48 protein-coding genes and 1 pseudogene (2 of these 49 running past the window's edge) are annotated in these 56,658 nt (G+C 66.2%); 17 read left to right on the plus strand and 32 right to left on the minus strand.

Going from position 1 to position 56,658, the window contains the following annotated elements; translation table 11 throughout:
- Together AC1D3B_RS03215 and AC1D3B_RS03220 are read right to left on the minus strand one after the other, a co-directional pair.
- Positions 1–605 carry the 5' portion of a response regulator transcription factor gene (locus AC1D3B_RS03215; RefSeq protein WP_028253580.1) on the minus strand. 25 nt of this gene lie to the left of the window's left edge, so only the first 605 of its 630 coding nucleotides appear in the window; it begins with the start codon at positions 603–605; its stop codon lies off the left edge, out of view.
- Positions 602–3,139 carry a PAS domain-containing sensor histidine kinase gene (locus AC1D3B_RS03220; protein WP_478189214.1) on the minus strand — a complete coding sequence of 846 codons (2,538 nt, stop codon included), beginning with the start codon at positions 3,137–3,139 and terminating at the stop codon, positions 602–604. The genes AC1D3B_RS03215 and AC1D3B_RS03220 overlap by 4 nt, the downstream gene beginning before the upstream one ends.
- A 208-nt stretch (positions 3,140–3,347) precedes the next feature.
- On the opposite strand from AC1D3B_RS03220, the gene aceE reads away from it, so the two are divergent.
- The 4 genes from aceE (at position 3,348) to lpdA (ending at position 10,234) form a co-directional block, all read left to right on the plus strand.
- A complete protein-coding gene (gene aceE, locus AC1D3B_RS03225; protein ID WP_478189215.1) occupies positions 3,348–6,062 on the plus strand; it encodes a pyruvate dehydrogenase (acetyl-transferring), homodimeric type in 2,715 nt (904 codons plus the stop codon).
- Positions 6,063–6,100: 38 nt separating this feature from the next.
- On the plus strand, positions 6,101–7,753 hold the full coding sequence (gene aceF, locus AC1D3B_RS03230; protein ID WP_478189216.1) for a dihydrolipoyllysine-residue acetyltransferase: 1,653 nt from the start codon (positions 6,101–6,103) through the stop codon (positions 7,751–7,753).
- Between the two features lie 70 nt (positions 7,754–7,823).
- Positions 7,824–8,414 (plus strand): MFS transporter, encoded by a 591-nt coding sequence (locus tag AC1D3B_RS03235; RefSeq protein WP_478189217.1) that lies wholly within the window; start codon positions 7,824–7,826, stop codon positions 8,412–8,414.
- Positions 8,411–10,234, plus strand: coding sequence for a dihydrolipoyl dehydrogenase (lpdA, locus tag AC1D3B_RS03240; RefSeq protein WP_478189218.1), 1,824 nt, complete (start codon positions 8,411–8,413; stop codon positions 10,232–10,234). The genes AC1D3B_RS03235 and lpdA overlap by 4 nt, the downstream gene beginning before the upstream one ends.
- Before the next feature lie 164 nt (positions 10,235–10,398).
- Here the strand turns inward: lpdA and AC1D3B_RS03245 are convergent, their stop codons facing one another.
- A complete protein-coding gene (locus AC1D3B_RS03245) occupies positions 10,399–10,956 on the minus strand; it encodes a C40 family peptidase (RefSeq protein WP_478189626.1) in 558 nt (185 codons plus the stop codon).
- A 302-nt stretch (positions 10,957–11,258) separates the two neighbouring features.
- Between AC1D3B_RS03245 and AC1D3B_RS03250 the strand changes: the two genes are divergently transcribed.
- Both AC1D3B_RS03250 and AC1D3B_RS03255 read left to right on the plus strand, forming a co-directional pair.
- Positions 11,259–12,308 (plus strand): PQQ-dependent sugar dehydrogenase, encoded by a 1,050-nt coding sequence (locus AC1D3B_RS03250; RefSeq protein ID WP_478189627.1) that lies wholly within the window; start codon positions 11,259–11,261, stop codon positions 12,306–12,308.
- 120 nt (positions 12,309–12,428) lie between these two features.
- Positions 12,429–13,028 carry an isochorismatase family protein gene (locus AC1D3B_RS03255; protein ID WP_478189219.1) on the plus strand — a complete coding sequence of 200 codons (600 nt, stop codon included), beginning with the start codon at positions 12,429–12,431 and terminating at the stop codon, positions 13,026–13,028.
- A gap of 1 nt (position 13,029) precedes the next feature.
- Here the strand turns inward: AC1D3B_RS03255 and AC1D3B_RS03260 are convergent, their stop codons facing one another.
- The 8 genes from AC1D3B_RS03260 to AC1D3B_RS03295 all read right to left on the minus strand — a co-directional run bounded on the left by AC1D3B_RS03260 (position 13,030) and on the right by AC1D3B_RS03295 (position 21,137).
- Complete coding sequence (locus AC1D3B_RS03260; RefSeq protein WP_478189220.1) at positions 13,030–13,869, minus strand: tetratricopeptide repeat protein; 840 nt, start codon at positions 13,867–13,869, stop codon at positions 13,030–13,032.
- Positions 13,866–14,792: a non-homologous end joining protein Ku gene (ku, locus tag AC1D3B_RS03265; RefSeq protein WP_478189221.1), complete on the minus strand. Its 927-nt coding sequence runs from the start codon at positions 14,790–14,792 to the stop codon at positions 13,866–13,868. The genes AC1D3B_RS03260 and ku overlap by 4 nt, the downstream gene beginning before the upstream one ends.
- 103 nt (positions 14,793–14,895) lie before the next feature.
- Positions 14,896–15,252 (minus strand): hypothetical protein, encoded by a 357-nt coding sequence (locus AC1D3B_RS03270; RefSeq protein ID WP_478189222.1) that lies wholly within the window; start codon positions 15,250–15,252, stop codon positions 14,896–14,898.
- A gap of 21 nt (positions 15,253–15,273) precedes the next feature.
- Positions 15,274–15,756 carry a helix-hairpin-helix domain-containing protein gene (locus AC1D3B_RS03275; protein WP_478189223.1) on the minus strand — a complete coding sequence of 161 codons (483 nt, stop codon included), beginning with the start codon at positions 15,754–15,756 and terminating at the stop codon, positions 15,274–15,276.
- A 307-nt stretch (positions 15,757–16,063) separates the two neighbouring features.
- Positions 16,064–17,020, minus strand: a complete 957-nt coding sequence (locus AC1D3B_RS03280; protein WP_478189224.1) for a LysR family transcriptional regulator — start codon at positions 17,018–17,020, stop codon at positions 16,064–16,066.
- A 46-nt stretch (positions 17,021–17,066) separates the two neighbouring features.
- Positions 17,067–18,818 (minus strand): cytochrome c biogenesis protein DipZ, encoded by a 1,752-nt coding sequence (locus AC1D3B_RS03285; protein WP_478189225.1) that lies wholly within the window; start codon positions 18,816–18,818, stop codon positions 17,067–17,069.
- A gap of 27 nt (positions 18,819–18,845) precedes the next feature.
- Positions 18,846–20,210: a sensor histidine kinase gene (locus AC1D3B_RS03290; RefSeq protein WP_478189226.1), complete on the minus strand. Its 1,365-nt coding sequence runs from the start codon at positions 20,208–20,210 to the stop codon at positions 18,846–18,848.
- Between the two features lie 123 nt (positions 20,211–20,333).
- Positions 20,334–21,137, minus strand: a complete 804-nt coding sequence (locus AC1D3B_RS03295; RefSeq protein ID WP_478189227.1) for a bestrophin-like domain — start codon at positions 21,135–21,137, stop codon at positions 20,334–20,336.
- Between the two features lie 109 nt (positions 21,138–21,246).
- On the opposite strand from AC1D3B_RS03295, the gene AC1D3B_RS03300 reads away from it, so the two are divergent.
- Positions 21,247–21,987, plus strand: a complete 741-nt coding sequence (locus AC1D3B_RS03300) for a response regulator (RefSeq protein WP_478189228.1) — start codon at positions 21,247–21,249, stop codon at positions 21,985–21,987.
- 111 nt (positions 21,988–22,098) lie between these two features.
- On the opposite strand, the gene AC1D3B_RS03305 is transcribed toward AC1D3B_RS03300, so the two are convergent.
- A complete protein-coding gene (locus tag AC1D3B_RS03305; RefSeq protein ID WP_478189229.1) occupies positions 22,099–22,659 on the minus strand; it encodes a thioredoxin family protein in 561 nt (186 codons plus the stop codon).
- A gap of 247 nt (positions 22,660–22,906) precedes the next feature.
- On the opposite strand from AC1D3B_RS03305, the gene AC1D3B_RS03310 reads away from it, so the two are divergent.
- Positions 22,907–23,743, plus strand: coding sequence for an isocitrate lyase/PEP mutase family protein (locus AC1D3B_RS03310; protein ID WP_478189230.1), 837 nt, complete (start codon positions 22,907–22,909; stop codon positions 23,741–23,743).
- A gap of 13 nt (positions 23,744–23,756) precedes the next feature.
- On the opposite strand, the gene AC1D3B_RS03315 is transcribed toward AC1D3B_RS03310, so the two are convergent.
- From AC1D3B_RS03315 to AC1D3B_RS03325, 3 genes are all read right to left on the minus strand, one after another.
- Positions 23,757–24,416, minus strand: a complete 660-nt coding sequence (locus AC1D3B_RS03315) for an FHA domain-containing protein (protein WP_478189231.1) — start codon at positions 24,414–24,416, stop codon at positions 23,757–23,759.
- A gap of 110 nt (positions 24,417–24,526) precedes the next feature.
- A complete protein-coding gene (locus AC1D3B_RS03320) occupies positions 24,527–25,603 on the minus strand; it encodes an HAD family hydrolase (RefSeq protein ID WP_478189232.1) in 1,077 nt (358 codons plus the stop codon).
- Between the two features lie 77 nt (positions 25,604–25,680).
- Complete coding sequence (locus AC1D3B_RS03325) at positions 25,681–25,845, minus strand: hypothetical protein (RefSeq protein WP_478189233.1); 165 nt, start codon at positions 25,843–25,845, stop codon at positions 25,681–25,683.
- Between the two features lie 349 nt (positions 25,846–26,194).
- On the opposite strand from AC1D3B_RS03325, the gene AC1D3B_RS03330 reads away from it, so the two are divergent.
- Both AC1D3B_RS03330 and AC1D3B_RS03335 read left to right on the plus strand, forming a co-directional pair.
- Positions 26,195–26,482 carry a hypothetical protein gene (locus tag AC1D3B_RS03330; RefSeq protein ID WP_478189234.1) on the plus strand — a complete coding sequence of 96 codons (288 nt, stop codon included), beginning with the start codon at positions 26,195–26,197 and terminating at the stop codon, positions 26,480–26,482.
- Positions 26,483–26,523: 41 nt separating this feature from the next.
- On the plus strand, positions 26,524–27,090 hold the full coding sequence (locus AC1D3B_RS03335) for a nucleoside 2-deoxyribosyltransferase (protein WP_478189235.1): 567 nt from the start codon (positions 26,524–26,526) through the stop codon (positions 27,088–27,090).
- Positions 27,091–27,313: 223 nt separating this feature from the next.
- On the opposite strand, the gene AC1D3B_RS03340 is transcribed toward AC1D3B_RS03335, so the two are convergent.
- The 13 genes and pseudogenes from AC1D3B_RS03340 to AC1D3B_RS03400 form a co-directional block, all read right to left on the minus strand.
- Positions 27,314–27,763: a hypothetical protein gene (locus AC1D3B_RS03340; RefSeq protein WP_478189236.1), complete on the minus strand. Its 450-nt coding sequence runs from the start codon at positions 27,761–27,763 to the stop codon at positions 27,314–27,316.
- 80 nt (positions 27,764–27,843) lie between these two features.
- Positions 27,844–28,113 (minus strand): hypothetical protein, encoded by a 270-nt coding sequence (locus tag AC1D3B_RS03345; RefSeq protein ID WP_478189237.1) that lies wholly within the window; start codon positions 28,111–28,113, stop codon positions 27,844–27,846.
- 114 nt (positions 28,114–28,227) lie between these two features.
- Positions 28,228–33,159 carry a malto-oligosyltrehalose synthase gene (treY, locus tag AC1D3B_RS03350; RefSeq protein WP_478189238.1) on the minus strand — a complete coding sequence of 1,644 codons (4,932 nt, stop codon included), beginning with the start codon at positions 33,157–33,159 and terminating at the stop codon, positions 28,228–28,230.
- Complete coding sequence (treZ, locus tag AC1D3B_RS03355; RefSeq protein WP_478189239.1) at positions 33,152–35,011, minus strand: malto-oligosyltrehalose trehalohydrolase; 1,860 nt, start codon at positions 35,009–35,011, stop codon at positions 33,152–33,154. Before treZ ends, treY begins: the two co-directional genes overlap by 8 nt.
- Positions 35,008–37,140, minus strand: coding sequence for a glycogen debranching protein GlgX (glgX, locus tag AC1D3B_RS03360; RefSeq protein WP_478189240.1), 2,133 nt, complete (start codon positions 37,138–37,140; stop codon positions 35,008–35,010). Before glgX ends, treZ begins: the two co-directional genes overlap by 4 nt.
- Positions 37,137–37,937, minus strand: a complete 801-nt coding sequence (locus AC1D3B_RS03365; RefSeq protein ID WP_478189241.1) for a mechanosensitive ion channel family protein — start codon at positions 37,935–37,937, stop codon at positions 37,137–37,139. The genes glgX and AC1D3B_RS03365 overlap by 4 nt, the downstream gene beginning before the upstream one ends.
- Positions 37,938–37,971: 34 nt before the next feature.
- The gene (locus AC1D3B_RS03370; protein WP_478189628.1) at positions 37,972–39,711 is read right to left on the minus strand and encodes a putative maltokinase; all 1,740 of its coding nucleotides are present in this window, start codon (positions 39,709–39,711) and stop codon (positions 37,972–37,974) included.
- Positions 39,685–41,298: pseudogene (treS, locus tag AC1D3B_RS03375) on the minus strand (maltose alpha-D-glucosyltransferase); the annotation flags it as partial. The pseudogene treS and the gene AC1D3B_RS03370, both read right to left, overlap by 27 nt.
- 12 nt (positions 41,299–41,310) lie before the next feature.
- Positions 41,311–43,362 (minus strand): alpha-1,4-glucan--maltose-1-phosphate maltosyltransferase, encoded by a 2,052-nt coding sequence (locus tag AC1D3B_RS03380; protein WP_478189242.1) that lies wholly within the window; start codon positions 43,360–43,362, stop codon positions 41,311–41,313.
- On the minus strand, positions 43,355–45,316 hold the full coding sequence (gene glgB / locus AC1D3B_RS03385) for a 1,4-alpha-glucan branching protein GlgB (RefSeq protein WP_478189243.1): 1,962 nt from the start codon (positions 45,314–45,316) through the stop codon (positions 43,355–43,357). The genes AC1D3B_RS03380 and glgB overlap by 8 nt, the downstream gene beginning before the upstream one ends.
- Before the next feature lie 47 nt (positions 45,317–45,363).
- A complete protein-coding gene (locus AC1D3B_RS03390; RefSeq protein ID WP_478189244.1) occupies positions 45,364–46,548 on the minus strand; it encodes an amylo-alpha-1,6-glucosidase in 1,185 nt (394 codons plus the stop codon).
- A 31-nt stretch (positions 46,549–46,579) separates the two neighbouring features.
- The gene (locus AC1D3B_RS03395) at positions 46,580–46,813 is read right to left on the minus strand and encodes a hypothetical protein (RefSeq protein WP_478189245.1); all 234 of its coding nucleotides are present in this window, start codon (positions 46,811–46,813) and stop codon (positions 46,580–46,582) included.
- An 83-nt stretch (positions 46,814–46,896) separates the two neighbouring features.
- Complete coding sequence (locus AC1D3B_RS03400; protein ID WP_478189246.1) at positions 46,897–47,112, minus strand: hypothetical protein; 216 nt, start codon at positions 47,110–47,112, stop codon at positions 46,897–46,899.
- A 157-nt stretch (positions 47,113–47,269) separates the two neighbouring features.
- Between AC1D3B_RS03400 and AC1D3B_RS03405 the strand changes: the two genes are divergently transcribed.
- Positions 47,270–47,767 carry an arsenate reductase/protein-tyrosine-phosphatase family protein gene (locus AC1D3B_RS03405; protein WP_478189247.1) on the plus strand — a complete coding sequence of 166 codons (498 nt, stop codon included), beginning with the start codon at positions 47,270–47,272 and terminating at the stop codon, positions 47,765–47,767.
- Between the two features lie 24 nt (positions 47,768–47,791).
- Positions 47,792–48,025, plus strand: coding sequence for a DUF2789 domain-containing protein (locus AC1D3B_RS03410; RefSeq protein WP_478189248.1), 234 nt, complete (start codon positions 47,792–47,794; stop codon positions 48,023–48,025).
- Positions 48,026–48,048: 23 nt separating this feature from the next.
- Here the strand turns inward: AC1D3B_RS03410 and AC1D3B_RS03415 are convergent, their stop codons facing one another.
- The 4 genes from AC1D3B_RS03415 to AC1D3B_RS03430 all read right to left on the minus strand — a co-directional run bounded on the left by AC1D3B_RS03415 (position 48,049) and on the right by AC1D3B_RS03430 (position 52,559).
- On the minus strand, positions 48,049–49,200 hold the full coding sequence (locus AC1D3B_RS03415; RefSeq protein ID WP_478189249.1) for a lytic murein transglycosylase: 1,152 nt from the start codon (positions 49,198–49,200) through the stop codon (positions 48,049–48,051).
- Between the two features lie 183 nt (positions 49,201–49,383).
- Positions 49,384–51,192 carry an outer membrane protein assembly factor BamB family protein gene (locus AC1D3B_RS03420; RefSeq protein ID WP_478189250.1) on the minus strand — a complete coding sequence of 603 codons (1,809 nt, stop codon included), beginning with the start codon at positions 51,190–51,192 and terminating at the stop codon, positions 49,384–49,386.
- Positions 51,193–51,342: 150 nt separating this feature from the next.
- Positions 51,343–51,735 (minus strand): YkvA family protein, encoded by a 393-nt coding sequence (locus AC1D3B_RS03425; protein ID WP_478189251.1) that lies wholly within the window; start codon positions 51,733–51,735, stop codon positions 51,343–51,345.
- 32 nt (positions 51,736–51,767) lie between these two features.
- The gene (locus AC1D3B_RS03430; protein ID WP_478189252.1) at positions 51,768–52,559 is read right to left on the minus strand and encodes a pentapeptide repeat-containing protein; all 792 of its coding nucleotides are present in this window, start codon (positions 52,557–52,559) and stop codon (positions 51,768–51,770) included.
- 100 nt (positions 52,560–52,659) lie between these two features.
- Between AC1D3B_RS03430 and AC1D3B_RS03435 the strand changes: the two genes are divergently transcribed.
- From AC1D3B_RS03435 to AC1D3B_RS03455, 5 genes are all read left to right on the plus strand, one after another.
- Positions 52,660–53,049, plus strand: a complete 390-nt coding sequence (locus AC1D3B_RS03435; RefSeq protein ID WP_435514586.1) for a 4a-hydroxytetrahydrobiopterin dehydratase — start codon at positions 52,660–52,662, stop codon at positions 53,047–53,049.
- Positions 53,050–53,202: 153 nt separating this feature from the next.
- Positions 53,203–54,243, plus strand: a complete 1,041-nt coding sequence (locus AC1D3B_RS03440) for a beta-ribofuranosylaminobenzene 5'-phosphate synthase family protein (RefSeq protein WP_478189253.1) — start codon at positions 53,203–53,205, stop codon at positions 54,241–54,243.
- Between the two features lie 21 nt (positions 54,244–54,264).
- Complete coding sequence (locus AC1D3B_RS03445; RefSeq protein ID WP_478189254.1) at positions 54,265–55,173, plus strand: NAD(P)-dependent methylenetetrahydromethanopterin dehydrogenase; 909 nt, start codon at positions 54,265–54,267, stop codon at positions 55,171–55,173.
- 15 nt (positions 55,174–55,188) lie between these two features.
- Positions 55,189–56,310, plus strand: a complete 1,122-nt coding sequence (locus AC1D3B_RS03450; RefSeq protein WP_478189255.1) for an ATP-grasp domain-containing protein — start codon at positions 55,189–55,191, stop codon at positions 56,308–56,310.
- Positions 56,307–56,658: the 5' end (the start) of a methenyltetrahydromethanopterin cyclohydrolase gene (locus AC1D3B_RS03455; protein WP_478189256.1), read on the plus strand. It continues 395 nt past the right edge of the window; only the first 352 of its 747 coding nucleotides appear in the window; its start codon is at positions 56,307–56,309; its stop codon lies off the right edge, out of view. The genes AC1D3B_RS03450 and AC1D3B_RS03455 overlap by 4 nt, the downstream gene beginning before the upstream one ends.

The raw sequence follows: 56,658 nt of genomic DNA on the forward strand, positions 1-56,658 counted from the left end.
CCGAGCGCGATCTTGAGCAGGTCGGCCACCGTGTTGGCGTTGAGCTTTTCCATGATGTTGGCGCGGTGCGCCTCCACCGTCTTGATGCTGATGCCAAGGTCGTCGGCGATCTGCTTGTTGAGGCGACCGGCGACGATGCGTTCGAGCACCTGCGCCTCGCGGCCGGTGAGCTTCGACAGCAGGGCGTCGCGGCTGGCGGACTGCTGGTGCTGCGCGAAGGCGCCGCGCGCATGTTCGAGCATGCGCTCGACGAGTGCCACGAGGGCCTCGTCGTTGAAGGGCTTCTGGATGAAATCCATGGCGCCCTTCTTCATGCTGTCGACCGCCATCGGCACGTCGCCGTGGCCGGTGATGACGACGATCGGCAGGGGGGAGCGGCGCTCGATGAGGCGGTCCTGCAACTCGATGCCCGACATGCCGCCCATGCGGATGTCGACGATCAGGCAGGCGACTTCGCGCGGGTCATAGCGGGATAGAAACGACTCTGCGGAGTCGAAGCAGCGGACCCGATAGTCCTTGCCCTCGAGCAGCCATTGGAGCGAATCGCGAACCGCTTCGTCGTCGTCGACGACATAGACCGTGCCCTTCTTCGGAATCAAACTCATGCAGGTACTTTCGCCTCGTTGCTTGCTACGGAATCGATAGCGTCCAACACCGGTAACCAGAAGGAAAAACGGCATCCGACGACATCCGGGCCATTGTAGATGTTCTCCGCCTGCATCCGGCCGCGGTGCGACTCGACGATCGTGCGGCAGAGATTCAGCCCGATGCCCATGCCTTCGGGCTTGGTGGAGAAGAAGGCTTCGTACAGCCGGTCCATCACTTCGGGGGCGAGGCCCATGCCGGTGTCCTGCACCGAGAACTCCACCGCGTTGTGCCCGTCGATGATCTTCGGCAGCACGCGCAGTTCGACGCTGCGGCGCGCCAGCGGACGGTTCGCCAGGTCGATGGATTCGGCTGCGTTCTTCAGCAGGTTGACCATCACCTGCTCGATCAGGATCGGGTCGACGCGCAGGATCGGCAGGCGCGCCGCGACGTAATGGTTGAGACGCACATTCCGCCGCCGCAGCTCGATGCCGGCCAGTTCGACCGCTTCGCTGACCATGATCGAGACTTCGGCCGGCGTCCGGTTCGGCTCGCTTCGCTTCACGAAAGAGCGGATGCGCTGGATGATCTGGCCGGCGCGCTGCGCCTGCTTCGAGGTCTTGTCGAGCGCCGCGAGCAGCGCTTCGGAATCGATCTGCTGGCCCTTGATGCGCGACATCATCCCGTTGCAGTAATTGGTGATGGCGGTCAGCGGCTGGTTGAGTTCGTGCGCGACGCTGGAGGCCATCTCGCCCATGGTGATCAGCCGGCTGGCGGCCTGCGCCCGATCGGCTTGCGCTGCCGACAGGTCTTCGGCATCGCGACGCGGCGTGATGTCGGTGGCGATGACCAGTTGCGCGAGCCTGCCGTCGACCCAGGTCAGGTAGCGCGAGCGCACTTCGAGCCACTTGCCGAGTTCGGGGACGAAGATCTCGTTGTTGGCTGGCTGCGCCGCGGTGAGCTGGTCGACGGGCAGCCCCGCAAAGGGGTCGACGTCGTCGAGGCCATCGTCGCGCGCATGCGAGGCCGGCACGCCCGCCTGCGCGACCATGCCCAGGTGGCCCACGGTGTTGGAGCCGAACCAGAGGCGGTAGAGCTTGTTGGCGAACAGCAGCTCCTCGCTGCCCAGCGGCGCGACCGACACCGAGGCATCCAGCGCTTCGAGCACCGTGGTGAAGCGCTCGTACGAGGCCGACAACTGCTCGCGGATGCGCGTCGGCTCCGTGATGTCGGTCATCGAGGTCATCCAGCCGGTCTGGTGGCCGCGGGCATCGATCAGCGGCGACACGTAGAGGCGGGCGTTGAACACACTGCCGTTCTTGCGCTTGACGCGCACCTGGAAGCCGCCAGGCAACGCGCGTCCGTGCAGCTCTTCCTCGAGCCGCTCGTTCATGACCTCGCGATCGGACTCCAGCCAGTAGGGGAAGGGGGGCGTCTGGCCGACGAGTTCGTTCTCGCTCCACCCGGTCATCGCACAGAAGGCCGCGTTCACATAGGTGATCCGGCCTTCCAGGTCGAGCACGCGCATCCCGGTGAGCATCGAGTTTTCCATCGCGCGGCGGAAGTTGGTTTCGGCCACCAGTGCCTGCTGGGCCTGCAGCCGGCGCCGCGTGTGACGCCAGGTACCGATCAGCATCCAACTCGTCAGCACGCTCAGCGCGCCGACCAGCCAGAACAGCCCGTTGCCGACGACCCCTTGCGAGGTGCGATAGGCCTGTGCCCGCAGCACCAGCGCATTGCCGACCGGGGACACCGGCACTTCGTACTCGTTGGTCCTGACGGTCCACGGCAGGAGCCGCGTACCGGCACCGCGTGCGCTCGCGACCGTGTTGCCGGCGATGAGGCCGCCCTTTGCATCCAGGAGCGAGACGGCGTAGCGCGCGGAGACTTCGGCGGGCATGCCGTAGCGCAACAGTCCGTCGATGGAGAATTCGCCGAGCAGCTCCCCCGCGAACAGGCCCTGGTCGAACAGCGGGACATGGAGCTGCAGCATCGGCGGCGGATCGCCACCGGCCAGTTGCAGCGAGAACACCGGCTGGCGCAGTTCGCGTGCGAGGGCGTAGTTGCTTTCGGTATCGCCCGGCCGCAGCACCTCCCCGATCTCGTGCTGCTGCGCCGGGTGGACGCTGGGCGCCGCGTAGCCGGCCTTGAAGCGGCGGCGATCGTCGATCCAGCTGACGGCCTGCAGCTCCGGGAACTGGCTCACCAGCGACTCTGCGCGGCTGGTGAATTCGGTGGCGTCAATCTCGCGGTTGGACGCATCGCGCGCAAGACGCATGAGCTGCTCCTGCCGCTCCAGGAGCCGAAGCCGTACGCGCTGCTGGGCGTACTCGACATCGCGCTTCACCGATTCCTGGACGCGCTCCATTTCTTCCGCGCGCAGGTACCAGAAGGCCGAGACGATGGCCGCGAGGAACAGGAGCACTGCCGCCAGCGGCGCGAGCATCGCGACCGCGTCCTGCAGCACAGGCGTCTGGCGTCGCCACCAGCGTCGCCACCAGGAAAGGGGCGACGCCGCGCTGCGCGCAACGGCGATCGGGGAGGAAAAGGGCATCGGACAAGTTTAGGTGAACGCTCTCCTGTCGGCTTGGACGCGTGCGCGACATCGACGTGGTCGGTGTGCATGAAGTTTCATAGGTGAATTTCACAATAAGAAAACGTTGAGCACCATTTGAAATTTCAATATTTCTGTGAGAAACTCCGCGCGCTGCCGGTTTACGGCACTAAATTACAGCCACAAACCCCCTCAAAAGGAGACAAGCATGTCGGCAAATCCCGAGAGCCAGTTCGGCTCGGCCGCAAATGACCCGGACGCGCAGGAGACGCGTGAATGGATGGACGCCCTGTCGGCGGTCATCGAAAGCGAGGGGCCGGAGCGAGCGCACTTCCTGCTCGAGCAATTGCTCGAACACGCCCGCCAGAGCAGCATCGACAAGCCGTTCTCGGCCAATACCGCCTACGTCAACACCATCGAGACCGACCAGGAAGAGCGGTCTCCCGGCAACCTCGAGATCGAGGAACGCCTGCGCTCCTACATGCGCTGGAACGCCATGGCGATGGTCGTGAAGGCCAATCGCCATCACCCGCCCGAAGGCGGCGACCTCGGCGGCCATATCGGTTCCTTTGCATCGCTGGCCAGCATGTTCGGCGCCGGCTTCAACCACTTCTGGCACGCCGAGAGCGAAAACCACGGCGGTGACTGCCTCTACATCCAGGGCCACGTATCCCCCGGCATCTACGCCCGCGCCTACCTCGAAGGCCGCCTGAGCGAAGAGCAACTCCTCAACTTCCGCCAGGAAGTCGACGGCAAGGGCCTGTCGAGCTACCCGCACCCGAAGCTGATGCCGGAGTTCTGGCAGTTCCCGACCGTTTCGATGGGCCTCGGCCCGCTGATGGCCATCTACCAGGCCCGCTTCCTCAAGTACCTGCATGCGCGCGGCATCGCCAATACCGAGAACCGCAAGGTCTGGGTCTTCTGCGGCGACGGCGAAATGGACGAGGTCGAGTCGCTGGGCGCCATCAGCCTCGCGGCGCGCGAGAAGCTCGACAACCTGGTCTTCGTCATCAACTGCAACCTGCAGCGCCTGGACGGCCCGGTGCGCGGCAACGGCAAGATCATCCAGGAGCTCGAAGGCGAGTTCCGCGGTTCGGGCTGGAATGTCATCAAGCTGATCTGGGGCAGCAACTGGGACCCGCTGCTGGCGCGCGACAAGGACGGCGCGCTGCGCAAGATCATGATGGAGACGAACGACGGCGACTACCAGTCGTTCAAGGCCAACGACGGCGCCTACGTGCGCAAGCATTTCTTCGGCCGCGATCCGCGCACGCTGGAGATGGTCGCCAAGATGAGCGACGACGAGATCTGGAACCTGCGCCGCGGCGGCCATGATTCGCAGAAGGTCTATGCGGCATTCCACGCGGCTGTCAGCCACAAGGGCCAGCCCACCGTGCTCCTGATCAAGACCGTCAAGGGCTTCGGCATGGGCAAGATCGGCGAAGGCAAGAACACCGTCCACCAGACCAAGAAGTTGGGCGAAGAGGACATCAAGGCCTTCCGCGACCGTTTCAACATCCCGATCCCGGACAGCCAGCTCGCCGACCTGCCGTTCTACAAGCCGGCCGACGACACGCCCGAGATGAAATACCTGCACGAGCGCCGCAAGGCCCTCGGCGGCTACCTGCCGCACCGCCGCGTCAAGGCCGACGAGAGCTTCACCGTGCCTTCGCTCGAAACCTTCAAGGCGGTGCTGGAGCCGACAGCCGAAGGCCGCGAGATCTCGACGACGCAAGCCTACGTGCGCTTCCTCACGCAGTTGCTGCGCGACCAGGCGCTCGGCCCGCGCGTGGTGCCGATCCTGGTCGACGAGGCCCGCACCTTCGGCATGGAAGGGCTGTTCCGCCAAGTCGGCATCTATAACCCCGCGGGTCAGCAGTACACGCCGGTCGACAAGGACCAGGTCATGTACTACAAGGAGGACAAGTCCGGCCAGATCCTGCAGGAAGGCATCAACGAAGCCGGCGGCATGTCGAGCTGGATCGCGGCGGCCACGTCGTACAGCACCAACAACCGCATCATGGTGCCGTTCTACGTGTACTACTCGATGTTCGGCTTCCAGCGCATCGGCGACCTGGCCTGGGCAGCCGGCGACATGCAGGCGCGCGGCTTCCTGCTGGGCGGTACGTCGGGACGCACCACGCTCAACGGCGAAGGCCTGCAGCACGAGGACGGCCACAGCCACATCCTCGCGAACACCATCCCGAACTGCGTGAGCTACGACCCGACCTTCGCGCACGAAGTCGGCGTCATCCTGCACCACGGCCTGAAGCGCATGGTCGAGAGGCAGGACAACGTCTACTACTACCTGACGCTGCTCAACGAGAACTATCCGATGCCCGGCCTCCAGCCCGGGACCGAGGAGCAGATCATCAAGGGCATGTACCTGTGCAAGCAAGGCCCGGCGCTGAAGGCGAAGGCACCCACGGTGCAACTGCTGGGCAGCGGCACCATCCTGCGCGAAAGCTTCGCCGCGCAGGAACTGCTCGAAAAGGACTGGGGCGTGAGTGCCTCCGTCTGGAGCTGCCCGAGCTTCAACGAGCTGACGCGTGACGGCCAGGAAGCCGATCGCTGGAACCTTCTGCACCCGACGGAGACGCCGCGCGAGAGCTTCGTGTCGAAGCAACTCTCGCCGAGCACCGGCCCGGTCGTCGCATCGACCGACTACATGAAGGCCTACGCCGAGCAGATCCGCCCCTTCATTCCGAAGGGCCGCACCTACAAGGTCCTCGGAACCGACGGCTTCGGCCGCAGTGACTTCCGCAGCAAGCTGCGTGAGCATTTCGAAATCAATCGGCACTACATCGTCGTTGCCGCGCTCAAGGCCCTGTCCGAAGACGGTGCCCTGCCGGCGCAAAAGGTGGCAGACGCGATCAAGAAGTACGGCATCAACGCTGACAAGATCAACCCGCTCTACGCATAAAGAACAATCAACTGCGCCTCAAGGGCGGGAGACACGATATGGCAACAGTGGAAATCAAGGTGCCGGACATCGGCGACTTCGACGAAGTCGCGGTGATCGAAGTCCTGGTCAAGGTGGGCGACTCGGTGAAGGCCGAGCAATCGCTCATCACGGTGGAATCGGACAAGGCCTCGATGGAGATTCCGTCGAGCCAGGCCGGCGTCGTGAAGGAACTCAAGGTCGAGGTGGGCAGCAAGGTCAAGGAAGGCTCGGTCGTGCTGGTGCTCGAAGGCGAGGGCGCTGCTGCGCCTGCCGCGGCACCCGCCGCGGCTGCGCCCCCGGCGGCCGCCGCGCCCGCTCCGGCACCCGCACCTGCGGCAGCAGCGGCACCGGCCGCCGCGGCAGGTCCGATCGATGTCAAGGTGCCCGACATCGGCGACTTCAAGGACGTCGCGGTGATCGAGGTGCTGGTGAAACCCGGCGACACGATCAAGCAGGAGCAGTCGCTGATCACGGTCGAGTCGGACAAGGCGTCGATGGAAATCCCGTCGTCCGCAGCCGGCGTGCTCAAGGAACTCAAGGTCAAGGTGGGCGACACGGTCAACATCGGTGACCTGATCGCGGTGATCGAAGGTTCTGGCGGAGGCGCCGCGGCACCTGCCGCCGCGCCGGCACCGGCCMAGGCCGCCGCTGCGGCACCCGCAACCGCCAGCGCATCGGCCCCGGCCGCAGCACCGGCGGCCGCCGTGCCTGCGCACGACCCGACCGTCGCGCCCTCCGGCAAGCTCCCGCATGCGTCGCCTTCGGTGCGCAAGTTCGCCCGCGACCTCGGCGTGCCGCTCGAAGAAGTGAAGGGCAGCGGCCCCAAGGGGCGCATCACCCAGCAGGACGTCCAGAACTTCACCAAGGCCGTGATGAGCGGCGCGGCCAGCACCAAGGCTTCGGGGGCCAAGGCACCCGCGGGCGGAGGCGGCGAAGCGCTGGGTCTTCTGCCGTGGCCGAAGGTCGACTTCACCAAGTTCGGCACCGTCGAGCGCAAGGACCTGTCGCGCATCAAGAAGATCAGCGGCGCGAACCTGCACCGCAACTGGGTGATGATCCCGCACGTCACGAACAACGACGAAGCCGACATCACCGAGCTCGAAGCCTTCCGCGTGGCGACCAACAAGGAAAACGAGAAGTCGGGCGTCAAGGTCACGATGCTGGCCTTCGTGATCAAGGCCATGGTCTCGGCGCTGAAGAAGTTCCCGGACTTCAATACCAGCATGGACGGCGACCAGCTCGTCTACAAGCAGTACTACAACATCGGCTTCGCGGCGGACACGCCCAACGGGCTGGTGGTGCCGGTGCTCAAGGATGCCGACAAGAAGGGCGTGCTGCAGATCAGCCAGGAGATGGGCGAGCTCGCCAAGAAGGCCCGCGACGGCAAGCTCGGTTCGGCCGACATGCAGGGCGGGTGCATCTCGATCAGCTCGCTCGGCGGCATCGGCGGCACGCACTTCACGCCGATCATCAACGCGCCCGAGGTGGCGATCCTGGGTCTCTCCAAGGGTGCGATGAAGCCCGTGTGGGACGGCAAGGCCTTCCAGCCGCGCCTGATGCTGCCGCTGTCGCTCTCATACGACCATCGTGTGATCGACGGCGCGGCGGCGGCCCGGTTCAACGCTTACCTGGGTCAGGTCCTAGCAGACTTCCGCCGGGTACTGCTATGACCCCCCAAGCGCCTCCGGCGCTCCCCCCAGCGGGGGGCGGCTCCCTTGGGGCGGCCCGGCGTGAGCCCCTATGACAACGGTGGTGGCCGTCCGAAAAGGCGGCCAGGTCGTGATGGCGGCCGATTCGCTGGTGACCTTCGGCGACACGCGCCTGTCGTACAACGCCGAGAAGAACCAGAAGCTGTTCATGGTCAACGACGCCGCGGGCCAGAGCATCTTCGCGATGGCCGGCGCCGCGGCGCATTTCCTGGTGCTGCAGCACGCGCTGGCGGCACAGCCCGCCGAGGCGCTGCGCTTCGGCAGCAAGGACGAGATCTTCCGCACCTTCACGCTGCTGCATCCGGTGCTCAAGGACTCGTTCTTCCTGCAGACCAAGGAGGACGAACATGAGCCCTACGAGTCGAGCCAGTTCACGATGCTGCTCGCAAACGCGAGCGGCATCTATGGCATCTACAGCTACCGCGAGGTCTTCGAGTTCAAGCAGTTCTGGAGCATCGGCTCCGGTCGCAGCTTCGCGCTCGGGGCCATGCACGCGGTGTACGACAAGGCGCGCTCGGCGCGCGATGTGGCCGAGGCCGGCGTTGCCGCGGCCTGCGAATTCGATCGAAACTCGGCCGGACCGGTCGACGTTCTCACACTCAAACTGAAGGTGTCCAAATGAGCGAAGTACAAGTCAAAGTGCCGGACATCGGCGATTTCGATGAAGTCGCGGTGATCGAGGTCCTGGTAAAGGCCGGCGACACGGTGAAAGCCGAGCAGTCGTTGATCACGGTCGAATCGGACAAGGCGTCGATGGAGATTCCGTCCTCGCATGCGGGCGTGGTCAAGTCGGTGGCCGTGAAGGTCGGCGACAAGGTGAGCGAGGGCTCGGTGGTGCTGACGCTGGACGCGGCCGAAGGCGCAGCCGCCGCGCCGGCTCCCGAGCCCGCGGCGCCGCCATCCGCCGCGCCGGCGCCGAAACAGGCGTCGGCACAGGCCGCACCTGCACCGGCGCCCGCTGTCGCTTCGACCTACGCCGGGTCGGTCGACGTCGAATGCGACCTGCTGGTGCTCGGGGCCGGCCCGGGCGGCTATTCCGCCGCATTCCGGGCGGCCGACCTCGGCCTCAAGGTCGTTCTGGTCGAGCGCTACGCGACCCTGGGCGGCGTCTGTCTCAACGTCGGTTGCATCCCGTCGAAGGCACTGTTGCACGTGGCGGCGGTGATCGACGAGGTCAAGCATTTCGCCGATCTCGGCGTGAGCTACGGCGCGCCCACCGTGGACCGGGCCAAGCTGCTCGGCCGCAAGAACAAGGTGGTCGGCAAGCTGACCGGCGGCCTGGCCGCCATGGCGAAGATGCGCAAGGTGACGACGGTGCGCGGCGTCGGCGAGTTCGTCGACCCGTACCACGTCAAGGTCCAGGAAACCACCGGCGACGGCAAGGACGTGACCGGCAAGGCGCAGACCGTCAAGTTCCGCCATTGCGTGATCGCAGCAGGTTCGCAGGCGGTGCATCTGCCGTTCATGCCCAAGGACCCGCGCGTGGTCGACTCCACTGGCGCGCTCGAACTGGGCGTCGACCCCAAGCGCATGCTGATCCTCGGCGGCGGGATCATCGGGCTCGAGATGGGGTCGGTGTATTCCACGCTGGGCTCGCGGCTCGACGTGGTCGAAATGCTCGACGGCCTGATGCAGGGCGCCGATCGCGACCTGGTCAAGGTGTGGCAGAAGCTGAACGCGCCACGCTTCGACAACATCATGCTGAAGACGAAGACCGTCGGTGCCGAAGCGACCAAGGAAGGCATCCGCGTGACCTTCGAAGGCGAGCAGGCGCCCAAGGAACCGCAGGTCTACGACCTCGTGCTCCAGGCGGTCGGCCGCAGCCCCAACGGCAAGAAGATCGGCGCCGAGAAGGCGGGCGTGAACGTGAGCGATCGCGGCTTCATTCCGGTCGACATCCAGATGCGCACCAACGTGCCGCACATCTTCGCGGTCGGCGACATCGTCGGCCAGCCGATGCTGGAGCACAAGGCGGTGCACGAGGCGCATGTGGCGGCCGAGGTGATCGCCGGCGAGCAGAAGGGCGACAAGGAGCTTGCGAGCGCGGCCTTCAATGCGCGCGTGATTCCGAGCGTGGCCTATACCGATCCGGAAGTGGCATGGGTCGGCCTCACCGAGGACCAGGCCAAGGCGGAGGGCGTGAAGATCCACAAGGGCCTGTTCCCGTGGACGGCGTCGGGCCGGGCCATCGCGAACGGACGCGACGAGGGCTTCACCAAGCTGCTGTTCGACGAGGAGTCGCATCGCATCGTCGGTGGCGGCATCGTCGGGACGCACGCGGGCGACATGATCGGCGAGATCGCGCTCGCCATCGAGATGGGCGCCGACGCCATCGATATCGGCAAGACGATCCATCCGCACCCGACGCTCGGCGAAAGCATCGGCCTCGCTGCGGAAGCGGCACACGGAAGCTGCACCGACCTGCCTCCAGTGAAAAGGTAACCCCCCAGGCTTGCTCACTTCGTGTAGCCGCCCACCCCCCTGCTGGGGGCAATACCAGCGGACCGGCGGAGCCGGATCCGCGGTATTTCTGGCATGAGGCCCTGGTCGCGTTTGCTCACAAAAAATCCCGCCGGCGGCGGGATTTTCTGTTTTGGGGTCGAGCGTCAGTCGCCGGATGTCTTGAGTTCGTCCTCACCCGCGATCACGCGGCGGGCGCCGGTGAAGCGACGCTGCCAGTAGCTGTTGCTCATGTCTTCCACGCGAACCTGGGCGCCGGGCTTGGGCGAATGGATGAACTTGCCTTCGCCGACGTAGATGCCGACATGGCTGAACGCACGGCGCATGGTGTTGAAGAACACGAGGTCGCCGGGCTTCAGGTCGGTGCGGTCGATCTTCTGGGTGGCGGCGGCTTGTTCTTCGGCACGGCGGGGGAGCAGGTGACCGACAGTCTGGTTGTACATGGCACGGACGAAGCCGCTGCAGTCGAAGCCGGTTTCGGCGGTGTTGCCACCACGGCGGTAGGGAACGCCCAGGAAGCCGATCGCCGTGACGACGAGGTCGGAGGTGCGGTCTACCATGGTCTGTCGGACTTGGTGCAACTGGCCCATCAGGCTCTTGTCGACGACCAGCAATTCGGAGTGGTCGTCGGCCCTTTCGAGTTGCGGCGCGGCATGGGCGGCGCACGCAAGCAGGAGGGCGGCGGTGAGCATTAAAAATCGCATGCGGCGTAGGATATGGATGACACTGCGCAGTGTCAATTTCAAGTGAGTTCGTGATTTTGCACGTAACTTCTTGTCGCGGATGAGGTTTTTTCATCTTCTCATATCAAAAAATGTAAAGACTTCGGTTATTCGCGATAAGTTATTTCGCACATGTAATGCAAAAGTCTTTGAATTTCGGTCGAATGATCAAACGATTGCAAATTCCGAGACGTCGAAGGAGCCGCATGTTCGACTCATTTGTAACAGCCCGGCGATGGTCGTCGCGCCTGCTTTGCCTGCTGCTTGCAGGGGCGGGAACGGCGATGGCGGCACCCCGCCCGGAAGTCATTGCCAACGGCCTGGAGAACCCATGGGGCGTGAGTTTTCTGCCGGGCGGGCGCTTCCTGGTGACCGAAAAGCCCGGCCGGCTGCGCGTTGTCGGCGCCGATGGCAAGGTGGGCGCGCCCGTTGCCGGCGTTCCCGCCGTCGCCGCGGGTGGGCAGGGCGGGCTGCTGGATGTGCTGGTGGACTCAGGCTTCGAGGCGAACCGCACCTTCTATATGTGTTACTCCGAACCGGATGCGCTCGGCATGGCCAACAGTACCGCACTCGCGCGTGCGCAGTTGTCAGCCGATGCCAGCCGCATCGAGGACCTGAAGGTGATATTCAGCCAACGGCCGAAGGTGGCGAGCCGCAACCATTTCGGCTGCCGCATCGTGGAGGCCAGGGACGGAACGCTGTTCCTCACGCTGGGTGAACGCTTCAGCCGCAAGGAGGACGCCCAGAAGCTCGACAACCATCTCGGCAAGATCGTGCGCATCGGCAAGGACGGTTCGGTGCCGAAGGACAACCCCTTCGTCGGACAGGCGGGCGCGCTGCCCGAGATCTGGAGCTACGGGCATCGCAACGGCCAGGGGGCCACGCTCGCACCCGACGGCAAGCTCTGGATGCACGAGCATGGCCCGCAGGGGGGCGACGAGATCAACATCCCGCAGGCGGGCCGCAACTACGGCTGGCCGGTGATCACTTACGGCGAGAACTACGGCGGCGGCAAGATCGGCGACGGCATCACGCAGAAGGAAGGCATGGAGCAGCCGCTGCACTACTGGGTGCCTTCGATCGCGCCGTCGGGTATGGCTTTCCTGACCAGCGATCGCTATGGCGCCGGCTGGAAGGGGAACCTCTTCGTGGGCTCGCTGAAGTTCGGCTACCTTGACCGGATCGAACTCAAGGACGGCAAGGTCGTGGCGGAGCACAAGCTGCTCGAAGATGGCCGTGCGCGCATCCGCGACGTGAAGCAGGGGCCTGATGGCTTGCTCTACATCCTGACGGACGAATCAAACGGCAAGCTGATTCGTCTCTTGCCGGAGTGATGCACAGCTCCGCGCGGCCACGGCCCGCTTCGGACCACGCGGCGCGATTATTGTTCCGGCAACCGGCCGACTGGTGTACGGTCTATCCCCCTTCCGATATTCCCGAAAGACTTTCTTCCCATGCTGCTCGACGCATCGCAATCCCAATTGGTTCTGGTCGACTATCAGGCGCGCCTGATGCCGGCCATCCTCGAGGCGGACGCCGTCGCGAAGAACGCGGTGCGCCTCGGCAAGCTCGCCCAATTGGTGGAGGTGCCGGTCTGGGGCACCGAGCAGAACCCGTCGAAGCTGGGCGAAAACCTCCCCGACATCCGCGCCCTGTGCCAGCGCACGCTCGCCAAGATGCATTTCAGCGGCGCGGAAGAGGGCCTCGGCGAATGGCTGCGCGTCCCGGCCAAGGCGCCGCAAGGCAATGCTCGCAGCCTTCCCAAGCATCTGCAGAAGCCGGCTGCGGCCGAAGAGCGCAACACGATCGTGATCGCCGGTTGCGAGGCGCACGTTTGCCTTTTGCAGACCGCGCTCGATCTGCTCGAGGATGAATTCGAGGTCTGGGTGGTGACGGACGCGTGCGGCTCGCGCACCGAACGCAACCGCGACGCCGCGTTCGATCGATTGGCCGGCGCCGGCGCGGAGCTGGTGACCACCGAGATGGTGGGCTTCGAGTGGCTGCGCACCGCGGAGCATCCGCGATTCAAGGATCTGCAGGCGCTGATCCGATAACCTATTTCTGAAGCCGGCGGTAGGCGCTGAAGTGGCGGATCGCCTCGCGCCGGTGACCCAGGTGGTCATGCAGGCGGGCCGCGTTGAAATGCGCGTCGGCCACCGTCGGATCGAGCTGCAGGCATCTTTCGTAACTTTGGAGTGCTTCCGGAAGGCGGCCCATGTCTTCCAGCGCCACCGCGCGATTGAAGTGCAGCAGCGCCACATCGGGGGCGTGCTCCAGGGCAAGGTCGTAGAGGGCCGCGGCCTCCGCATGCCGACCGGATTCGCACAGGATCGCACCGAGGTTCAGGTAGGCGTCGGCAAAGTCCGGCGCAATGGCCAGCGCCTCGCGATAGGCGGCCTCTGCCGCCTGCATGTCCCGCGCTTCGAGTTCTTCCCCCTGCGCGAACCACGCGCCTGCCGACGATGACTCTGCCTTCGCGCCGTCGTTCGGCAGATGTTCCACGAAAGAAACCGACCCGCGCGTCGGCGCGACCTCGAAGTCCATGAGCAATTGGCCGGACTCGGCCTCCCATTGACTGTCACGCTCGCGCACGGCGATCGTGCTGCCCACCGCGGTGATCCGCAGGCCGGTCAACGGCAGCTCCGAAGGCAACGTGGCCTTCAGCCGCTGCAGTGCACGCAGGATCTTGCGCGTCGGAATGTCGGCGGCCTGCAGGTCGTGGGCAGTCCGCAGGAGAACTACGTCGCGAAAGGAAAACCGGTACTCGTTGCGCGGCCCTCGCGCCGGATGGACGAAACCGTTCGCGATCAACCCTGAAATCGCACTCCGGGAGAGGCCGAGCATCTCCTGGAGGCTGCGCAGGGTATGGGGCGCCTGGACCTGGACGTCGGTCACTTCCTCAATCGCGCGGCCGCCGGGGCGGCGGTCGTCGTCTTCGTCGCCGCGCGCTTGACGCCCTTGCGCTCCTTCGAAGCGAGCGGCGTCACGACTTCGGTGGCCGGCGCACGTGGTGCAGGGCGCTTCGCGCCGCCGGCACCCGCGCGGTTCAGGCTCGCGCGCAGCATTTCGGTCAGGTCGATGATCTGGCCGCTGGTCTCGGACGCTTCGCGCTCTTCCACTGCAACCACCTGCTTGCCGGAGATCTTGGCGTCGATAGCCGCCAGAATCCGCTTCTTTTCCTCATCGACATACTGGGTTGGGTCGTAGCTGTCCTGCGAAATCTGGTCGATGAGTTGAAGTGCGAGCTGCACCTCCGCGGCCGTCGGCGTGATCTCCTCGATGTCCAGGTCCTTTAGTGACCGGACCTCGTCGGCGTAGAGCAGTTGCTGCAACACCAGCCCGTCCTCGGCAGCCCGGACTTGCACGACGTACTGCTTGCCCTTCCAGGCCCATTTGGCGAGCGCGCACCGGCCGCTCTTGCGCATGGCCTCGCGCAGCAGGGTGTAGGGTTTGGCGCCTCGCTTGTCGGGCGCGATGAAGTAGGCCTTGTCGTAGTAGATCGGATCGACGGCCTTCTCGGGAATGAAGGCGACGATGTCGATCGTGTGGGTCGAACTCTCTTCGACCGCCTTCAGTTCGTCGGGGCTGAAGAGGACATAGCGGTCCTTCTCGAATTCATAGCCCTTGACCATCTCGGACCGTGGCACGACGACCGTCGGATCCCTTTCGGAGACGTACTGCTGCTTGACGCGCGAGCCGTCCTTGGCCAGGAGATTGAACCTGACCGATCCGGAACTTTCAGTCGCGGAGTACAGCTTGACCGGAATGGAAACCAGACCGAAGCTGAGCGACAACGAGGCGATCGAACGTGCAGCCATGAAACCTCCGAGGAGGCATGGGGCACCTCCCGGCGCAAGGATGCCATTTTCCTGAGCACCCGACCAGAGGGGGGAATGCCGTCTCCAGCGGCGCGCCGGCCGATCAGGCTCGCCAGAGCGAGACCATCTGGTCCAGCCTCGGTGCGCCCGTTTCGGGCACCGACGAAGCCACAAGGGGCTTGAATGTGAATTCCGTGGGTGGCTCGCCCGCGCAGGTGCGGTCGGGCACGGGCGCTCGTACCACCTTCAGGCCGTCGGCATGCGACTCGGTCCAGAACACGTTCTTCCAGGGCGTGCCGACGGGAAACGCCGACGCCCAGTCGGTGTTCGCCTTGACCCAGATCCCGCAGACGGTGGCGAGCCGTCCTCTCCACGCCGGTGGACACACGAAGACGCCGGCGTCGCCGGGCCGCAGCTTCAGGAGGCGCGACGGGTAGGCATACAGCGATTTCCAGTCCATGCTGACTCTCTCGTCCTTCACTTAGTGCCTTTCTCTTCCGGTGTGCATCTGGCTGGTCGACGACTGCGACGACTGCGACGTCTCGGGATCGGGCTGGAAGTCGAGTCCCACGCGCGTGAGGACTTCCCGCAGGCGGCCCAGTGTTTTCGGGCCGATGGCCTCTTCCTTCAGCAACTCCTGCTCGCTGATGGCGGAAAGATCCTCGATGCAGAAGATGCTGAGTTCCTTCAGCGCTTCGCGGGCGCTCGCACGCACGGAGATCTCGTCGATCGGCGTTTCCGGGGTCAGGTGGATCGGCAGGTTGAACCGGTGTGCGCCTCGGGGCCGCCAGGTAAACGACTGGAAATTGAAGCGCGAATCCTGGGGGAGCTGGCGCTCCCGCAATGCCGCGGCGTACTGCCGCTTCGCTTCATGAATGGCACTCCGAAGGGCTCCCAGGCACGGGAGCAACTCGTCGTCGGGCAACTGGGCGAGATCATCGACGGAATGGATCATGCTAGTCATACCAGGGACTCCACCAAAAGTTCGCTCTCGGGCGTGGCTGGCCACGTCCGCATGACGGATAGAACGGGAAAGGCATCGAGGCGGCGAAGCGCCTCAGGGGCGGCGGCGCGGAGCTCTTGTCATCGCAGCCGGGCGTTGCCGATGGGGAAGGTGCTGTCCCAGTGAAACCGCGGCTCGAGTTGCCGCGAGGCCTTGACCTTGGACTCAAGAATCTGCATTGCTCATTACTCTTGCATGCCGAGTGTTCGGCGACGCGTCAAGTATTGACAGGCGGGCCCGGGAAGTCCATGCCGCGCCCGAATGGCGGCTATGCGCGCAATGAATGTCCGCTGGATGAGTTTTGCTCGAGGCTCTTCATCACCTGGTCGCGAAACCAGATGTGCGCGGCGTGCCGGTGGGTGCGGTCATGCCAGGAGATGTAGACATCGAAGGCCGGCACCACGACCGGCAGCGACAACTCGGCCAATCCGAAGCGCTCGCGAAAACGCGTTGCCAGCGACAAGGGCAGAAGCGCGACCATGTCGGACTTTTCCAGCACGTGCGGCGCCGTGAGGTAGTTCGGCGTGACGTAGCGGCGCTGGCGTTGCAGCCCCTGCGCGGCCAGCACCTGGTCGACGGCTTCGCCGAAGCAGTTCACCGTGTTCGGCATGACGACCACGTGCTCGAGGCCCGCGAATTCCGCCGGGGTCAGCTTCTTGCCGACGGCCCAGTGACCGGCGCGTGCCACGCAGACGATGCGGTCGCGAAACAGCAGCCGATGCCGGAGTTCGCGCAGGCTGGGCGGCAGGATGCCGACGCAGAAGTCGACATCGCCGGCCTCCAGCACCTTGTTGAACAGCGACGGGTGGACCGGGTGACGCACCGACAGCGAGATGCCCGGGAACCCGGTGCCTAGATGCTGGAGCAGGTGATCCACGAAGAGGCATTCCAGGTAGTCGGTAGCGACCATCCGGAAGAGGTAGCGCGTGACGTGGGGGTCGAAGGCCACCGCATTGCCCAGGAGCGCGTCCATCTCGCCCAGGATGCGCCCGGCAAATTCGCTCAACTGGAGCGCCTTGGCGGTGGGGATGAGTCCGGCACCGCCCTTCACGAGAATCGGGTCGCCCGTGACCGTGCGCAACTGGGCGATCGCCCGGCTCATCGCGGGCTGGCTGATCGAGATGGCGTCCGCAGCGCGCGAGATGTGCGATTGATCCACCAGCGCCACCAGGCACTTGAGCAGATAGAAGTTCAGTTCCCCGTTGTCGTTTCTCTCTTGCTGCATATTCAGGCCGCGTCGAACGCCCATGCCGGAGGAAGGGAGCGCATGCCTAGCCGAACGTGAAAACGTAGGCCTGCGCACCGGCATCGAGAAACTCGATCTCGAAAAGTCGTTCTCTTGTGTTCATTTTCTGGCGAACCAACTGGTAGAGCCGCTGTGCGCCGATAGTACCGTTTCCCTGCGCGTCGATGTCGGAGCCGTGGTCCGACAGGGGCGGCTTGCCATCCACGCTCACCCTGAAGCGGACCGGCTTGCCGTCGGCCGAAGGGCCGAGGACCAGGTGAAGGTCGCGTGCCTGGAACCGATAGGCGATGCGGCCGTTGGCGTGATCCAGCACTGCGCGTTCCCTCTCCACGGTCCAGTCGCCGTCCAGCGCCCATTGGTCCAGTTGCAGCGATGCAGGACGTCGGTAGGTGCTGGCGCGGTCCTTCGCGATGCCTCCGGGCGAGGCGAAATTGCTCGCGCGCCCGTGGCCCAGGTACGTTTCCTCCGACAGGGAAGGCGAGGCGCCCGGTGCCGCCTGCGTGCCCTGGCCTACGGGATCGACCAGCGTGGTCGGAATGTTCGTCTGCCCCGCCTCCGCCAGCAGTCGCTGGATGACGCGCTCCGACTGCGCGTACTCGCCCTCCCCGAACTGATGGTGACGCAGGCGACCCTGCGCGTCGACGAAGTAGATTGCAGGCCAGTACTGGTTGTCGAAAGCGCGCCAGATCGCGAAGTCGCTGTCGATCGCGACGGGATAGTCGATGCCGAGATCCTTCACGGCCTGGTGGACGTTGGACGAGCGCTTCTCGAATGCGAATTCCGGCGAATGCACGCCGATCACGACCAGCCCTGCATCCTTGTACTTCTCGGCCCATGCGCGGACGTAGGGCAGGGTCCGCAGGCAGTTGATGCACGAATAGGTCCAGAAGTCGACCAGCACCACCTTGCCGCGCAAGCCTTCAGGGGTGAGCGGCGCTGAATGGATCCATTCGGTCGCACCCGCCAGGGGGGGAAGCGCACCTTCCGCCTTCGGCGACATGAACGCCGTGGCTTCGAGTGCGCCGTCGGATTCGCCGGCTGCCTGCGGCTTCTGGAGGCCGAGACGATCCACCAGCGCCTGCTCGATCGTCGACGTGGTCCCGATCGAGAGACCGCTGAGCAGGCCGGTGTCGAGGCCCAGGGCGATGGCGCCGACGCCGACCAGCACGGCCGCTCCGGCGACGCGACGGACCCATTCGCCGGTGTGGAGCGTCCGCTTCATGGCCGCGAACACGCGTCCGCCCAGCAGCAGTGCGGCTGCCAGCGATGTACAGGCGCCGGCGGCATAGGCGAACAGCAGCAACGAAGTGCCGACGCTCGCGCCATTCAGGGCCGCGCCCGTCAGGATCAAGCCGAGGATCGGGCCCGCGCAAGGCGCCCACAACAGGCCCGTGCCCAGGCCCAGCAGGAGCGGCGACCCGATGGAGGTGGATGCCTGCGTGCCTGCTTCCTGCTCGGACAGCCGGACACCGAGCGCAACGAGCGGCCGGGTCATGCGGTCGGCGATGCCCGGGAACAGCAGCGTGATGCCGAACAGCGCAAGCATGGCCATCGCCGCGTAGCGCCCGTACTCGTTGAGCGCGACCACCCAGCCCCCACCGACCGCCGCCAGCGTGGCAATCGCCGCAAAGGCCAGCGCCATGCCCAGCAACATCGGCAGTCCGTGCGACCTGAAAGGCCGATCGGCACGCGCGAACACGAAGGGCAGCACCGGGAGGATGCAGGGGCTCAGGATGGTGAGCACGCCGCCCACGTAGGCAATGAAGAGGATGAGCATGATGTCGAACGATGAAATGTGTGCTGGTCAGGCCCCCGCGGCCCGGGCGGTCGTAGTCATGGTGAGCCGGGCTTCGAGCCCGCCTTCCTGGCGGTTGTGCAACTTCAGCTCCGCGCCCATTGCCACCGCGAGCTGCTGCGCGATGGCAAGCCCCAGCCCCGTGCCGCCGGTGCTGCGGTTGCGCGAGCCTTCCACGCGGTAGAAGGGCTTGAGTACGGCATCGAGTTGATCCGGCGGAATGCCCGGTCCGTTGTCGACGACGGCGACGACCCATCGATCCGCATCGACCCGCACCCGAACCCGTACATCGCTTCCGAACTTCAGCGCGTTGTCGATCAGGTTCACCAGGATCCGGCGCAGCGCGTTCGGACGCGTCACGATCGGCGCGTCGATCCGGCCCTCGAGCAGCACGGGCTGGCCCGAGTCCTCGTAGTCCGCCACCATGCTTTCGAGCAGCGCATCGGCGTCGATGCGGCAGGGTGGCTCCGTCGCGCCGTGAAGCGTGCGCGCGTAGGTGACGCCCTCCCTCACCAGCGCGTTCATCGCGTCGAGATCCTGCCGGAACTTGACCTGGTCCTTCTCGTTGTCCATCAGGTCGGTGCGCAGGCGCATCCGTGTGATCGGCGTCTGCAGGTCGTGCGAGATGGCCGCGAGGATTTCCACGCGCTCGGCCATGTAGCCGGCGATGCGTCGCTGCATGGCGTTGAATGCGCGCGCCGCGTGGGCCACCTCGGTCGGGCCGTCTTCGTCGAGCGCCTGCGTCTTCAGGTCGGGTCCCAGTTCGTCCGCTGCCGCTGCGAGCCGGGCCAGGGGCCGCGTGACGAGCCGGACCGCGAACCATGCGCAGGCGGCGAGCACGGCCAGCTGCACCGCGAGCGCCCACATGACCCAGTCGGACACGGGAATGCCAACCCGTCGCGCATGGACCACCACCGAGCTGCCGTCCGCCAGCCGAACCTGGATCTGCAGGCCTCCCTGCGGCTCGGCGACCTGGGCCACCTTGACCACTTCGAAGGGATCCAGCGCGCCAACAATGGCCTCCGCGAACTCCTGGGTCGCGGGCGATTCGGGTGCCGGTCCCGTCACGGTGCCGCCGAGCACGAAGCGGTAGTTGCGGCGCTCCAGCCGCTCCAGCCAACTCGCGCGCTCATCGGCCGGCAGGCGATTCAGGATGGCGATCGAGCTCGCGATGTCGCGCTCGATGCCGTTCATCATCAGTTCCCGGAGCGCGACGCCGCGCTCGTAGCGGATCGAAGCGAAGGTGAGCAACTGCGCGATCGCAAGCCCCACGACGATGATCAGCGTGACCCGCGAGAACAGGCTGCGCGGAACCAGCCGGCGCCAGCCGGTGGTCGGGCCGGGGTTCGCTGGGAGGTCTGCTGGATTGGGCATGACCGAGGTTATAGGCCCCGAATCACCCGCCGGCGCGCACGCATGTATTCCAGTGTGTCTTCCGAGGGCCCCCCGCGTACAAGCCAATACAAGAATTGGCGCGGAAATGTTCGGAGCCAGTTCTCAGCGGTCGGCGGCGTCTGGCCCGAGCTTTACGACCATGCTCTCGTAGAGGCGAACCATGCTTTCCTCGCTCACGCGGATGAGGCCGCTGCGCGGCTGGTCCATGTCGATGATGATCGTGAAGACCATCGCGATGAGCAGCGCGAAGAGTGCGGTCGACACATGGCGTCGCTGGCCCGTCAGCCCGTAGCCGTACGCTATGAATCCGAGGGCGCCCAGTGCGACGGCGACCAGGAGGCTGATCACGATCTGCGGCACATGGTTGTCCAGTGCCGCGTGGCGCTTTTCGTTCGCATTGAACATGTCGTTGAGCGCCTGGATCGCCAGCACCCTCGCGGGCGAGGCCTGGCCCTCGGTCTGCGATGCGCCAGCCAATGCCCAGAGTTGCGCCTCGATGTCCGTCGTGGCGGCGCTGGTCGTCTCGAGTTGCTTGGGGTCGACGCCCGCCCGCGCGAAATCGATGCGCGCCGCCACATAGCGCTTCAACAGTTCGGACACCTGCTCTCGTTGCGCCTGCGGCAGCAGCTGCGCACGGAGATAGCTCGTGCGGATCGCATTGACTTCCTCCTGGACGAGCGTCTTGCGCGTATCGAAACGCGAGGCCGCCATCGCGAAATTGAAACCCAGCAGCAATGCCAGAAGCCCGAGCAGGGCCGCCTGCAGTGCGTTGATGTGCGATCGCGACAGGTCGTCGCTTCGACGGGTGTGCCGGCGGCCCAGCCGGAACGCGATCTCGAGCGCCGAGAAGAAGATGACGACGACAACGATGAACATGACGTCTTCGTCCAGTCGGGCCAGCATCATGGGGTCTCCTTCGAAGAGTCGCACATTCTGCGTCCGATCTTCCGCCGCAAAACAAAGTCGCGGGAGGCGGACTACATTGGAGGGCAGAGCCTCCGAGACCCCCATCGCCATGACGACAAGACCTTCGGACCATATCCTCATCGTCGACGACGACCGCGAGATCCGCGAGTTGCTCACCACCTACCTGGTCAAGAACGGCCTGCGCGTCGTCGCGGTGCCGACCGGGCGCCACATGCGGGCGGCGCTGGAAGCGTCCGGCCCCTTCGACCTGATCATCCTCGACCTCATGCTCCCGGGCGAGGACGGGCTCACACTGTGCCGTGACCTGCGCACGAGCAAGTACAAGGCGATCCCCATCCTGATGCTGACGGCGCGCAGCGAGGAGGCCGACCGCATTCTCGGCCTGGAGATGGGGGCCGACGACTACCTGGCCAAGCCCTTTTCCGCGCGGGAGCTGCTCGCCCGGATTCGCGCCGTGATGCGCCGCACGCGCATGCTGCCGCCGAACATGCATTCGACGGAGACGGCCCGGATGCTGGCCTTCGGCGACTGGCGCGTCGACACGACGGAGCGGCACCTGATCGACGCGAGCGGCACGATGGTCGCGCTGAGCGGCGCGGAGTACCGGCTCCTGCGCATCTTTCTCGACCATCCGCAAAAGGTGCTGAGCCGCGACCAGCTGCTGAGCCTGAGCCAGGGACGCGAGGCGGAGCTCTTCGAGCGCTCGATCGACCTCCTGGTCAGCAGGCTGCGCCAGCGGCTGCGCGACGACGCGCGCGAGCCGCGGTACATCAAGACCGTCAGGAGCGAGGGCTACGTCTTCGCTTCGGCCGTGGAGACTCGGGACTGAATTCGCTCCGGCGCGAGCTGATGCATTGACAGCTCACCGGGTTGCGAACCTCGTGCACGAAGCCGCCGGCGAAGAACAGGAGAGCGAACCACAGGTTCTTCATGGCAGGCTTCAGGCGCCCGCGGCGGCGGGTTGCGCCAGCAGTGACTGGATCTTCTTCTCGGTCTCGCCGTAGCTGCCTTCGCCGAAGTGCGAGTACACGATGCGGCCTTGCTTGTCGATCAGGTACACCGCGGGCCAGTACTGGTTGTTGAAGGCTTTCCAGGTCGCGTAGCTGTTGTCCTGCGCCACGGCGTGCTCGATCTGCAGGCGCTTGATGGCTTCCTGCACGTTCTTCGTCGACTTCTCGTAGGCGAACTCCGGCGTGTGCACGCCGACGACGACGAGGCCCTTGTCCTTGTACTTCGCGTTCCAGTCCTTGACGTACGGAAGGTGGTTCAGGCAGTTGATGCAGGTGTAGGTCCAGAAGTCGACGAGCACGACCTTGCCGCGCAAGTCCTCCAGCTTGAGGGGCTGGGAGTTGAGCCAGGTGTCAATGCCCTGGAATTCCGGCGCGGCACGCTGCTCGCCGACGGGGGTGTTGCCACCGGCCGGAGGCGCGGCGAAGGTGAGGGCTGCGAACGAGGCCGCGAGGGCCACGCCCAGGAGGAGTGCGCTGGATCGGATCGTCATGGTGAGTTCCTTCGGTTGGCGATGCGCGGATCTTCTGCCGCTGCGCTCCCCGTGGGTTCACATGTCGTACGGTCGTGTATCGGGCGCAGGCGCTCGACACACTACGTTGCACAAGCCGGCAGCATTGGGTTCTCGAGCCGATGCGCGCGTACCTCAGGGCAGGGCTGCTTGGGTGAATCGGGTCGAAAGGAGCCGCAGCCATCTGCCATCATGGCGCCACGCGAAACTACCCATGCAGGAGACTTCGATGACGCTCACCGTTCAAGAGAAGCGCGCGGCATTCCGCGCACTCCACACCCAAGGCTGCTTCGTGCTGCCCAATCCGTGGGACGTCGGCAGTGCGCTGATGCTGCAGCAGATGGGGTTCAAGGCGCTCGCATCCACCAGTTCGGGTTACGCCTGGTCGCTGGGACTCCCGGACGGCGGCGTGTCCCGTGACATCGTGCTGGCGCACTTGCGTACCCTGGTCGATGCCACAGATCTCCCCGTCAACGCCGATTTCGAAAGCGGCTACGCGGCAGACCCCGAAGGTGTCGCCGCCAGCGTCCGGATGGCGATCGAGACGGGCGTGGCGGGCCTCTCGATCGAAGACGCCACGGGCAACCCGGACGACCCTGTGCGTGACATGGGCGAGGCCGTCGACAGGCTCCGCGCGGCCCGGTCGGCCATCGATGAAGCCGGGGGCCATACGCTGCTGGTCGGGCGCGCCGAGAACTTCCTCTATGGGCGCACCGATCTCGCAGACACCATCGCGAGGCTCCAGGCCTACGCCGAAGCTGGTGCGGACTGCCTGTATGCGCCAGGCATCCGGACCCGCGAGCAGATCACCGCCGTCGTAGCCGCCGTGGCGCCGAAGCCGGTCAATCTGTTGATCGGCTCGACCAGCGAACTCACACTGCAGGATGTGGCTGCGATGGGTGTGCGGCGCATCAGCGTCGGCGGCGCGCTGGCACGGTCCGCCTGGGGCGGTTTCATGCGGGCCGCACGCCAAATTGCCGAGAACGGCCGCTTCGACGGTTTCGCCGAAGCGGCACGGGGCGACGAGTTGAACGCGTTGTTTCGCCGCCCGGCGGGCGCTAGATGACCCGTCGTGCGACTCAGAAGTCGGAAGACCTGACGACGATCGGCTCGCGGTGCGTGGTGTCGTAGCGTGACCAGGCGGCCACGTTGATCGCCACATGGTTCTCTTCATACGCGCTCACCGCACGGCTTGCACCATCCGCGGCGTGCACGTAGGCACCGAAATGGGACGCCAGCGCATCGTCGGTGATCAGCGCGTCGAGCTCCCGGCCTTGCGCGGGGAGGGTGAAGGCCACGCCGTTCCCGACCCAGCGTGCGCCGCGCGAACCGCCGATCCGGTGCCCGCCGGCATCGAACCCGGCAGGAGGCCCCAGCGGCGCCGGCTCGGTTTCGACTGCTTCCACGATGGGCTCTGGCGGCGGGTCCGGAAGGATCTCGGCCGACAGCAAGTCCCTCTCGATGAAAAGCATCTCGAAATCACTGATCTGGATGATGTCGTTGTCGAGCAGCGGGCGCACCGACACGTCATCGCCGTTGACGAGCGTGCCGTTGGTGCTGTGAAGGTCGTGAAGAGTGACGAAATGCCCCACTGCGGTGAGGATCGCATGGGCCTTGCTGACCGTGCCCGCCGGAAGCACCAGATGGTTGGCCGGGCCGCGCCCGATCCTGAACTCGCCTTCGCGGAGCCGCACCATGCGCCGCACCTTGGCGTTCTTCGTCACGATCAGCGTCGGCATGATTCGATCCCTCCCTGCACATCGATGGTAGTGCTAAGGTTTGCAAAAACCATGCCCTGGTCACGCGACGAGAGGAATGAGATCAACTGATACAGGTGGCGGCTGCCCCCTCAGGCGTCGAAGGAAAAGATCCGCTTCCAGTCATCCTTCATGCTGATGACGGTCCAGCCGTTTTTCTTCGCATCGTCATAGAGCGCCTGCGGGAAGGTGCCCACCTTGGTGGCGGGCAGGCTCTGGGCGGGCCCGTAGGCGTACTCCCGGATGGCATCGTCGTGCAGCAGCAGCATCGAGAGCCGTGCACCATCACCCGCCTTGGTGTACTCCAGCATCTGCCGGTCCCCCGTCGAGTTGCCGAAGGATGCGACAGGCCGGCGGCCGATCATCAGGTGGATGCCCTCCGGCTTGCCGGCGTTGTCATCGTTCAGCAGCAGCTTGGGTTGCTTGGTCAGGAAGGGCTTGCCGTCCTTGGCGTAGCCGTAGGTCGTGCCGCCTGCCGAGCCGACGACCTGCTCCGGCGGAACGCCGTAGGTCGCCTCCGAATAGGTTCGCACGAAGTCCTGCCCGCCGCCGGTCACGATGTAGGTCTTGTAGCCGTTGGCGCGGAGGTACTGCATCAGCTCCTTCATCGGGAGGTAGGTGAGATCGGTGTAGGGCCGGTTCCACCGCTTGTCCTTCGCGCTGGCGATCCACTTCGTCGCCTCCGCGTTGAACTCGTCGACGCTCATCCCGGTCAGTGTCGCGGCCAGGATCTTCTCGAGTTGCGGCAACGGAAGCTTGGCAATGGCTTCCATGTTGCCGGTGAGCACCGTCTTGAAGGGCTCGACACGGGCCAGCGCGGGCTTGGCCCTGACCACGTCCGGCACGCGATCCAGGCAATAGATCACCTGGCTGTACATCGGATGCTCGACCCACAGCGTGCCGTCCTGGTCGAAGGTCGCGATCCGAGCGGGCGGCGGCACGAAGTTCGGGTTCGAGGCGTCCGTCGTGACACGCACGAAGTCGAGGATGGCCTGCCTGGCAGGCCCGTCGTTCCACGACGCGAGCGGGGGCGTCTCGGGTGCGGGTTGCAGCTTGCCCGAAGCGCTCTGGGATTGGGCGTGCGTCAGGCCCGGAAGGACAGGCAGCACCGTTGCGGCCGCGAGCGCCTGGAGCCAATGCCGTCGACTGGTCGGTTCGGGAGAGCTCATGCGTCATCCTCTGCGCAGTGGAGATCAACGCATTGTGGGCGACGGGCCGCCATCGGTCTCCTGGTCATGGAGTCGGGTTAGTAGAGGCCCATCAACTCGGAGATCCGCTGGGTCACCGTCTTCTTCGGGGGCTTCGGCCCCAGCGCACCCATGCGATGGTCCACCACTGCATCCAGCGCATCGGCGACCCGCAGGTTGCGGCCGTCCGCCTCGCTGCCGCGTCGGCATCTGCTGGCCACCATCCGTATCTCTTCCAGGCTCAACGGTTGCGGTGGCGCTTCGGGCGAGAGGGACGCGCCCCGTGAGCTTGCGCTGCGCCGTTCATCCACGGGGACGCGCATCCGTCGCCGTCCGAACAACCCGGTGGGCTCCGGCTCGGGCCGGCCGGAAAAATGGAGCGGTTCCATCCGGGCCATTCTGTCGAACCGGCGCGCGGCGGGCCAATAGCGCTGAGGTTGTAGGCCCGCGCAGACGCTGTATGAGCATGCAGTATTCCTTCCCGCATATCGCTTCCGGCACCTTCGCAACGGGCGTGAACTCCCTAAACTGGCTGTTCGAAAAACTAGTACCTAATTCGTACTCGGAGGACCCATGGAACCCATCACCGAGGATGCCGCCCAACTCAGGGCCGCGGCGACAAGAGCCGACGCCTTGGCCAGGCGTGCGCAACGGGCTGCCGACGAGGCGTTCCGGGTATTTCTCAGGGACGATGGCGCGGCATCGCCCGACCAGGCCGTCGATGCGGCGAAGGCCAGTGCCAGGGCGGCGCAGGAGGCCTGGCGCAAGTACGTGAGGCACATCGCTCTGCACGGCGCGAGCGTGGCGCCATCGACCTCGTCTTCGCAGGGCTCGAACCAATCCCGGCCGACCTCCCCGTAGCGCGAGCGGGCAACGCAGGTTGCGGCGGTACGATCCCCGCAATGAGTTCGACGCCACACAATTCCCACAGCGGTCGGCCTCGCGTCTATCTGGCAGGCCCCGATGTCTTCTTTCGCGGTCAGGAGGAAATCTTCCGGACCCTCAAGGCGCACTGCGCCCAACTCGGCATGCAGGGGCTTGCGCCCACGGACACCGCCTTGTCACTCGCGACACACGCCGATCCCGACGACCTTGCACAGGCCATCTACGAAGGCAATGTCGAGATGATTCGCCAGGCCGATGGCGTCATCGCCAACCTGGTGAGCTTTCGCGGGCAGGAACCCGATTCGGGCACGGTGTTCGAGGTGGGATTCGCGGTCGCGCTCGGAAAGCCGGTGGTCGGCTACGGCGTGCCGGAAGGCAGCTATGCCGATCGCGTTTCCGCCGCGATCGCGTGCAGCGCCGATGCGGTGGGCGAGGTGCGGGAGGTCGAGACCGGCGCGATGGTCGAGGGCCTCGGCCAGCCGCTCAATCTCATGCTGGCCCGCTCGATCCGGATCGCGCCGACGGCACGTGAGGCGCTCGAATGGCTGGCGGCCGATATGAACAAAGAGGCCCAGCGGGGTTGAGTCGCTGGGCCCTGGGTTTCCAGATCGTGCTGCATTTGCCTGCGAGAGGCTGCGACTGCCTACGTGAGAGGCGCACAGGAAACCCAACAAGGGACACTCTACGGCCTTGTGCCGCGCTCGTCTTGATCTGCGGGCCGTTCGACGAGATTCCTCAGGTTTCAGGTGGCACAAAAGGTTTCACCGTCGCAGCCGGCCGGTCGCGCCGCGCGCACGACTCGTGCCTTCATATCGAATCCTGCGAAGCCAGATGGATGCGCGCGCGGGCGTACAGCACAGCCTCCTCCGGTGTCATGGCGCTCTCGACCTCGGCGAGTTCCGTGCGCTCGTCGTCATACGCGACCCATTCGAGAAGATGGGAGGGGGGCATAGTGTCGAAGGACTCGGAGTCGCACCAGGGATCGAGTCGCTGGGGCGCGCTGGCGAGCAGGAGCCGAAGGAAGAGTGCGCGCCCGAGGCGAACGGCCGACCGCTCGTCGGGGGTCAGTACGCCTTGAAAGGCGTGCAATTCACGGATGCTGCGGTCGATGCGCTGCTGGTAGTCGAATCGCCGGGGGCCGGCCTCGAAGGTTCGCGAACTCGACAGGCGCATGCATTCGCACTGGATGCGTGCATACGCCACAGTCTGAAGAAGATCGAGAACGCGTCGCAATGCCAGACCCATCATGGCGAGCATCACAACGCCATCGTCGTCCTCGTTGCGTAGGACGATCGATCACGAGAAGGCGAGTAGCCTTCCCGGTTGCCGCAGGTTACTCAGTCCGATTCGTGCGCCGCCAACTCGAAATCGTGCGTCCCGAGCACCACCGGCCGTCCGCTTCCGCGGCGGTGGACCTCGCGGGCCCGCTCGTCGATGAGGTCGGCGTTCTGCTCGTAAGCCGCTACGAGGGATTCGCCGCCACCGGTCGCGCCGAACAGGTCACGCAGCGGGTCTTCGCCGATCTGGGCGACGACTCGTGCGCCGTCGTCGGTGATGAACGCAAACCTCACCGTCGCCGTGTCGAAACAATAGATTGCCTCTGCCATTTCATTTGTCTCCGTCGTGTGTCGCAGCAGTGGCGATACGCTTGCGGCAGCACTTTTCCGGCAGCGGGATTTGACAGTGTGCGTAGGTTGATTCCTACGCGGCCAAACTGCCGATCACTCTGCGTCGCGAGCGATCAGCGCGGCACCTGGAAACGCGTGAAGCAGAGGAGCGACGACCAGACGATGGTCCTTGGTGACGCAGGACAGGCCGGTGATGCAGTCCTCGAAGTGCCATTCGTCTGCCTCGGCCGGCAGCAGCACCTCGGTGTCGCTCCACGCGATCGAAAGCGGGGACGCAGGCTGCCCGTCGACGGACGGAGTTTCCGTCGCGCCATCCATTTCGAGCGTGGCGAAGAGGCGCACGACGAGGAGCACAAAGGCGTGACCCTGGTGGCGTCGCATGAAGGCCACCAGGTGGCGTTCGCGCGCACCCCGGACCTCCAGCGGTTCGTAGCTGCCTTCCCGGAACAGTTCAGGGTCCTGTGCGCGCAGCGCCAGCAATCGGCAGATGACCCAGAGCTTGGCCCGACCGTCGCCGGCCTTTTCCGCCAGTCCGGACACCGTCGTGTCCAGGTCCGCTCGGTTGGCGAGGGTTTGCAGTTCCTGCAGTCGCCGCAGGCGAAGGCCGTAGTCGACCGCGCGACGGTTGTCGGGGTCCACCAGGCTGAGGTCGATGAGTTCGCAGCCCTGGTAGATGTCCGGCACGCCCGGCGAGCCGTACTTGAGCAGCGTCAGACTGATGCCGTTGAGCGCTCCATAGTGGTCGAGGCGAGCCGCGGCCAGACGCAATTCCGTCAAGGCCCTGTTCCCGGGCGACGACGCAAGAACACCGCGCACGAAGTGTTCCAGCGCTTCTTCGTAGGAAGGGTTCGGAAGAATCCAGCTCGTTCCAACCTTGCCTTCGCGCGCGGCCTTCAGCATGTAGTTGACGATGCGTGTCACGTAGATCTCGTGCGCCGCCGGACCCTCGTCCGAGGCGTCCAGCGTTCCAAGCACGGTCTGGTAGAGCAGGTACTCATGCGCCGCGGTGACTACGCCTCGCAGCGGGGCGTTCATCGCGCGCCAGCGTCGCAGCGCCAGCCGCCAATGCCCGGGGCATTCCGACAGCACGTCGATGCGCAGCCTGACGTCCTCGGAGCGCTTGTTGTCATGCGTGGAAGTTGCCAGCATTGTGTGGGGCCAGCGGCGCTGCCGGTCGCCCGATGCCTCGTGGAACTCGGCGCGGGTCATGCCGATGCGATCCGGCTCGCCGCCGACTTCGTTGAGCGAACTCAACGGGAAGTAGCGGTAGAACGCCGTGTCCTCCATGCCCTTGGCCGCGACCGGCGCGCTGAACTGCTGGAAGCGCCGCGCAAAGGCCACGGCATCCTGCGTCGTCCCCGGTATCGCGCCGTCCGGCGGCAGGCCGAGCAGCGCCTCGCGCACGAACTCGAAGACCGAGGCATCGGGCAGGTTCAACCGATCCCTCGCCGCAGCGATGGCCTCGTCGATGTAGCGAATGTCCTGTGGCGTTGCTTTCTCGGCGTTGTACGTGCGATAGACGGTGAAGCAGGCCGCGACGGTCGCGATCACCTCACGCAGCGTGTTGAGCGTGTGGTCGCGCGTGGTGCGATGGTGCTTGGCGATGCCGAGCAAGGCGTTGGCAAGCACTTCGAGGTCCGAGGCCAGGGTGCCGCGTGCGACTTCGCGCTTCGCGCGGTAGACCACTTCGTCGAAGCTGTCGGTCAAGCCGGTGAAGTTGCGCCAGATCCTGCCGAGACGGGCGGCCGAGCGATGTTCGACGAGCACGGCGTTGGCCACATTGGCGAAGCGATAGCCCGTGGTCCCGTGAACTGCCCAGGAAACCGGCACATCCTCGTGGGGCGCTGCGATCTTTTCCGCCACCACGTACAGCGGGCGCTCCGGGCGGCCCTGCGCATCGACCGAACGCCCGTGGGCGCCCGCGCGTGCACAAAAACCGTCCTGGAGACGATCGAAATACTGCGCCGGGTCCTGCAGGCCATCGGGGTGGTCGATGCGCAGGCCGTCGACCCAGCCGCGCGCGGCCAGGTCCAGGGCCAGCGCGTGCGTGGCTTCGAACACGTCCCGGCGTTCGGTACGCAGCGCGGCGAGCTCGTTGACGTCGAAGAAGCGGCGGTAGTTGATCTCGTCGGCCGCCGTGCGCCAGTAGGCGAGGCGATAGGCCTGGGCCTCCAGCAGTGCGTGCAAATCGTCGCGGCGAGCAGGCGTACCCAGCGCTTCGACGACTTGCGCGATCGCGTCGTCGCCGGAAGCCGCCGCGCGGGCGAGAAGATCGGCGCAGGTCTCCGGCGCCAGGGGAAAGCGATGATCGAAATAGCAGACATCGAACGTGCCGGCACCGGCCTCCCATCGCACCTGCAGTTCGCCCCGCTCGAGCACCGCGCCATAGTGGTCGCCAAGCACCGGGAGCAGCACCTTGCCGGACAGGCCCGGCGTCAGGGACTGCCAGTGAATGTCGAAGTAGGTCGCATGGCGCGAGGCCATGCCGTTGGCGAGAACGTCCATCCACCACCGGTTGTCCGTGCCGAGCACGCCCATGTGGTTCGGCACCAGGTCGATGAGCTGGCTCATGCCGTGGCGCTGCAGTGCCAGCGTGAAGCGCTCGAAGGCCGGCATCCCGCCCAACTCGGGATTGACCTCGTCGTGCGAGACGACGTCGTAGCCATGCATGCTGCCGGGGCGAGCGCGGTGGATGGGTGAGCAGTAGACGTGGCTGATGCCCAGCATCGCGAGATACGGGACGATGCGCGCGGCGTCGTCGAAGCCGAAGCCCCTGTGAAGCTGCAACCTGTAGGTGGCGCGAGGCACGCGCGAGAGCTGGCGCCTGCGCACTTCCGCACGCTCGCCTTCGTGTGGCCGGGCGCGCGCGAGCGCGGCGCACACCTGTCGCATCGTTTCGTTGTTCCACAGCGTTTCCACCGGCTGCGTGTACTTGCGCCGCCAGTTGGGATGCTGGAACGTGGTGCCCGGCAGGTTGGGCTGTTCGATCTCGCCGAGCGCGTCCTCCAGCTGGACCATCATCACTTTCGAAGGCGCGCCGGCCAGGAAGCCGTGGATCGCCGCCGCGTCCGGTGCGTCGAGTGAAGGCTTCGCCGGATCGAGTTCCAGTTCGGGATCCTGTGCCTTCATCGCTCCGACCAACCGGCGTCGTTCGTCCTCGCGCTCGCGACGCTGGTGCTCGAAGCTCCCGGCGTTCGCGATGAGTCCGAGATCCAGGCGGACCTGCAGGTCGCGGCCGGTCCACCATCCGGCGAGCGTTGGCAGGTCGTGGGTGCTGACCGCGGCCACGGCATCGCGCGGGTAGTCGTGCGGCGCACGAAAGCTTCCGTCGTGATGCCGCTCGAAGTACAGCAGCCGGTACGACAACACTCCGACGCGGCGCAGCGTCTCGCGCATGGTGTCGGGCACGGTGCCAAGGTCTTCCCCGATCACCAGGCAGCGGTGGCGCTGGCTTTCGAGTGCGAGGATCGCGAACAGCTCGTCGACCGGGTAGAGCACGTAAGCGCCGTTGCGCGGCGTGCCCTGGGCGGGAATCCAGAACAGGCGCATCAGCATCATCACGTGGTCGATGCGGATGGCACCCGCGCCGCGCATGTTGGCGCGCAGCGACTCGATGAAGGCGCGGTAGTGCGATTCGCGCAACCGGTCCGGGCGAAGCGGCGGCAGGCCCCAGTCCTGGCCTTCGAGGTTGAAGGCGTCCGGCGGGGCGCCCACGCGCGCATCCAGCGCGAAGCTGCTGCGGTGGCGCCAGGCGTCGGAGCCCGCCCGGTCGACCGACACGGCCAGGTCCAGGTAGAGGCCGAGGCCCATGCCGAGCGTGGCGCATCGCGCGCCGACCGCTTCGAGCTGACGAGCCGCCTGCCATTGCAGGTATTCGAAGTAGCCGACGCGATCGGCATGCTCGCTTGCGAACTGCTTCGTGGCGGGCGAGGCCGGATCGCGGAATGCTTCCGGCCACACAGGCCATCCCCAGACACCGGAATCCGCCGCATGGAAATGCGATTGCAGCGCTTCGAAAAGGGCGTGCTGCGTCAGCGCCTCGCCGCCGCGCTCGCGAAACTGCGCAAAGGCGCGGACCTCGGGATCGCCTTCGTCCCGCTTGCGGAACCGGCGGTACAGAAGCTCCAGCACTTCGTGCTTGGCGGCTGCCACGCCGGCGTGGTCGACAAGCGTCTCGGACCGCAGCGCGTCGAGTCTCGACTGGAATTCCGTCGAGCGCACGCGCTCACGTGCGGCCGCGCAGTCCGCAAAGTCCCCAACCGCCTCGACGTCGATGTAGAGCACGTTGAGCTGTGCGCGCGACGACGGGCTGTACGGACTCGCATGGGCCGGGTTGTGCGGAAAGAGCGCGTGCAGCGGATTGAGTCCGACGACATCGGCACCCTGGCGCGCAGCACGCGCGACGAAGTCGGCCAGGTCGGTGAAATCGCCAAAGCCCCAGTTGCGCGCCGAGCGAAGGCCGTGGAGCTGGAGCGTGAATCCCCAGGCGCGCGCGCCGCCTTCGAGGGCTGACGGCTGGTGGCATCGGTCCGGCGCGCAGACGACCAGGGTCTCGCCGGCCAAGCCGACGATGCTCAGGCGGTGATAGCCCTCGGGCAGCGCCAATGCGATCGACAGGCTGTGCAGCACGTGGTCTTCGCCGTCGATCTGCGCGCGTTGCATGACGTGGAGCCGCGCCGTCTCCACGATGCCCTCGTGGAACGCGCCGCTTTCGTCCACCATGCGCCACTTGAAATGCGCGACCTGCGCAGGCAGGCGCATCTCGATGGCGAACGATTCGGAACCTGCCGCGACCACGTGCACCGGCGGAAGAGCGTGCCGCCACGTGGCGCGCTCGGCATCCGCTTCGGCCGCTTCGAAATCCATGTCTCGCGTCACGAAGCCCGCGTCGAAGAGGAGCGCGGCGAGCGCGTCGGGCGTCACGGTGTGCCGCTGGCCGAATGCGTCGACGAACTCCGTGGCGATGCCGTATCGCGCGCACAAGCTGCGAAGGGCGTGCGAATCGGCGTGCCCGACCTCATGCATCCGGCGGCTCCTCGATGGCGGCGCACAGACCACCCGGTGGCAGCGCAAGCGAGCTCTCACCGGCCTTGCCTTGCCGCACACCCATCGTGTGGATCACCCGACCGGGAGGCCATGCCACTGCGGCCTCGGTAGTGCCGAAGTTGGCCACGACGTGCAGGAAGGCCGGCGCTGCGCCATCGCGTGCATCGTCGAACTGCCAGACCATGCGCAGCGCATCGCCTTCGCACGACCATTGGTGAATGCGGGTGTTGTTGCCGAAGCGGGGCACGAGTTCGGCATGCCGCAGCCGCAGCAAGGCGCGGACCTGCTGCAGGACTTCGGCATGCGCGGGCTGGGCTTGCTCGGATGCATCGAGCTTCGATGTCGCGAAGGTCGACTCGCTGTTCGGGTCGGGGATCTCAAGCGCCGTCTTGTCGCCGGCAAAAGCCGCGAACCCGCCAAACTCCTCGCGGCGTCCGGCCGTGACGGCCGCGGCCAACTCGGGTCCGAAGTCGCAGAAGTACTGGAAGGGCGTGGAGGCGGCGTATTCCTCGCCCATGAAGAGCATCGGCGTGTGCGGTGACAGCAGCACGCAGGCGCGCGCCGCCATCAGGCGTGCCGCATCCGACAGCGCATCGATGCGTTCGCCGAGGGCGCGGTTGCCGATCTGGTCGTGGGACTGCAGGAAGGAAACGAAGGCCGGGAGCGGAAGGTGATCGCAAGGCTCTCCTCGTGGCTCGCCGCCACGAAAGGCGGACGGCTGGCCGGTGTAGATGAAGCCTTGCGCCAGCGCCAGCCCGAACTGCTCCAGCGGCCGTTGCGCATAGTCCGCGTAGTAGCCGTCGGACTCGCCTGTCAGCAGCACGTGCGCGGCATGGTGCAGGTCGTCGTTCCATTGCGCGGTGCCGGCGAGGGGGGATCCTTCCTCGTCACGCTCCAGCCGGTGGGCTTCGTTCAGGTCGTTCTCCAGCACGACATGGACCTCTCGATACCGGCCCGGTCCCTGGTGCAGGGCCGCGCAGATCTCCTCGACGATCGGCGGCACGGAGGTATCGCGGATCGCGTGGATCGCATCCATGCGCAGGCCGTCGAAGCGGTATTCCTCGACCCAGTAGAGCGCGTTGTGCACGAAGAAGTCCCGCACGGTGCGCGAATGCGGTCCGTCGAAGTCGATCGCCGCGCCCCACGGGGTCTGGTGCGCCGGGTTGAAGAACTGCGGGCAGTACGCGTGCAGGTAGTTGCCCTCCGGACCGAAGTGGTTGTAGACCACGTCGATCAGCACCATGAGATCCAGACCGTGTGCAGCATCGATGAAGGCCTTGAGTTCCGCCGGAGTGCCATAGCTGGCGTCGGGCGCGAAGGGGAGCACGCCGTCGTAGCCCCAGTTGCGCTGGCCGGGAAAGTCGGCGAGCGGCATCATCTCGATGACCGTGATCCCGAGCGCGGCGAGGTCGGGCAGTCTGCGCGCCGCCGCGGCGAAGGTGCCCTCGGGCGTGAAGGCGCCCACATGCATCTCGTAGATGACGGCTTCCTTCCAGGGGCGGCCGCTCCAGTGCGCGTCGGTCCATTGATAGGCGCGCGGATCGATCACTTCGCTCGGACCGTGAACGTCGTCGGGGTTGCAGCGGGATGCCGGGTCCGGAACCCGCAGGCCGTCGGGCATCCGGTAGCGGTAGCGCTGTCCGGCGGTCGCTTCGCGAAGCACGTGCTCGTGCCAGCCTTCGTCGTCGCGCCGCATCACGAACGACTGCCACGCATCGCCCTGCAGCCATTCGAGGCAGACTTGCTGAACATCGGGCGCCCAGATCCGGAAGCGGACGCCGCCGCCTTCGAGCGCCTCCGCGCCGAAGGGCATCGAATGCATGTGCTTCATGGCGTGACCAGGATGCGGCGCAACAGCGCGAGCGACCGGCACTGCAGTTGATAGGTCGTCTCGGTGAGCGGCAGCGACGGCGAGCCTTCGCGCGCCGTGTCGATCTGCCGGGTCCAGCGATCGTCGGGCCGCGAAGGCAGCGTGAAGGGCAGCGGCTCGTGATAGGCGTTGAGCAGCAGCAGGAAATCGTCGTCCTGCTGCGCCTCGCCGCGCGTCCCCACATCGACGATGCCGGTGCCTGAGAACATCATGCCGAGGCAGCGCACGTGTTCGCCCCAGTCCGGCGGCGTCATCTCGTTGCCGTCCGGCCGCAGCCACAGCACGTCCTTGGTCTCGCCATCGCCCGCGGGCTGCCCGCGGAAGAAGCTGCGGCGCCGGAACGAGGGGTGAAGCCGCCGCGTGCGGATCAGCAGCGCGACGAAGTCCTGCAGCGAATCGGCCTCGGGCGATGGCGTCCAGTCGAGCCATGTCAGTTCGTTGTCCTGGCAGTAGACGTTGTTGTTGCCTCGCTGCGTGTGGCCCCGTTCGTCACCGGACAGCAGCATCGGCACGCCTTGCGACAGCAGCAGCGTCGCGAGGAAGTTGCGCTTCTGGCGCTCGCGCAGTGCGTTGATTTCCGGATCGTCCGTCGGCCCCTCGGCGCCGCAGTTCCATGAGCGGTTGTTGTCGTTGCCGTCGCGGTTGTCCTCGCCGTTGGCCTCGTTGTGCTTCTCGTTGTAGGAGACAAGATCGTGGAGCGTGAAGCCGTCGTGCGCGGTCACGAAGTTGATGCTCGCGTGCGGCCCCTTGCCGGACCAGCCGTAGAGATCCTGCGAGCCCGAGAGCCGGTGCGCGACGTCGCCGGCCACGCCCGCGTCGCCTTTCCACCAGCCCCGGATGCCGTCGCGATAGCGGTCGTTCCACTCGGCCCAGCCGGGCGGGAAGTTGCCGACCTGGTAGCCGCCGTGGCCGAGATCCCAGGGCTCGGCGATGAGCTTGACGCGGTTGAGCGTCGGGTCCTGGCGGATTGCGTCGAAGAAGCCGCCGAGGTTCTCGACCTTGCCGGCCTCGCGCGCGAGGGCGGAGGCCAGGTCGAAGCGGAAGCCGTCGACGTGCATCTCCTCGGCCCAGTAGCGCAGCGAATCCATCACGAGCTGGAGTGCGCGCGGCTGTTCCAGGTTGACGGTGTTGCCGCAACCCGTGAAGTCGTCGTAGTAGCGCGGCTGCGCGGCGTTGGCGATGTAGTAGGAGGCGTTGTCCACGCCACGCATGGAGAGCGTCGGCCCGAGGTGGTTGCCTTCGCAGGTATGGTTGTAGACCACGTCGAGGATCACCTCGATGCCGGCGGAGTGCAGGGTCTTGACCATGGTCTTGAACTCCTTCACCTTGCCCGAGGCGCTGTAGCGCACCTCGGGCGCGAAGTAGCCCAGCGTGTTGTAGCCCCAGTAGTTCTGCAGTCCCTTGTCGGCGAGATGGCGGTCGTTCAGGAAGGCGTGCACCGGCAGCAGTTCGAGCGTGGTCACGCCAAGGCGTTGCAGATAGTCGATGACGGGCGCGCAGCCGAGCGCGGCGTAGGTCCCGCGCAGGTGTTCCGGGATGCCGGGGTGCCGCATCGTGAAGCCTCGCACGTGCATCTCGTAGATCACCATGTCCTGCCACGGCACTTCGGGCCGGCGGTCCTCGCCCCAGGTGAAGGCGGTTTCGAGTACGCGGCCCTTGGGCATGAAGGCCGCGCTGTCGCGGCGATCGAAGGAGAGGTCCTGGCGCTTGCTGCCCACCGAATACCCGTAGAGCGCGTCGCTCCATCGCAACTCGCCGATCAGGTCCTTGGCATAGGGGTCGAGCAGGAGCTTGTGCGGATTGAAGCGATGCCCTTCCTCGGGCTTGTAGCGCCCGTGGATGCGGTAGCCATACGCCATGCCCGGTCGCGCCTCGGGCAGGTAGCAGTGCCAGACGTCGTTGGTGCGTTCGTTCAGTGTGATGCGTTGGCGCTCGTGCCGGCCCTTGTCGTCGAAGAGGCACAGCTCGGCCTTTTCCGCATGCTTGGAGAAGATCGCGAAGTTCACGCCCTGGCCGTCCCAGGTCGCGCCGAGCGGGTACGCCCGACCGGGCCAGACAGCGTCCAGTCGGACCGCGCTGTGTTTGCTCACGGATGGGGCCGATCGCGGTCGGTGCGCGGCGGCCACGCGGCCACGTTCGGGCGCGCGACGGGCGGCGGCTGGTCACGCAGGCCCGGATTGGGCGCCACCGCCGTATCGCGCGGCCCCGGGCGCTGCCGCGTCCGGTCGCCGGGCCACCACTCCTCGATGCGCCGGGCGGCCCAGTCCTTGCCCGCGAGCCCGAAGGCCAGCGCCAGAGCGAAGACGATGCCCGCAAGGATGATCAGGAAGCTCTGCCGCACGATGTCGCCACCGATCTTGATCTGGTCGAGCGCGATCAGCACCACGAAAAGCAGGATCGCGTACTGCGCCAGCTTGCCGAGCAGCACCGCGTCCTGCACGCCGGCATTGCGCCCGTAGGTGTTCACCGCGTCGCCGACGAACTTCGCGAAGTAGGCGCCGAAGACCAGCACCATCAGCGCGACGAAGACATTGGGCACGAACCACATCACCCGGCCGAGCAGGTCCGTCACGTAGCTCAGGCCCAGGCCGTTGAACGCGATGACGAGCGAGATCAGGACCACCAGCCAGTACGCCAGTGCACCGAAGACGACGGTCGAATCCGACACCATGCCGCCCTGGCGCAGGAAGTTGTCGATGCCCGAGCGCTCGGTGAGCACGTGGAAGTTGATCGCGCGCAGGCCGCGGATCACCGTGAAGCGTACCGCCTTGGCCAGCAGCCATCCCACGAAGAGGACCAGCGCCGCGAACAGCAGCCGTGGCAGGTACGCGCCGACCTGGAACAGGAAGGCGCGCAAGGGCTCGAGATGGATAGAGAAGCTTTCCATGGACATTCCCCCGGGATGGCTTTGTGCGTGGCCTTCAGCGAACGGCGGTCCGGTCGAGCAGGGCGAGGATGCCCGTGAGCGGGACCGGCGCCCAGTCGATGCGGTTGTTCAGTTCGTAGCGCAATTCGTAGAACGCCTTCTCCAGTTCGAAGAGTTCCAGCAATTGCATGTCGATGGGGCCACCGGCCGACGCCAGGGCCTGGCTGTAGCCGGCCAGGAAGGCCTCGCGCGTCGCGTGCTCCCAGGCCTGTGCGGCGGTGTCGAGGCGCACCAGTTCGTCCGCATTCTGTGCGGCGCGGCGCAGGGCGCTCCAACGTGCGTAGTTGAATGAGCGCAGCATGCCGGCGACGTCGCGCAGCGGCGACTGTTTGGTGCGGCGCTCCTCGATCGGGCGGGCCGGTTCGCCTTCGAAATCGATGATCACGAAATCGTTGCGGGTCAGCAGCACCTGGCCGAGGTGGTAGTCGCCATGGAAGCGCGTGCGCCATGCGGCCTTGGCTTCGAGCGCCATGCCGTCCACGAAGCGGTTGATGGCTTCGGCCATGCCATGCAGGCGGACGGCATCCTCGCGCGCGCTGGTGGGCAACGCGGAGAGGTCGGCGTCGCCGAGTTGCCGCAGGGTCGCCGCGGCCTCGGCGCGCACGGTCTCTCGGACATGGCGCAGGTCGGCGTCCGTCATCGGCTCGGGGTCGAAGGCGGCGTTGCCCGTGCGCAGCCCGAGCGCGTTGTGCAGTTCGGCGGTGCGCGCGCCGAGGATGCGGACCAGCGCGAGGAAGGCGCCGTGCGGGTCGGGCGGCAGGCGGCCGTCGGTGTCGCGCAGTTCGCCGAGAACGCGCTCCAGGTAGCCGAGCGTGTATTCCCAGCCGTCGCCCTGGTTCGGCACATAGGCCTGCAGCAGGGCCAGCGTCATGACCGTGCCGTCCGTGCCGAGGTATTCGAGCGCGCCGGCAATCGGCACGCCGTGCACGAAGCCGGCGTCCTCGGTGAGGAAGCGACCCATCTCGAGTTCCGGATTGACGCCGGGGCGCACATTCCGGTAGCCCTTGAGGAAGAGCGTCTCGCCGAGCGTGACGACCGTGTTGCTGCTGACCGGACTCGGCGCACCCACGGGCAGGTCGTCGATGACCTCGATCGGGAACTCGCGCCCGAGCGCCGTGGGCCGGAAGTGGAGCTGGCCGCGGGCCGTGGGCAGCCGCATCTCGCGGACGATCGCGCGCACCAAGGCCCGGCAGAAGGGCGCGTCGAAGAAGGCATCGGCCATGACGCCCACATGCGCCTGCTGACGGACCTTGGCGATGGCTGCGGGCTGCAGCGCCTTCATGCGCTCTTCGTCGGTGTCTTCCCAGGCGAGCGCGAGCGGCATGAAGTAGGTCGCCGGCTCGGGCGGCCCTTTGAGCGACAGCAGCGGCAGCATCCAGCTGTAGCCGTCGATCTGCCAGACCGCGTTGTCGCCGAGTTGCGCACGGTCGATGCGCGAACCCTTGGTCGCGTACCAGCGCTGGGCCTCGATGTGCGGCGGCAGCGTGTCGGTCTCGAACTGCTTGCTCAGGCGGTCGGCGAAGCCCATGCGCCAGGGCACGACGCGGTCCCTGAACATGCTGGTCCAGCCGTCGAAGAGCACCAGCACCGGCCGGTCGAGCAGCGCGACGCCTTCCTGGTGCCAGCTCGGCATCGGCGCTTCGTCGGCCAGCCGGAACCAGTAGAAGCCGTGCGAAGGCAGGGTGAGCAGGTAGGGAAGCTCGCCGATCGGCGGAAACGAGGTCCGCCCGAGCATCTCGACGGGCACCCGGCCCTTGAACGCAGACAGGTCGAGTTCCACCGGTTGCGCGGCGCGCGAGAGGTTGAACACCGAGAGGATCACGTCGTCGTCATGCTGGCTCAGGTAGGCGAGGATCTTGCGATTGCCCGGCTTGAGAAAGGTACGGCGCCCGCGCCCGAAGGCACGGCTGGTCTTGCGCACTGCGAGCATGCGTCGCGTCCAGTGCAGCAGCGAGCTCTTGTCGCGCAACTGGGCCTCGACGTTGACGGCTTCGTAGCCGTACATGGCGTCCATGATCGGCTGCAGGTACAGGCGCTGCGGATCGGCGCGCGAGAAGCCCGCGTTGCGGTCGGGGCTCCATTGCATCGGCGTGCGCACGCCGTTGCGGTCGCCGACGAAGACGTTGTCGCCCATGCCGATCTCGTCGCCGTAGTAGATGATCGGCGAGCCGGGCATCGACAGCAGCATGCTGTTCATGAGCTTGATGCGGTCCTTGTCGTTGTCCATCAGCGGCGCGAGCCGGCGGCGGATGCCGAGGTTGATGCGCGCCTGCATGTCGGCGGCATAGGTGGTGTACATGTAGTCGCGTTCGCGATTGGTCACCATCTCGAGCGTCAACTCGTCGTGGTTGCGCAGGAAGATCGCCCATTGGCAGTTGTCGGGGATGTCGGGCGTCTGCTGCATGATCTCGACGATCGGGTCGCGGTCCTCCTGCGCGATCGCCATGTACATGCGCGGCATCAGCGGGAAGTGGTAGGCCATGTGGCATTCGTCGCCTTCGCCGAAATAGCCGCGCACGTCCTCGGGCCACATGTTGGCTTCGGCGAGCAGGAAGCGGTTCTTGTAGTTGGCGTCGATCGCAGCGCGCAGCTTCTTGATGACCTCGTGCGTCTCGGGCAGGTTCTCGTTGGTGGTGCCGTCTCGCTCGATCAGGTAGGGGATGGCATCGAGCCGGAAGCCGTCGACGCCCATGTCGAGCCAGAAGCGCATGGTGCGGAACACCGCTTCGAGCACCTGCGGGTTGTCGAAGTTGAGATCGGGCTGGTGGCTGAAGAAGCGGTGCCAGTAGTAGGCCTTGGCGACCGGGTCCCAGCTCCAGTTGGACTTCTCGGTGTCGGTGAAGATGATGCGCGTGCCCGCATAGAGCGTGTCGGTGTCGCTCCATACGTAGAAGTCGCGCTCGGGCGAACCGGGCGGCGCCGCGCGCGCGGCCTGGAACCACGGGTGCTCGCTCGACGTGTGGTTGATGACCAGCTCGATGATCACGCGCAGCTCGCGGCGGTGCGCCTCCTGGAGCATCTCGCGGAAGTCGTCGAGCGAGCCGTACTGCTTGTGGACGTCTTCGTATTCGGCGATGTCGTAGCCGTCATCGCGCAGCGGCGACGGATAGAAGGGCATCAGCCAGATCGTGTTGACACCGAGGTCCTTCACGTAGTCCAGCTTGGTCGCCAGGCCCTTGAAGTCCCCCACGCCGTCGTCGTTCGAATCCAGGAAGGCCTTGACGTTGACCTGGTAGATGACCGCATCGCGATACCACGTGGGGTCCTGCGAAGTATCGATCTCGGTGGTTTCGAGGGCGAGTGCGGGCAGGGGAGCGTTCATGAATCACGGACCCTAGACGTAGTAGTCGAAATCGCGTTCGTCACGGACGCGCCGACGCACGGCCATGACGTGGGCGGGCAGGCGGTGCGGATCGAGCTCGATGTAGTGATGGGTGCCGCGCCACATGAAGCGCTGGTCGCTCAGGAGGTCGTGCATCTGGAAGGGGCGATCCGCCGGCACGCCGATTTCGGAAGGGTCGAGGTGGAGCCATCCGATCTGCGTGTGGTGGGGGTCGAGATTCACCACGGTCACCACCGCGTGGTTGCCGTCCGGCGAAGTCTTCATGTAGGCGATGAGCTGCTCGTTGTCGATGGGCAGGAACTTGAGCGTGTGGTCGGACTGCAGGGCCTCGTTGGCGCGGCGAATGTGATTGATGCGTGCGATGAAGGGGCGCAGGCCTTGCTCGGCGCTCCAGTCCCAGTGGCGGAGCTGGTACTTCTCGGAGTCGAGGTATTCCTCGCTCGACGGCCCGCGCGGCTTGTACTCCATCAGGTCGAAGGCTGGCCCGTATATGCCGTAGCTCGCCGCGAGCGTGGCGGCGAGCACGAGGCGCGACTTGAAGACAGGCTCTTCACCCGTCTGCAGCGCGGCGTGCAGGATGTCGGGCGTGTTGGGCCACACGTTCGGGCGGAAGTACTCCTTGCCGGCCCCCTGCGTGAGTTCGGTGAAGTATTCCGTCAGCTCTTCCTTGGTGTTGCGCCAGGTGAAGTAGGTGTACGACTGCGAGTAACCGAGCTTGGCCAGCCGGTGCATTACCTTGGGCCGCGTGAAGGCTTCCGCCAGGAAGATCACCTCCGGATGCGCCCGCTTGATCTCGGTGATCGCCCACTCCCAGAACGCAAAGGACTTGGTGTGCGGGTTGTCGACGCGGAACACGGTGATCCCTTCGCCGATCCAGTGGTCGAGCACCGACTTGAGTTCGGCCCAGAGCCCTTGCCAGTCCTCGCTCTCGAAATTGAAGGGGTAGATGTCCTGGTACTTCTTTGGCGGGTTCTCCGCGTACTGCACGCTGTTGTCCGGGCGCCAGCGGAACCACTTGGGATGCGCCTTCACGTAGGGATGGTCCGGCGCGCACTGGAACGCGATGTCCATGGCGATGTCGATGCCCAGTTGCGCGGCCTGCGAGATCAGGTGCCGGAAGTCCTCCGGCGTTCCGAGTTCCGGCAGGATGTCCTTGTGCCCGCCCTCGGCTGCGCCGATGGCCCAGGGACTGCCGACGTCGCCGGGCTCCGTTACGAGCGCGTTGTTGCGGCCCTTGCGTTGCATGCGGCCGATCGGATGGATCGGCGGAAAGTACAGCACGTCGAAGCCCATTGCGGCAACCAGCGGGAGACGCTTCTCGACGTCGCGGAAGGTGCCGTGCATGCCGGGCGTGTCGGAGGCCGAGCGCGGGAACAGCTCGTACCAGGTGCTGAAGCGCGCGCGTTCCCGGTCGGCCACGAGCGGCAATTCGGCGGCGAAGCGGGATTCGAGCCGCCGGTCCGGATAGCGGGCCGCGGTCTCGGCATAGCCTTCGTCGAGCGCCAGGGCCTTGAGGTCGGTCGCTTCCATGCTGGTATCGGCCGCGCCTTCCTCGAGGGAGCGTGCCCAGCCGGAAAGTGCATCCCGGTCCGTTCCGCCCGCCCGCTCGGCTGCGGCCTTGATCTCCAGCGCGCCGGTGCGGGCAGCGAGGCGGATGTCGTCCGCGTCGACGCGCCGGATCAGTTCATGCCGCCACGATTCGAAGCCGTCGACCCAGGCGGACACCGTGTAGACGTAGCGTCCAGGCACGGGCGGCGTGAACTCGGCGTGCCATTCGTCGTTGTAGCGGAGCTTCATCGGTTGCTCGTGCCGGCGCTCGCTGCCGTCTTTCCACCAATGCAGCAGGACGCGAGGGACGTCGTGGCCGTCGGTGAAGACGTGCGCCGTGATGCAGATCGCTTCGCCGGCCACGCGCTTGACGGCGAAGCGGCCGCCGTCGACGACCGGCAGCACCGCATCGACGACGGCGCGGCTGCGGCCATCCGGCGCCGGGGTGGCTTCGGGCGAGGCGGCTTCGGTTCTGGCGAAGAGTCGGCTAAGCATCACCCGCTTTCAGGAACAAGGTCGACAGCGGCGGCAGCGTGAGGCAGACCGACTGGCGCTGTCCGTGCGATCGCATCGGCGCCGCCTGCACGGCGCCGAGGTTGCCCCAGCCCGAGCCGCCGAATGCGGAGGCATCGCTGTTGAGCAATTCGTGCCATGTTCCGCCGTGTGGCACGCCGACGCAATAGTTCTGTCGAGGTACTGGCGTCATGTTGCTGACGACGAGCACGGCGTCGCCCGAACGGGAGCGCCTGACAAAGGCCAGCACGCTTTGCTTGTGGTCATTGGGTTCGAGCCACAGGAAGCCGTCGGAGGAGAAGTCGAGCTCGTGCAGGGCGGGCTCGCCGCGATAGATGCGATTGAGTTCGCCGACGAGATGCTGTATGCCCCGATGCTCGTGCGACTCCAGTGCGGCCCAGTCGAGTTGGCCTTCGTGCGTCCATTCGCTTCGTTGGGCGAATTCGCCGCCCATGAAGAGGAGCTTCTTCCCGGGATGCGCCCACATGTAGGTCAGCAGCGAGCGCAGGTTGGCGAACTGCTGCCACGCGTCCCCGGGCATCTTGTTGATCAGCGAGCCCTTGCCGTACACCACCTCGTCATGCGAGAGCGGCAGCACGAAGTTCTCGGTGAAGGCGTAGACCATGGAGAAGGTCAGCCGGTGATGGTGGTAGCGCCGGTGCACCGGGTCTTCGTGCATGTAGGCGAGGGTGTCGTGCATCCAGCCCATGTTCCATTTCATGCCGAAGCCGAGGCCCCCCATGTCCGTCGGCCGCGAAACCTGTGGCCAGGCGGTGGATTCCTCGGCGACCGTGAAGGTGTCGGGGTGCTCGCGATAGACAGCGCGGTTCAGCTCCTGGAGGAAGGCGACGGCCTCGAGGTTCTCGCGGCCGCCGTGCCGGTTGGGGATCCACTCGCCGCCGTGGCGCGCGTAGTCGAGGTAGAGCATCGACGCCACCGCGTCCACGCGCAGGCCGTCGATGTGATAGCGGTCGAGCCAGAAGAGGCCCGAGGAGATCAGGAAGCTGCGGACCTCGTCACGGCCGTAGTTGAAGATGGCCGAGTTCCATTCCGGGTGAAAGCCCTGGCGCGGATCGGCATGCTCGTAGAGCTGCGTCCCGTCGAAGGACGCGAGCCCGTGGGCATCGTTCGGGAAATGCGATGGCACCCAGTCGAGCAGTACGCCGATGCCCCGCTGGTGCAGGTGATCGACGAAGTACATGAAGTCCTGCGGCGTGCCGTAGCGCGCGGTCGGCGCGTAGTAGCCGGTGGTCTGGTAGCCCCATGAGCCATAGAACGGGTGCTCGGTGACCGGCATGAGCTCGACGTGGGTGAAGCCGACGGACACCGCGTAGTCCGCCAGCGCATGGGCGAGCGCGCGGTAGTCCAGCGGCTGGCCGTTCTCGCGGCGCCATGAGCCTGGGTGCACCTCGTAGATGGAGATCGGCGCTTCAAGACTGTTTCGTGACGCCCGGGTCTGCATCCACGCGTCGTCACCCCATGGGTAGTCGAGCGACCAGAGCCGCGAGGCGGTGGCTGGCGGCGTCTCGGAATAGAAGGCCAGCGGATCGGCTTTCTCCAGCACCTGCCCCGACTGGGAAACGATCCTGAACTTGTAGGCATTGCCATGCCGGGCGCGCTGGCTGCGGCCTTCCCACACGCCGGTGGCGTCGAAGCGGGGCGAGAGGGCGTCGGCATGGCCGTCCCAGCCGTTCCACTCGCCGATCACCGAGACGGAGCGCGCGTTGGGTGCCCACACCGCGAACGAAGCCCCCTCGTCGTTGGGCGCGAGCCTGCCCCCCAGGCTTTCATACAAGCGTGAATGCGTTCCCTCGCGAAAGAGATAGGCATCGGTGTCGTCGAATGAGAAGACGGTACTCACGGCGGCTGTCCTTGGAGGGAGCCACCTTTCTAGCCCGGCGACTTCTCCTGGCGCAGGCGCCAAGCGCGCGACCATGTGTCGGACAGGGGCTCACGCTCGCCCGCATGGCTTGATGATTGCTTTCACCATGCCGTTCCTTCGCCGGTCAGGGCTCGCCGCGCCAGCAGGAAGGTCGCGGCGTTCCAGCTCTGGCCGGCCATTCCCATCGGCGCGAGCGTGCGCCCGTGAAACCACTCGGTGAAGCGCCAGTCGCCCAGTTCGTTCGCCTGCGCGAGTCGCACGAGTTCGGTCCACGCTCTGGCGTGCAGGCCTACCTTCGCGAGCGCCATCACCCAGAAACCGCCGACGAAAGGCCAGATGCCGCCGTTGTGATACTGGTGGACGATGTTCTGCTGGTGGCGCGCCATGTACGGCCGCCACAGGGCGTCCTGCCGAGTCAGGGGATGCAGGGTGACGCGCACCGGATAGGGGTCCGAGGCGTTCGCCGCGGCGATGGTCCTGGCAATGCGGCGCGCCATCGTGGAATCGGCCAGCCCGCTCTGTATCGCCAGCACGTTGCCGAACACATCGCCCTCGTCGCCGACGACGGAGAGATTGACGAAGCTCAGGTACAGGCCCGGATCGCGGCGGCCCCGGCGCGCATAGTGGCGCAGCAACCGTGCACGGTGGTATTCAGGCAGGTCGCGTTGGAACGGATTGAACAGGTGGTTGAAGTGGTGCTGCGTTGCGTCGGCTTCGCCGAGCGCGAAGCGGCGCTTGACGTCGTACCACAGCGCATTGGTGTACAGCACGTAGCCCGAGCGCGGCATGATGTCCGCCCAGTCGCTGGCCTCGTTCTGCTGGAGCAGCCGGAAGTGCTGGTGTTCCTGCGCCAGCAGCCAGCCGATCGCGCGGCCGACCCCGTCGTGCCAGCGCGAGGGTTCCACGCTGCCGTGGCGGCGGACGTGGTCCACTGCGATCAGCCACCACAAGGTGGCGTCGATGCAGCCCAGGTACCAGAAGTCGGCATCCTGGCCTTCCGGGTCGACGTACTTGGGGATCTGCCCGTTGGCCGCCTGCTGCGCAGCCAGTGCATCGAGGCTGGCCACGGCGCCTTCCTCCAGCGCGGGCACGCCGCTGCCGCACATCGCCATCACGCAGATCGCGGCGTCGCGCCCGAAGATCCGGGTGTAGCGCCGCGCCACGGCCGCCTCGGTGCGGCTCGCGGCCAGGATGCCGTGCGGCGTGAGATTGCGTTCGAGCAGTTCGAGCGAGGCCTTGGCGCAGGTTTCGATCAGTGCGAACTGGGTGGCGTCGAGGTTGGTCATGACGCCAAGTGTCGCAAGACCGATCGAGGCGCTACAAGGCCTTCAGGCGGAGCATGCCGTCGCTGGTCTCGAAGGTGTCGTCGCCGGTCTTGTCGACGCTTCGCCCCGTCGCGAGCCGGTACTCGGACGCGACTTCGCCCGGGTCGGGCGGAGTGCTGTCTTCCGGGTCCGCTTCGAGGTACTCGGTGTACTTCAGCACGACGTGCCGTTTTCCCACCTGGTCCGTCACTTGAATACGCTCGACAGGCGTCTTTTTCCGCTGCATGGAATTTCCTTGGCGCACGCCGCTACCCGCATTTGAAATGCGCGCGGCGCAAGAGCCGTAGCGGCTCCGTGCGGTTGAAGAATTCAGAGCGCCAAGGACCCGGCGCCTTGGGCCAGCCTTGCGCTGCGCCCCCGCCGCTGGGACGTTCCCTTCGCGTGAGAAGTCCGACGTTCCTTAGCCTCGTACGCCTCGAGCGCGTTCACATCCTCGACCAGTTGTTTCACGTCGGGATCCGCCTCGCCATAGCGCACCTGCATCTTCACAACGAGATGCTTCAACCTGTCCAGTTCCTTGCTCATCGAATTGCTTCCTTGAGAAATGGCCGCGAAGCCATGGACGAAGACGGCGAACCGTCCTTGCGTGGCGTCTCCTTGTCATTTCGGGGGTAGCACACCTTGCGGAAAGGGTCTCTCCGCCTCTACGCTACGCCCTGTTATTCGTTTCAATCAGTTTTCAATGGTCGCAAAGCGCTTCGTGGTCGTTTTCGTGTCGCGACGCAATTCCTTGCGCAGCGTTCTTGCCCAAGCCTGCCTTGCGCGCCTCGGTGCGGATCGTTTCGTGGCGCACTCCTGCGGTGATCCGGCGCATGTCAGCGACCAGATCCATCCCGCGGCGATCGCTGCCCTCTCCAGCGCCGGCATTCCCGTGCCAATCTTGCAACCGCACGGGTGGAACGAAATGACACGCTCGAATTCGCCGCACGCGAACTTCATTATTACGCTCGATGAGTCGACTTTGCCAATCCAACCTGCGTGGCCGGGTCAACCCGATGCAGCGCTGTGGGCCTTTCCGGACGTTGCGGCCCTTGACAGCTCCACGGAGATCGAGCATGCGGCCATTCAGATGCTGTACGCGCTGCGCCGGCGACTGGAACTGCTGATCAGCCTGCCGCTGCACGGCCCGGATCGGGCTGCGGTCCGTTCCGATGTACGCGACATGGCGCACATGCAGTAGTCGATTCCGCTGGAGAATCCGCCGATGGACCTCACCGATCACAGCCTTTGCAATCTGTTCCGGCAACTCGGTCTGCCAAGTGCTCAGCCAGACATCGACTCGTTCGTCTCGAAGCATCGGCCTCTCGGGGGCGAAATCCAGTTGGCGGACGCGCCGTTCTGGACGCCGGGGCAGGCGCAGTTCCTGCGCGAAGAGATCGTCGAGGACGCGGAATGGGCCGAGATCGTCGATCAACTCAACGTGCTGCTTCGCGCATAGCAGCCGGTTCGCGGAACCTTCGCCTAAGGCTGTTGCAGGCGCTGGAGCAAATCCGCGGTGGGATAGCCGTCCGCGGGCAATCCGACACTGCGCTGGTAGCGACGGATCCCGTCGCGGGTGGCGGGCCCCATCACACCGTCGGGTACGCCGGTTGCAAAGCCGAGCTGGTTGAGCGCGGTTTGCAGTTCAAGCAACTGGCTGCGCGAGAGACCCGCCAAGTCGCGCGGCCAGGGCGCCTGCACGTCGGGGCCGCCGCCCAGGCGTTGCGAAAGAAGGCCGACGGCAAGCGCGTAGCTGGTCGAGTTGTTGTAGCGAAGGATGGCGCGAAAGTTCGGCCCGACCAGGAAGGCCGGCCCGCGAGCGCCTGCGGGCAGCAGGATCGAACCGTCGGCGAACTCGGGCAGCGGGCGGCCGTCCATGGTGCGCACACCGTCGGCCGCCCATTGGGCGGACGACTGGCGCACCGACGTATCGGCACGGCCGTAGTCGAAGCCGGCCGGCAGGCGGACCTCGACGCCCCAGGGCTTGTCTGCTTGCCAGCCCGAGCGCGACAGGAAGTTCGCGGTCGACGCCGTCACGTCGGCCATGCTGCCCCAGATGTCACGCCGGCCATCGCCGTCGGCATCCACGGCGTAGGCGAGGAAGTTCGACGGCAGGAACTGGGTTTGACCCATGGCGCCGGCCCACGAGCCGACCATGTGCTCGCGGTCGATGTCGCCCTTGTCAAGGATCCTTAGTGCCGCCATCAGCTCCCGGCGTGCCCAGTCCTCCCGTCGCCCCTCGAAGCCGAGCGTCGCCAGCGCGTCGATGGTGGGCGTGCTGCCGTAGTTGCCGCCGTAGTTGCTTTCCATGCCCCAGATCGCGACCACGATGCTCGGCGGGACGCCGTAGCGTCGGGCCGCTGCATCGGCTTCGGCGCGCACCTGCAACAGCTTGTCCTGGCCGAGCGCCACGCGTTGGGCCGACACGGTGTTGTCGAGGTAGTCCCAGACCGAGCGCGTGAACTCGGGCTGAGAACGGTCCAGTTCGATGACGCGGGGAAGGTAGTGCACGTCGTCGAACGCACGGTTCAGCGTCGCCTCGTTGATGCCTTCTGCGCGCGCGGAGGCGCGAAAGGCAGCGACCCATTGTGCGAACTGCTCCCGGACCATCGAATCATCCGTGGCCTTGGGCATCGGGGACGGCGCTGGGGGCGCTGCCGGTCGCGTGACTGCAGCCGGACCGGAGGGGGGCGAAGGCGCCGTGGCTGGCGCTGAAGCGCAGCCGGAGAGGGAAGCGGCCGCAAGCGCCAGAACGGCCAACGCGGGTCCGAGGGCGTGGGGTGCGCTAGGTAGAGAGAAGGATCTGAAGGTCACGTGTCATTTTTTCGCCGCGGCATTGTCGAGGCCCAGAATGACGACCCTTGCGTGCCTTGGCTTCGTTGGCCAGGCGACCATGGTAAATCCATCGGCGACGGCGACTTTCTGCGCGCCATCCGCCGTGTACGTGATCACGCCGCCGCCGATGGCGCCACCGGTCCCGAGCGGACCGCCCCAGAGCTTCTGCCCGGTGGAGGCGTCCAGCGCATAGAAATTGCCGCCGAGGTCGGCGAAGAACACGATGCCCCCGGCCGTCGGCGTGATGGCGGCGACGACGGGGTAGTTGGACTTGACGCGCCATTTCCAGACGCCGGTGTCGGCGTCGCTCGCATAGATCCATCCAGCCCAGTGTCCGTCGGTGCGGTCTTCCTTGCCGAACATGTTGATCGGGTTGAGGGTTGCCATCCCGGTCCAGGGCTGGCCGACGTCCACCTTCCGCATCCTCTCGTCGGTCTTGATCTTCACGGTGTCGCACCAGTCGACGGTGCCGGTGATGATGAGGTTGGTGGAAGGATCGAAGCCCGGCGTGTTCCATTCGGTGCCGCCCACCGGACCCGGACAGAAGTGAACATCCTTGCCGACCGCGAACGCCCCCTCGGCGTTCTCGATCGTGGTGACCGGCACGCGGTAGAGCAGGCTGTTGGACGGAAGCTCGTAGCCATAGAGGTGCCCGTCCTTCGGCGCGACGGACATCAGTTGCTTGCCGCCCATGGTCTGATGCAGGATCGGCGGACTGGACACGTCCCAGTCGTGCCAGTCCTTCTTCACGACCTTGAAGTTGTTCTTGTAGTCGCCCGTCTTCGCGTCGAGCACGACGACCGAGTCGGTGAACAGATTCTCGCCCTCGCGTGCCCCCGAAGCGAAGTCGGGCGCGGGATTGCCTCCGGGTACGTACAGCAAGCCATTCTTGATGTCGAGGCTGTACGAGGTCCAGGTTCCGCCGCCGCTGATCGGGATGCCCGGCGCGTTGTTCCACGTCTTCGCATCGAGCGGCGACTTGCCTTCGGGGCCTTTGGCGACTTCGCCTTCACCCTTGGGGACGAGGAAGAACTGCCAGACGACCTTGCCCGTCTTTCCATCGAGCGCGTAGACCTTGCCCTTGCCGCCCTTGTAGTCGCCGCCGGCATTGCCGATGTAGACGAGGCCGTCCCAGGCAATCGGTGCCGATGGCACCGACTCGCCGCGTTTCGGGTCGCAGATCGTCGTCTCCCACGCCTGCTTGCCGGTCTTGAAGTCGAAGGCCAGCACCCGGCAGTCCTGGGTGCCGCGGAACAGCAGGCCGTCCATGTAGGCGGCGCCTCGGTTGGCTGGCAGGAGCCCGCCGGGATAGTCCAGGCGCGTACGCCAGTTCTCCGCGCACGTGGTCGGGTTGATGGAGAAGATGTCGTACTCGGAGGTGCCGATCAGGGCGTTGTTCACCATGATCAGGCCGGATTCGAAGGCTGTGAAGATGCCGACGTCGTACGTGCAAAGGACCTTCAGGTTTGCAACGTTCTTCGTGTTGATCTCGTCGAGCGGCGAGAAGCGCTGCGACGTGGGTGTCCGGTTGTAGCTCGGCCAGTCCCCAGCCGCCGCACCCGGCCATGCCGCGTCGGCGGGAGAGGGCGGGGACGCCGCAGCGACGGGCGCCTTGTACGCAGGATTCGATTCGAGCGCCAGCGTCCCCGCCGGCGAGGACAGCGACTTGAGAAAGTTGAGCCCCATGCCACCGTAGGTCGTCATCGGCACGGGGAACGCGAGATAGAGCGCTCCGGCGATGACCCCACCTGCCACGACCAGCACGCCGATGATTTTGAAGATCTTTTTCATGCTTCCAATCCGTTGGACAAGACCCCGAAACCGGAGGCGCAAGACGAAGGCGGGATCGAGGTCCGCCGTCCCGTGGCGATGATTCTTGAAGGAAAGCGCCAGGCTCGCCATCCCGGCGGCCACTTAAGTCCACGTACGTGGAAAGCCCGGCTACGGGCGTGACTTGAACCAGAACCACCCCGCTGCGCCCAAGGCCAGCCAAAGCGCCACAACGAGGAAAGCCCCGGCCCGGATGCGGGGTTTGGAGCCTTTCGTCTTCATCCACTCGTCCGCCTGGCCTCGACATTCCGCGAGGACTTCCGGGGGAAGCAGGCGGATGGCCAGCCAGATCAGGGCGGGAAGCAGCAGCACATCATCGACATAGCCCAGCACCGGGATGAAGTCCGGAATCAGGTCGATGGGGCTCAGCGCATAGGCCACCACGAACACACCCAGGGCCTTCGCATACCAGGGGGTCCGGGAATGCTTGCCCGCAAACCAGAGCGTCAGGCCGTCGCGCTTGATTCGCCTGGCCCACGCTTTCAAGTCGACGCCGATGCTCATGGGGGCGAGCGTGCCACGGCTTCGACCGGCGGTCAGCGGACGATCTTGTCGAAATTGGCGGCGCGGTCCAGGCCCTTGGCCTCCGCGAAACCCTTCACGTCCCGGAAGATCGTGCCATCCAGATCGGCCTCGGTGAAGTCGGCCCCTGTCACGTCGGCGCCCGTGAGGTCGGCGCCTGCAAGTTTCACGCGATATAAATTCACCCCGCGCAGGTTGGTGCCCCTGAGGTTGCTGAAAGCCATCAGCGACCGGTTGAAATCGGCGCCCGCCAGCGTCGCGCCCGCCAGGTTGGCACTGGCCAGATCCGTCCGCATCTGACCCATTCCCTGGTTCTTGATGTTGACGCCGACGACGGCGTTGCTGAAGTTGGCGCCGGAGAGATCGGCGCCCGGCAGGTCCGCGATCATCCGGACGCCCGTCAGGTTGGCGCCCTTGAATATGGGCATCTTCCTGACCTCGCCGCCCAGGACGACGACCGACAGCAGGCTCGCGCGCGTGAGGTTGGCCCCGGTGAAATCCGCACCCATCAACCAGGCACCGTTGAGGTTTGCGCCTTCGAGCGTGGCACCGCGAAAGTCGGACAGCACGAGCTTGCTCCCGAAGAAGCTGGTGCCCTTCAGATTGGCATTGCGAAAGTCGAGCTTGCTCAGGTCGAGGTCCGAGAGGTCCTTGCCCGAAAAGTCGGCCGCCACGGCCGGCGATGCGTTCTTGAGCGCAGCCTTGACCTGGTCCACCGAAAGCTCCGCGCCCGCCGCATGCATGGCGCTCGCCATGACGAGCAGCGTGATCAGGGTGGCATTCGCGAAACGTCGGATGCGGTTCATGCGGACTCCTCTCCCGGCGTCGCGGCTATCTACGGGTTGGCGTGCGCCGCGTCCCGTGTCGCCCTAGCATTCGATGATCGCCACTCTGAAGGAAACCGACATGACCCAATGGCGCAAGCAGTCTGCTTCCGAGGTGTTCACGCCTGAAGAGACCGTGGCCCGGCTCGCCGAGGAATTGCCGAAGTGGTACTTCGAGGACGGGTGGATTCGTCGCAAGTTCAAGACCAGCGGCTGGAAAGGCACCTTGATGGTCGTCAACACGGTGGGCCACCTCGCAGAGGCCGCCTGGCATCACCCGGATCTCACGGTGTCGTACGCCTTCGTCACGGTGAAGCTCATGAACCACGCCGCCAAGGGCATCACCGAGAAGGACTTCGAGCTCGCGAGGAAGATCGAGGACGTCGTGATGTGGCAACCCGCCACCGTCGAGGGCTCGTCGCTCGAAGGCACGCCGGACGATCCGCGTTTCAAGTACCTGAAGTACGACTGACCCGCCGCGCAAGGACGTCGCGTGGTGACACAGTGTCCTCAACTCGATACAAGGCGGGGCGGGCTCGCGAGGCCCCGGCGTGAGCGTCCGGGAGAAAGCCCAGCGGAACGGAGCTTGCTTTGAAGCCTTGAACCGCTCCAACCTTCCTACGCGATGGATCGCCCCCGAAACATTCCCGAAGCGAGCTTTGTCGACCGCCCCACGACCGTTGCGTTGCGGGCGCCCGGGCGCTTGCACCTGGGCTTTCTCGACCCTGCCGCGTCGCTCGGTCGTCGTTTCGGCAGTATCGGCTTGATGATCAACGGCTTCGAAACCGAGGTCGAGATCAGCGCGTCGGACTCCGACCGGATCACTGCGAGGGGACCCGCCGAGCATGCCGAGATCGAGCGTGCAGCGGCGTGCCTGAGCCTGCTGCGAACGCACAGCGGCCGCGTCGAACCCCTGCATCTCCGGCTCCTGCGGGTCTTGCCCGCGCACGCCGGATTCGGCTCCGGGACGCAGTTGGCGCTGGCGATCGGTCGGGCGTTCGCGCTGCGGTACGGGCTTGGTGCTCCCACGGCCACGCTGGCGCAATGGCTGGGGCGCGGGCTGCGCTCGGGCATCGGCATCGCAGGGTTCGACCATGGGGGGCTGATCGTCGATGGCGGTCCGGCCGCGAACGGCGCACCGGCGGCGGTGTTGTCGCGCATCCCGTTGCCCGAAGCGTGGCGCGTGCTGATCGTGCAGGACAGCGCACAGAAGGGCTTGTCGGGCGACGATGAAAGGCAGCGCATCGCCATGTTGGCACCCTTGCCCCGGGCGCTCGCCGCGGACATCTGCCACCAGGTGCTGATGCGTGTGCTGCCCGGAGCGGCCGCAGCCGACTTCGATCCCTTCGCTGCCGGCGTGACGCGCATCCAGCAGGTGCTCGGTGAGCACTTCGCGCCGGCGCAAGGGGGGCAGGCTTTCGCAAGCGAAGCGGTGGGACGCTTGCTCGGCTGGGCATTGCGGGCCGAGCACGTTGCCGCCATCGGCCAAAGCTCCTGGGGCCCGACCGGTTTCGCGATCCTCCCGTCGCAGGCGCGCGCGGAAGCCGCAGTCGACGCCATGCTGGCCGCCAACCTCGTTGTCCCGTCACTGACGCTGCGCATCGTGTCCGGGCGCAACACCGGTGCCACCCTGCTCGATCGGCGTTTCGAAGTGCCGATCTCCTGAATTCAACGCAGAGTCGTCTTCATGGAACGCCCCTACATCCTCCACATGTTCACACCGGGCCGGCAGATGAGCCCGTTCGACATCAACATGGCGGCCGACGCCGGCTACCAGATCGTCGTGCCGTACTGCGAGGTGGGTGTCGACGGCGTCGCCGGACTCACGCAGGACACGATCTTCTCGCGCAGTCCGAAGGGCCTGTTGCGGACCGGCATCTTCATCGGCGGGCGGGACGCGCTGCAGGCCGCCGACATGCTCGATCGTGCGAAGGCGTCGATGTTCAAGCCCTTTGTCGTGTCGCTGATGGCGGACCCCAGCGGCGCCTATACGACGGCGGCCGCGATGGTGGCCTGTGTCGAGGCTGCGCTGACCACGCAGCAGGCGCCGGGCCTGGATGGCCGGCGCGTCGTCGTCCTCGGAGGCACCGGGCCTGTGGGCCGCATTGCAGGTGTGCTCGCGGCACAGGCGGGCGCGCAGGTGTTTCTCTCCAGCCGGGGCGGTGCCGGCGCGGCCGAAGCGACTGCGAGCGAAACTGGCAAGCGCTTCGGCGTCAGCCTGCACGGCGTGGCCGGCGGCGACCAGGCCGCCGTGCGCGCATCCATCGCCGACGCCGATGTGCTGCTCGCCTGCGCGCCGGCCGGCGTCCAGGTGGTCCCGGCCGAAATGCTGGCCTTTGCGAAGCAACTCAAGGTCGCGGCCGATGTGAATGCGGTGCCGCCCGAAGGCATTGCCGGCGTCGGCGTGATGGACAACGCCAAGCCCTTGCCGGGCAGCGCGGCGGTAGGTGTCGGTGCATTGGCGATCGGCAACGTCAAGTACCAGACCCAGCAACGGCTGCTGGTGCAGATGCATGACGCAGAGGCGCCCCTGGTGCTGAGCTTCACGGAGGCGCTTGCCACCGCGCGCGCTTTCATTGCGGAAAAGGCGGCTTGATTGACCCGACTCGCCATGACAGCGCTTGCCGTGGCCTCCATCTCCGCGCGGATGTTGGCCGAAGCAGCCGTCGATGACGGCTTCGAGGTCGTCGCGCTCGATCTGTTCGGTGACGCGGACACCCGTCGCGCCTGTGCGGAGTGGCATTCGATCGGCGATCCAGCAAGCCTGAGCATCGATGGTGCGCGACTGTTGGCTGCGCTGGAAGCGCTCGCCCGACGCGGTCGCGTGGCCGGCTGGATCGCGGGCTCGGGCTTCGAGGGCCGGCCCGACTTGCTGGAAGCCGGCGCGGCCCTGTTGCCGCTGATCGGAACGCGGGGCGACACGATGCGGCGGGTGCGGGACCCGCAGGCATTCTTCGCATTCCTCGATGCGCAGGGAATTGCCCATCCGGCGGTACGGATGATCGCGCCCGAGGACGCATCCGGTTGGCTTGTGAAGGACGCGCACGGCTGCGGCGGCTGGCACATCCGCCGGGCGGCATCGTCCGACATCCTGGGCGTCCACCAGTACTTCCAGCGCGAGCGCGCAGGCAGGCCCATGTCGGCGACATTCGTCGCGAATGGGAGCGATGCCTCGGTGATCGGCTTCAACCAGCTCATCGTGCGACCGCTGGCGGGGCGGCCTTTCGTGTATTGCGGTTCCGTGGGGCCGGTGTCGCTGCCCACCGGCGCGGCGGATCGCGTCACGGCAGCGTTGCGCGCGCTCGCGTCGGCCTTCTCCTTGCGCGGTCTGGGCAGTCTCGACTTCTTGCTCGATGGCGACACGGTCGAGGTGCTCGAAGTCAATCCGCGGCCGCCGGCCAGCATGGCGCTCTACGGTCCCGGCATGGTGGCTGCGCATGTGAGTGCCTGTGGGGAGGGCGCATTGCCGCACTCACTCACGCAGCTTGCGAACGGCCTTGTTCGCGGCACCGAAGTCGTCTTTGCACCGCATCGACTCTGGCTCGACGAGTCCGCTGCGCAGCGGCTCGCCGCGCGCCCCGGTTGCCACGACCTGCCAGTCGCCGCGACGGGCTTCGACGCCGGCGATCCCTTGTGCAGCGTGAGCGCCACCGGCGCGAACCCCGAGCATGTGCGCGAGCTGCTGCAGCATGGCTGCGAAGCCGTGCGCCGATCCCTGGAGACCTCCGCATGACCGACGCCGCCGCGGCACCGCTGGCTGCATGCACGCTCAGCGTCAACGCGCTCGCCAGGCCGCTCGTCGAGCGGCTGCTCGCCAACGCCGATGCGCTGGGCGTCGAAGTGCGTCGCGACGCGGGCGCGCCGTGCATCGTCGACGCCGGCATCACGGCGCGCGGCAGTGTCGCGGCGGGCCTCCTGGCGGGCGAGATCTGCATGGGCGGCCTCGGTCAGGTCGCCCTGCGCTCGGGTGGGCCGGAGGGCTGGCCCACCTGGGTCGAGGTGCACACCGCGCAGGCAGTCAAGGAAACGCTCTTCGCCGAACTCGGCTACCGCGACCACGCGGATGCGGGCGTACTCGTGA

The organism is Variovorax sp. P5_A3 (genome assembly GCF_056400665.1).

Excerpts from the sequence above, each read along its gene's own strand:
- AC1D3B_RS03365 (WP_478189241.1), bottom strand. The coding sequence starts at position 37,937 with ATGGAAAGCTTCTCTATCCATCTCGAGCCCTTGCGCGCCTTCCTGTTC.
- AC1D3B_RS03370 (WP_478189628.1), bottom strand. The coding sequence starts at position 39,711 with ATGCTCGGGCGGACCTCGTTTCCGCCGATCGGCGAGCTTCCCTACCTG.
- ku (WP_478189221.1), bottom strand. The coding sequence starts at position 14,792 with ATGGCTGCACGTTCGATCGCCTCGTTGTCGCTCAGCTTCGGTCTGGTT.
- AC1D3B_RS03310 (WP_478189230.1), top strand. The coding sequence starts at position 22,907 with ATGACGCTCACCGTTCAAGAGAAGCGCGCGGCATTCCGCGCACTCCAC.
- AC1D3B_RS03275 (WP_478189223.1), bottom strand. The coding sequence starts at position 15,756 with ATGACTAGCATGATCCATTCCGTCGATGATCTCGCCCAGTTGCCCGAC.
- AC1D3B_RS03220 (WP_478189214.1), bottom strand. The coding sequence starts at position 3,139 with ATGCCCTTTTCCTCCCCGATCGCCGTTGCGCGCAGCGCGGCGTCGCCC.
- AC1D3B_RS03420 (WP_478189250.1), bottom strand. The coding sequence starts at position 51,192 with ATGAAAAAGATCTTCAAAATCATCGGCGTGCTGGTCGTGGCAGGTGGG.
- AC1D3B_RS03325 (WP_478189233.1), bottom strand. The coding sequence starts at position 25,845 with ATGGTGGCCAGCAGATGCCGACGCGGCAGCGAGGCGGACGGCCGCAAC.
- AC1D3B_RS03340 (WP_478189236.1), bottom strand. The coding sequence starts at position 27,763 with ATGCTCGCCATGATGGGTCTGGCATTGCGACGCGTTCTCGATCTTCTT.
- AC1D3B_RS03405 (WP_478189247.1), top strand. The coding sequence starts at position 47,270 with ATGGTCGCAAAGCGCTTCGTGGTCGTTTTCGTGTCGCGACGCAATTCC.
- AC1D3B_RS03345 (WP_478189237.1), bottom strand. The coding sequence starts at position 28,113 with ATGGCAGAGGCAATCTATTGTTTCGACACGGCGACGGTGAGGTTTGCG.
- AC1D3B_RS03255 (WP_478189219.1), top strand. The coding sequence starts at position 12,429 with ATGCTGCTCGACGCATCGCAATCCCAATTGGTTCTGGTCGACTATCAG.
- AC1D3B_RS03410 (WP_478189248.1), top strand. The coding sequence starts at position 47,792 with ATGGACCTCACCGATCACAGCCTTTGCAATCTGTTCCGGCAACTCGGT.
- lpdA (WP_478189218.1), top strand. The coding sequence starts at position 8,411 with ATGAGCGAAGTACAAGTCAAAGTGCCGGACATCGGCGATTTCGATGAA.
- AC1D3B_RS03400 (WP_478189246.1), bottom strand. The coding sequence starts at position 47,112 with ATGAGCAAGGAACTGGACAGGTTGAAGCATCTCGTTGTGAAGATGCAG.
- AC1D3B_RS03245 (WP_478189626.1), bottom strand. The coding sequence starts at position 10,956 with ATGCGATTTTTAATGCTCACCGCCGCCCTCCTGCTTGCGTGCGCCGCC.
- glgB (WP_478189243.1), bottom strand. The coding sequence starts at position 45,316 with ATGGTCGCGCGCTTGGCGCCTGCGCCAGGAGAAGTCGCCGGGCTAGAA.
- AC1D3B_RS03425 (WP_478189251.1), bottom strand. The coding sequence starts at position 51,735 with ATGAGCATCGGCGTCGACTTGAAAGCGTGGGCCAGGCGAATCAAGCGC.
- aceE (WP_478189215.1), top strand. The coding sequence starts at position 3,348 with ATGTCGGCAAATCCCGAGAGCCAGTTCGGCTCGGCCGCAAATGACCCG.
- treZ (WP_478189239.1), bottom strand. The coding sequence starts at position 35,011 with ATGAAGCACATGCATTCGATGCCCTTCGGCGCGGAGGCGCTCGAAGGC.
- AC1D3B_RS03280 (WP_478189224.1), bottom strand. The coding sequence starts at position 17,020 with ATGCAGCAAGAGAGAAACGACAACGGGGAACTGAACTTCTATCTGCTC.
- AC1D3B_RS03335 (WP_478189235.1), top strand. The coding sequence starts at position 26,524 with ATGAGTTCGACGCCACACAATTCCCACAGCGGTCGGCCTCGCGTCTAT.
- AC1D3B_RS03395 (WP_478189245.1), bottom strand. The coding sequence starts at position 46,813 with ATGCAGCGGAAAAAGACGCCTGTCGAGCGTATTCAAGTGACGGACCAG.
- AC1D3B_RS03450 (WP_478189255.1), top strand. The coding sequence starts at position 55,189 with ATGACAGCGCTTGCCGTGGCCTCCATCTCCGCGCGGATGTTGGCCGAA.
- AC1D3B_RS03390 (WP_478189244.1), bottom strand. The coding sequence starts at position 46,548 with ATGACCAACCTCGACGCCACCCAGTTCGCACTGATCGAAACCTGCGCC.
- AC1D3B_RS03235 (WP_478189217.1), top strand. The coding sequence starts at position 7,824 with ATGACAACGGTGGTGGCCGTCCGAAAAGGCGGCCAGGTCGTGATGGCG.
- AC1D3B_RS03315 (WP_478189231.1), bottom strand. The coding sequence starts at position 24,416 with ATGCCGACGCTGATCGTGACGAAGAACGCCAAGGTGCGGCGCATGGTG.
- AC1D3B_RS03320 (WP_478189232.1), bottom strand. The coding sequence starts at position 25,603 with ATGAGCTCTCCCGAACCGACCAGTCGACGGCATTGGCTCCAGGCGCTC.
- AC1D3B_RS03445 (WP_478189254.1), top strand. The coding sequence starts at position 54,265 with ATGGAACGCCCCTACATCCTCCACATGTTCACACCGGGCCGGCAGATG.
- AC1D3B_RS03300 (WP_478189228.1), top strand. The coding sequence starts at position 21,247 with ATGACGACAAGACCTTCGGACCATATCCTCATCGTCGACGACGACCGC.
- AC1D3B_RS03285 (WP_478189225.1), bottom strand. The coding sequence starts at position 18,818 with ATGCTCATCCTCTTCATTGCCTACGTGGGCGGCGTGCTCACCATCCTG.
- AC1D3B_RS03270 (WP_478189222.1), bottom strand. The coding sequence starts at position 15,252 with ATGGACTGGAAATCGCTGTATGCCTACCCGTCGCGCCTCCTGAAGCTG.
- AC1D3B_RS03290 (WP_478189226.1), bottom strand. The coding sequence starts at position 20,210 with ATGCCCAATCCAGCAGACCTCCCAGCGAACCCCGGCCCGACCACCGGC.
- AC1D3B_RS03440 (WP_478189253.1), top strand. The coding sequence starts at position 53,203 with ATGGATCGCCCCCGAAACATTCCCGAAGCGAGCTTTGTCGACCGCCCC.
- AC1D3B_RS03380 (WP_478189242.1), bottom strand. The coding sequence starts at position 43,362 with ATGCTTAGCCGACTCTTCGCCAGAACCGAAGCCGCCTCGCCCGAAGCC.
- AC1D3B_RS03415 (WP_478189249.1), bottom strand. The coding sequence starts at position 49,200 with ATGCCCAAGGCCACGGATGATTCGATGGTCCGGGAGCAGTTCGCACAA.
- AC1D3B_RS03430 (WP_478189252.1), bottom strand. The coding sequence starts at position 52,559 with ATGAACCGCATCCGACGTTTCGCGAATGCCACCCTGATCACGCTGCTC.
- AC1D3B_RS03305 (WP_478189229.1), bottom strand. The coding sequence starts at position 22,659 with ATGACGATCCGATCCAGCGCACTCCTCCTGGGCGTGGCCCTCGCGGCC.
- treY (WP_478189238.1), bottom strand. The coding sequence starts at position 33,159 with ATGCATGAGGTCGGGCACGCCGATTCGCACGCCCTTCGCAGCTTGTGC.
- AC1D3B_RS03435 (WP_435514586.1), top strand. The coding sequence starts at position 52,660 with ATGACCCAATGGCGCAAGCAGTCTGCTTCCGAGGTGTTCACGCCTGAA.
- AC1D3B_RS03330 (WP_478189234.1), top strand. The coding sequence starts at position 26,195 with ATGGAACCCATCACCGAGGATGCCGCCCAACTCAGGGCCGCGGCGACA.
- AC1D3B_RS03250 (WP_478189627.1), top strand. The coding sequence starts at position 11,259 with ATGGCGGCACCCCGCCCGGAAGTCATTGCCAACGGCCTGGAGAACCCA.
- AC1D3B_RS03295 (WP_478189227.1), bottom strand. The coding sequence starts at position 21,137 with ATGATGCTGGCCCGACTGGACGAAGACGTCATGTTCATCGTTGTCGTC.